General features: G+C 51.0%; 53 protein-coding genes and 1 tRNA gene (2 of these 54 cut by a window edge). 39 read left to right on the top strand and 15 right to left on the bottom strand.

What is annotated here, in order from left to right:
- From IPI86_RS19600 to IPI86_RS19575, 6 genes are all read left to right on the top strand, one after another.
- Positions 1–7, top strand: partial view of an LLM class flavin-dependent oxidoreductase gene (locus IPI86_RS19600; RefSeq protein WP_345299708.1) — the 3' portion only. Its footprint begins 992 nt before the window's first position; the window shows 7 of its 999 coding nt (coding positions 993–999); its start codon lies beyond the left edge, outside the window; the stop codon is at positions 5–7.
- Between the two features lie 105 nt (positions 8–112).
- Entirely contained in the window at positions 113–727 is a 615-nt protein-coding gene (locus IPI86_RS19595; protein WP_345299707.1) for a TetR/AcrR family transcriptional regulator, read from the top strand.
- A gap of 47 nt (positions 728–774) precedes the next feature.
- Entirely contained in the window at positions 775–1,731 is a 957-nt protein-coding gene (locus tag IPI86_RS19590; RefSeq protein ID WP_345299706.1) for an ABC transporter substrate-binding protein, read from the top strand.
- Between the two features lie 78 nt (positions 1,732–1,809).
- Positions 1,810–2,397: a hypothetical protein gene (locus IPI86_RS19585; RefSeq protein WP_345299705.1), complete on the top strand. Its 588-nt coding sequence runs from the start codon at positions 1,810–1,812 to the stop codon at positions 2,395–2,397.
- Entirely contained in the window at positions 2,394–3,149 is a 756-nt protein-coding gene (locus IPI86_RS19580) for an ABC transporter ATP-binding protein (protein WP_345299704.1), read from the top strand. The genes IPI86_RS19585 and IPI86_RS19580 overlap by 4 nt, the downstream gene beginning before the upstream one ends.
- Complete coding sequence (locus IPI86_RS19575; RefSeq protein WP_345299703.1) at positions 3,136–3,876, top strand: ABC transporter permease; 741 nt, start codon at positions 3,136–3,138, stop codon at positions 3,874–3,876. Before IPI86_RS19580 ends, IPI86_RS19575 begins: the two co-directional genes overlap by 14 nt.
- A 43-nt stretch (positions 3,877–3,919) precedes the next feature.
- On the opposite strand, the gene IPI86_RS19570 is transcribed toward IPI86_RS19575, so the two are convergent.
- Positions 3,920–4,816: a 1,4-dihydroxy-2-naphthoate polyprenyltransferase gene (locus IPI86_RS19570; RefSeq protein ID WP_345299702.1), complete on the bottom strand. Its 897-nt coding sequence runs from the start codon at positions 4,814–4,816 to the stop codon at positions 3,920–3,922.
- Positions 4,817–4,909: 93 nt separating this feature from the next.
- Here IPI86_RS19570 and IPI86_RS19565 point away from each other — a divergent pair, with 93 nt between their 5' ends.
- Positions 4,910–5,602 carry a ubiquinone/menaquinone biosynthesis methyltransferase gene (locus IPI86_RS19565; RefSeq protein WP_345299701.1) on the top strand — a complete coding sequence of 231 codons (693 nt, stop codon included), beginning with the start codon at positions 4,910–4,912 and terminating at the stop codon, positions 5,600–5,602.
- Between the two features lie 38 nt (positions 5,603–5,640).
- Here IPI86_RS19565 and IPI86_RS19560 read toward each other — a convergent pair whose 3' ends face one another.
- From IPI86_RS19560 to IPI86_RS19540, 5 genes are all read right to left on the bottom strand, one after another.
- Positions 5,641–6,888: an MFS transporter gene (locus IPI86_RS19560; protein WP_345299700.1), complete on the bottom strand. Its 1,248-nt coding sequence runs from the start codon at positions 6,886–6,888 to the stop codon at positions 5,641–5,643.
- Positions 6,889–6,948: 60 nt separating this feature from the next.
- Positions 6,949–9,357: an ABC transporter permease gene (locus tag IPI86_RS19555; RefSeq protein ID WP_345299699.1), complete on the bottom strand. Its 2,409-nt coding sequence runs from the start codon at positions 9,355–9,357 to the stop codon at positions 6,949–6,951.
- 82 nt (positions 9,358–9,439) lie between these two features.
- Complete coding sequence (locus IPI86_RS19550; protein WP_345299698.1) at positions 9,440–10,129, bottom strand: ABC transporter ATP-binding protein; 690 nt, start codon at positions 10,127–10,129, stop codon at positions 9,440–9,442.
- Entirely contained in the window at positions 10,110–10,847 is a 738-nt protein-coding gene (locus tag IPI86_RS19545) for an ABC transporter ATP-binding protein (RefSeq protein ID WP_345299697.1), read from the bottom strand. Before IPI86_RS19545 ends, IPI86_RS19550 begins: the two co-directional genes overlap by 20 nt.
- Before the next feature lie 172 nt (positions 10,848–11,019).
- Entirely contained in the window at positions 11,020–11,988 is a 969-nt protein-coding gene (locus IPI86_RS19540) for a D-glycerate dehydrogenase (protein ID WP_345299696.1), read from the bottom strand.
- Between the two features lie 21 nt (positions 11,989–12,009).
- On the opposite strand from IPI86_RS19540, the gene IPI86_RS19535 reads away from it, so the two are divergent.
- The 8 genes from IPI86_RS19535 (at position 12,010) to IPI86_RS19500 (ending at position 23,157) form a co-directional block, all read left to right on the top strand.
- Entirely contained in the window at positions 12,010–12,486 is a 477-nt protein-coding gene (locus tag IPI86_RS19535) for a PaaI family thioesterase (protein ID WP_345299695.1), read from the top strand.
- Between the two features lie 5 nt (positions 12,487–12,491).
- A complete protein-coding gene (locus IPI86_RS19530; protein ID WP_345299694.1) occupies positions 12,492–13,094 on the top strand; it encodes a trimeric intracellular cation channel family protein in 603 nt (200 codons plus the stop codon).
- Between the two features lie 54 nt (positions 13,095–13,148).
- The gene (locus tag IPI86_RS19525) at positions 13,149–13,727 is read left to right on the top strand and encodes an RNA polymerase sigma factor (RefSeq protein ID WP_345299693.1); all 579 of its coding nucleotides are present in this window, start codon (positions 13,149–13,151) and stop codon (positions 13,725–13,727) included.
- A complete protein-coding gene (locus IPI86_RS19520) occupies positions 13,724–15,064 on the top strand; it encodes a hypothetical protein (RefSeq protein WP_345299692.1) in 1,341 nt (446 codons plus the stop codon). Before IPI86_RS19525 ends, IPI86_RS19520 begins: the two co-directional genes overlap by 4 nt.
- 44 nt (positions 15,065–15,108) lie before the next feature.
- The gene (locus IPI86_RS19515) at positions 15,109–15,837 is read left to right on the top strand and encodes an FAD binding domain-containing protein (RefSeq protein WP_345299691.1); all 729 of its coding nucleotides are present in this window, start codon (positions 15,109–15,111) and stop codon (positions 15,835–15,837) included.
- A 170-nt stretch (positions 15,838–16,007) separates the two neighbouring features.
- Positions 16,008–17,099, top strand: a complete 1,092-nt coding sequence (locus tag IPI86_RS19510; RefSeq protein ID WP_345299690.1) for a DNA methyltransferase — start codon at positions 16,008–16,010, stop codon at positions 17,097–17,099.
- 59 nt (positions 17,100–17,158) lie between these two features.
- A complete protein-coding gene (locus IPI86_RS19505; protein ID WP_345299689.1) occupies positions 17,159–20,071 on the top strand; it encodes an insulinase family protein in 2,913 nt (970 codons plus the stop codon).
- 80 nt (positions 20,072–20,151) lie between these two features.
- A complete protein-coding gene (locus IPI86_RS19500) occupies positions 20,152–23,157 on the top strand; it encodes a molybdopterin cofactor-binding domain-containing protein (RefSeq protein WP_345299688.1) in 3,006 nt (1,001 codons plus the stop codon).
- A gap of 130 nt (positions 23,158–23,287) precedes the next feature.
- Here IPI86_RS19500 and IPI86_RS19495 read toward each other — a convergent pair whose 3' ends face one another.
- On the bottom strand, positions 23,288–23,476 hold the full coding sequence (locus IPI86_RS19495; RefSeq protein ID WP_345299687.1) for a hypothetical protein: 189 nt from the start codon (positions 23,474–23,476) through the stop codon (positions 23,288–23,290).
- Between IPI86_RS19495 and IPI86_RS19490 the strand changes: the two genes are divergently transcribed.
- The 5 genes from IPI86_RS19490 (at position 23,469) to IPI86_RS19470 (ending at position 30,753) form a co-directional block, all read left to right on the top strand.
- Positions 23,469–25,694 carry an HD domain-containing phosphohydrolase gene (locus IPI86_RS19490; protein ID WP_345299686.1) on the top strand — a complete coding sequence of 742 codons (2,226 nt, stop codon included), beginning with the start codon at positions 23,469–23,471 and terminating at the stop codon, positions 25,692–25,694. The two genes, IPI86_RS19495 and IPI86_RS19490, sit on opposite strands and share 8 nt — an antisense overlap.
- Positions 25,695–25,739: 45 nt before the next feature.
- A complete protein-coding gene (locus tag IPI86_RS19485) occupies positions 25,740–27,410 on the top strand; it encodes an HD domain-containing phosphohydrolase (protein WP_345299685.1) in 1,671 nt (556 codons plus the stop codon).
- A gap of 46 nt (positions 27,411–27,456) precedes the next feature.
- Complete coding sequence (locus IPI86_RS19480) at positions 27,457–28,800, top strand: DHHA2 domain-containing protein (RefSeq protein WP_345299684.1); 1,344 nt, start codon at positions 27,457–27,459, stop codon at positions 28,798–28,800.
- A 1-nt stretch (position 28,801) separates the two neighbouring features.
- Positions 28,802–29,608 carry an XdhC family protein gene (locus IPI86_RS19475; protein WP_345299683.1) on the top strand — a complete coding sequence of 269 codons (807 nt, stop codon included), beginning with the start codon at positions 28,802–28,804 and terminating at the stop codon, positions 29,606–29,608.
- A 113-nt stretch (positions 29,609–29,721) separates the two neighbouring features.
- Positions 29,722–30,753 (top strand): SPFH domain-containing protein, encoded by a 1,032-nt coding sequence (locus IPI86_RS19470; protein WP_345299682.1) that lies wholly within the window; start codon positions 29,722–29,724, stop codon positions 30,751–30,753.
- A 68-nt stretch (positions 30,754–30,821) separates the two neighbouring features.
- On the opposite strand, the gene IPI86_RS19465 is transcribed toward IPI86_RS19470, so the two are convergent.
- A complete protein-coding gene (locus IPI86_RS19465) occupies positions 30,822–32,363 on the bottom strand; it encodes an NAD(P)H-hydrate dehydratase (RefSeq protein WP_345299681.1) in 1,542 nt (513 codons plus the stop codon).
- A 234-nt stretch (positions 32,364–32,597) separates the two neighbouring features.
- Between IPI86_RS19465 and IPI86_RS19460 the strand changes: the two genes are divergently transcribed.
- From IPI86_RS19460 to IPI86_RS19435, 6 genes are all read left to right on the top strand, one after another.
- On the top strand, positions 32,598–32,966 hold the full coding sequence (locus tag IPI86_RS19460; protein ID WP_345299680.1) for a hypothetical protein: 369 nt from the start codon (positions 32,598–32,600) through the stop codon (positions 32,964–32,966).
- Positions 32,967–32,990: 24 nt separating this feature from the next.
- Positions 32,991–33,935, top strand: a complete 945-nt coding sequence (locus IPI86_RS19455; RefSeq protein WP_345299679.1) for an ATP-binding cassette domain-containing protein — start codon at positions 32,991–32,993, stop codon at positions 33,933–33,935.
- Between the two features lie 10 nt (positions 33,936–33,945).
- On the top strand, positions 33,946–35,250 hold the full coding sequence (locus tag IPI86_RS19450) for an ABC transporter permease (protein WP_345299678.1): 1,305 nt from the start codon (positions 33,946–33,948) through the stop codon (positions 35,248–35,250).
- Between the two features lie 9 nt (positions 35,251–35,259).
- Complete coding sequence (locus tag IPI86_RS19445) at positions 35,260–36,456, top strand: ABC transporter permease (RefSeq protein WP_345299677.1); 1,197 nt, start codon at positions 35,260–35,262, stop codon at positions 36,454–36,456.
- Between the two features lie 8 nt (positions 36,457–36,464).
- The gene (locus IPI86_RS19440; RefSeq protein WP_345299676.1) at positions 36,465–36,932 is read left to right on the top strand and encodes a hypothetical protein; all 468 of its coding nucleotides are present in this window, start codon (positions 36,465–36,467) and stop codon (positions 36,930–36,932) included.
- A 282-nt stretch (positions 36,933–37,214) separates the two neighbouring features.
- The gene (locus IPI86_RS19435; RefSeq protein ID WP_345299675.1) at positions 37,215–37,493 is read left to right on the top strand and encodes a hypothetical protein; all 279 of its coding nucleotides are present in this window, start codon (positions 37,215–37,217) and stop codon (positions 37,491–37,493) included.
- 59 nt (positions 37,494–37,552) lie between these two features.
- Here the strand turns inward: IPI86_RS19435 and IPI86_RS19430 are convergent, their stop codons facing one another.
- Together IPI86_RS19430 and IPI86_RS19425 are read right to left on the bottom strand one after the other, a co-directional pair.
- Positions 37,553–39,364, bottom strand: coding sequence for an aldehyde ferredoxin oxidoreductase family protein (locus tag IPI86_RS19430; RefSeq protein ID WP_345299674.1), 1,812 nt, complete (start codon positions 39,362–39,364; stop codon positions 37,553–37,555).
- Positions 39,365–39,439: 75 nt separating this feature from the next.
- The gene (locus IPI86_RS19425; RefSeq protein WP_345299673.1) at positions 39,440–39,853 is read right to left on the bottom strand and encodes an SCP2 sterol-binding domain-containing protein; all 414 of its coding nucleotides are present in this window, start codon (positions 39,851–39,853) and stop codon (positions 39,440–39,442) included.
- 157 nt (positions 39,854–40,010) lie between these two features.
- Here IPI86_RS19425 and IPI86_RS19420 point away from each other — a divergent pair, with 157 nt between their 5' ends.
- From IPI86_RS19420 to IPI86_RS19395, 6 genes are all read left to right on the top strand, one after another.
- Positions 40,011–40,910, top strand: coding sequence for a transporter substrate-binding domain-containing protein (locus tag IPI86_RS19420; RefSeq protein ID WP_345299672.1), 900 nt, complete (start codon positions 40,011–40,013; stop codon positions 40,908–40,910).
- Between the two features lie 77 nt (positions 40,911–40,987).
- Positions 40,988–41,806: an amino acid ABC transporter permease gene (locus IPI86_RS19415; RefSeq protein WP_345299671.1), complete on the top strand. Its 819-nt coding sequence runs from the start codon at positions 40,988–40,990 to the stop codon at positions 41,804–41,806.
- A gap of 2 nt (positions 41,807–41,808) precedes the next feature.
- Positions 41,809–42,573, top strand: a complete 765-nt coding sequence (locus IPI86_RS19410) for an amino acid ABC transporter ATP-binding protein (RefSeq protein ID WP_345299670.1) — start codon at positions 41,809–41,811, stop codon at positions 42,571–42,573.
- Positions 42,574–43,332, top strand: coding sequence for an arginine deiminase family protein (locus IPI86_RS19405; protein WP_345299669.1), 759 nt, complete (start codon positions 42,574–42,576; stop codon positions 43,330–43,332).
- Positions 43,333–43,420: 88 nt separating this feature from the next.
- A complete protein-coding gene (locus tag IPI86_RS19400; RefSeq protein ID WP_345299668.1) occupies positions 43,421–45,070 on the top strand; it encodes an ATP-binding protein in 1,650 nt (549 codons plus the stop codon).
- Between the two features lie 18 nt (positions 45,071–45,088).
- Positions 45,089–46,414 (top strand): ATP-binding protein, encoded by a 1,326-nt coding sequence (locus IPI86_RS19395; protein WP_345299667.1) that lies wholly within the window; start codon positions 45,089–45,091, stop codon positions 46,412–46,414.
- A gap of 36 nt (positions 46,415–46,450) precedes the next feature.
- On the opposite strand, the gene IPI86_RS19390 is transcribed toward IPI86_RS19395, so the two are convergent.
- Positions 46,451–46,532 (bottom strand) — tRNA-Leu (locus IPI86_RS19390).
- A 63-nt stretch (positions 46,533–46,595) separates the two neighbouring features.
- Here IPI86_RS19390 and plsX point away from each other — a divergent pair.
- The 5 genes from plsX (at position 46,596) to IPI86_RS19365 (ending at position 52,602) form a co-directional block, all read left to right on the top strand.
- On the top strand, positions 46,596–47,615 hold the full coding sequence (plsX, locus tag IPI86_RS19385) for a phosphate acyltransferase PlsX (RefSeq protein WP_345299666.1): 1,020 nt from the start codon (positions 46,596–46,598) through the stop codon (positions 47,613–47,615).
- Positions 47,612–48,304 carry a hypothetical protein gene (locus IPI86_RS19380; protein WP_345299665.1) on the top strand — a complete coding sequence of 231 codons (693 nt, stop codon included), beginning with the start codon at positions 47,612–47,614 and terminating at the stop codon, positions 48,302–48,304. The genes plsX and IPI86_RS19380 overlap by 4 nt, the downstream gene beginning before the upstream one ends.
- A gap of 29 nt (positions 48,305–48,333) precedes the next feature.
- Entirely contained in the window at positions 48,334–49,692 is a 1,359-nt protein-coding gene (locus tag IPI86_RS19375; protein ID WP_345299664.1) for a hypothetical protein, read from the top strand.
- Positions 49,693–49,805: 113 nt separating this feature from the next.
- Positions 49,806–50,423 (top strand): 3'-5' exonuclease, encoded by a 618-nt coding sequence (locus IPI86_RS19370; RefSeq protein ID WP_345299663.1) that lies wholly within the window; start codon positions 49,806–49,808, stop codon positions 50,421–50,423.
- 22 nt (positions 50,424–50,445) lie between these two features.
- Complete coding sequence (locus tag IPI86_RS19365) at positions 50,446–52,602, top strand: helicase C-terminal domain-containing protein (protein ID WP_345299662.1); 2,157 nt, start codon at positions 50,446–50,448, stop codon at positions 52,600–52,602.
- Positions 52,603–52,692: 90 nt separating this feature from the next.
- Here the strand turns inward: IPI86_RS19365 and IPI86_RS19360 are convergent, their stop codons facing one another.
- Positions 52,693–53,964, bottom strand: a complete 1,272-nt coding sequence (locus IPI86_RS19360) for an HD domain-containing phosphohydrolase (protein WP_345299661.1) — start codon at positions 53,962–53,964, stop codon at positions 52,693–52,695.
- Positions 53,965–54,079: 115 nt separating this feature from the next.
- The gene (dcd, locus tag IPI86_RS19355; RefSeq protein WP_345299660.1) at positions 54,080–54,634 is read right to left on the bottom strand and encodes a dCTP deaminase; all 555 of its coding nucleotides are present in this window, start codon (positions 54,632–54,634) and stop codon (positions 54,080–54,082) included.
- Between the two features lie 163 nt (positions 54,635–54,797).
- On the opposite strand from dcd, the gene IPI86_RS19350 reads away from it, so the two are divergent.
- Together IPI86_RS19350 and IPI86_RS19345 are read left to right on the top strand one after the other, a co-directional pair.
- A complete protein-coding gene (locus IPI86_RS19350) occupies positions 54,798–55,391 on the top strand; it encodes a hypothetical protein (protein WP_345299659.1) in 594 nt (197 codons plus the stop codon).
- Between the two features lie 68 nt (positions 55,392–55,459).
- Complete coding sequence (locus IPI86_RS19345; RefSeq protein WP_345299658.1) at positions 55,460–56,281, top strand: DUF1684 domain-containing protein; 822 nt, start codon at positions 55,460–55,462, stop codon at positions 56,279–56,281.
- Positions 56,282–56,334: 53 nt separating this feature from the next.
- On the opposite strand, the gene IPI86_RS19340 is transcribed toward IPI86_RS19345, so the two are convergent.
- Complete coding sequence (locus IPI86_RS19340) at positions 56,335–57,204, bottom strand: energy-coupling factor transporter transmembrane component T (protein WP_345299657.1); 870 nt, start codon at positions 57,202–57,204, stop codon at positions 56,335–56,337.
- A gap of 58 nt (positions 57,205–57,262) precedes the next feature.
- Positions 57,263–57,671: the 3' end of an ECF transporter S component gene (locus IPI86_RS19335; protein ID WP_345299656.1), read on the bottom strand. It continues 545 nt past the right edge of the window; 409 of the gene's 954 nt are visible here — the last part of the coding sequence; its start codon lies off the right edge, out of view — the gene reads right to left on this strand; its stop codon occupies positions 57,263–57,265.

Genomic DNA, 57,671 nt, shown 5'->3' with positions numbered 1-57,671 from the left:
GAGCTAATCCACAGGCAAATGTCATAACCAATATATGAGCCACGTCACTTGACGTGGCTTTTTGATTCAACTATCCTAACTGCCGATAGACTGACCAGTCGGTCTAGAGATTATGAAACCAAATTCACCCACCCTATCCCCGCAGGAAACCCGCGAACGCATCCTTGAGGCGGCTGTCAAAGTGTTTGCCAGCAAAGGCTATCACGACACAAAGGTGGATGACATCGTTAGCGAATCCAACACTTCCAAAGGCTCGTTCTATTTTCATTTTCCGAGCAAGCAGGATATTTTCCTCGCACTGGTGGATACTTTTGCGGAAATGCTGGAAGCACGACTCAAAGACCGCCTCTCTTCTTCGACCTCAGGCCTGGAACGCGTTGAATTGGCATTACGCGTCTGTTTGGAGACCTTCGGCCAATATCGTGCCTTGGCAAAAATTGCGCTTGTACAAGCCACAGGTCTTGGCAACGCCTTCGAAGAAAAAAGACGCGTCGTGAATGAACGCTTCATCCAATTCATCAAAGAAAACCTTGACGAGGCCGTCGCCGACGGGAGCATTCCCGCATTAGATACCGAAGTGGCCGCCAGTGCTTGGATCGGAGCCCTGAACGAGGTCGTCATGCGCTGGATATACACAGGCCAACCCGACCCAGAACGATCGCTCCCTGCTTTGAGAAAAATCTTTTTGCTGAGTCTTGAAATCCCCGTAGAGAGAATCAATAAGTAAAGCGGATTACAGCCCGCGATCCAAAAATACTTTAGGAGAAAAAAAGAATGAGAAGAATCAAATCCTTGTTGGCACTCGTCATCATTGCATTACTGGCGGTTGCATGTGCACCTGCAACCGCTGCACCGCAGGAAACAGTGACCTTGAAGATCGCCGTCCTGCCCATCATTGACACACTGCCGATGTATGTTGCACAACAGGAAGGTCTGTTCGCCAAACACGGTGTCAACGTGGAATTCGTACCCGTCGCCTCTGCCCCGGAGCGCGATCAACTTGTTGGGGCTGGTCAGGCCGACGGTATGGTCAACGAAACGATTTCGGTCATGTTGTTCAACAAGGAAAAAGTCCAGGTGCAGGCGGTCCGCTATGCGTTGCGTCCCACTGAAAACGCTGGCCATTTCTTCATCATCGCCTCCGCCAAAAGCGGAATCACCGACTCGCAAGGCTTGAAAGGAATCGAAATCGGCGTTTCACAAGGAACCGTCATTGAATACGTCACTGAAAGACTCCTGCAAGCTGAAGGCCTCACTAGTGAAGAGATCAAAACCATCGCCGTGCCGAAGATCCCCGACCGCATGGCATTGCTCGCCTCAGGTGAATTGAACGCGGGTGTACTTCCTGACCCACTTGGCGCATTGGCAGTACAACAAGGCGCGGTCATCGTCCTCGATGATTCCAAACATCCTGAATATGGCTTCAGCGTCATCTCCTTCCGCAAGGAAATCATCGACGCAAACCCCGAAGCGATCAAAGCCTTCCTCGCCGCCATTGAAGAAGCGACAATCATGCTCAACAGCGACTCGAAAAAATACACCAGTGTTTTGAGCGATCAAAAACTTGTCCCGCCGCCATTGCTTGCAAGCTACTCGGTTCCGCCCTTTCCCACCGCAGGTGTACCCACCGAAGCGGAATGGAACGACGCGCTGGCATGGGTGAAGGAAAAAAGAATGCTGACTGCTGATATTTCCTATGCGGATTCGGTCAATGCCTCGCTTCTGCCTTAACTGAAAACTGTTCTCGTTATAACGGCAGGAGGCTGCTTAAGATTAGCCTCCTGCTCCTTTTGAAATCACGGAACAAATATGAAAATAAAACTCCTGCTTTTCCCGCTGTCACTCCTCTTTCTGCAGGCTTGCAATGCTGTCGCCCCAATATTCAAATCGCCAACCGAACAAGTTTTTGGCTTCGACTTTTCTGAACAAGTTCCGCAAATACCCACGGGTGATCGCTCTGCGCCAACCCATTTGTTTGTCCATAAATACCCTTTTTACTCGGATGGAACCGTCACGGCTGTCACCTACCTAAACGATAGCGATGGTGGATCAGAGACTTTTGTTCTGCTTATCCTTCGCCCTACCGACGATGGATGGAAGGTTATTCATCATATAGATATTGACGGCGACGACCAGCCTTCCGCGAAAACAGGTGTAACAACAATTCATTTCGGAACACCATTAAACGTACAAAAAGGTGACATCTTCGGCCACTGGCAACTTGAAGAAACAGGAGCCATCCCGTTGAACGACGAAGATTTGTTCATTGAGGGATTGAGTTTTGGAAAATTCGGTATCAGAGCAGATGATACAGAAGAGGGTCAATTCATTTCGAACCATGGGTTCTCTGGTGGACGAGATTATTTTATTAACATCACTTTTCAAACGTCGCCATGATTACCACCGCGTCCCTCACCTTCGGTTATCCGCGCAGCATACCCATTTTCCAGGATTTCAACTGGCAGGTTCAACACGGAGAGACATGGGCGATTCTAGGGTCATCAGGTTGTGGAAAGACAACCCTGCTTTATCTGCTGGCAGGCCTGCGCTTTCCCACCAAAGGCGAAATTGAAATAGATGGAGAACGACTCACACGTCCACGCCCGCACAGCGGACTGATTCTACAAGACTATGGTTTGCTTCCGTGGGCAACGGTGCGCGAGAATGCAGGGCTTGGGTTGAAAGTCCGTGAGTTTTACGGCGAGGATGGAAAACACGCGCCGAAAAACTTTCAGCCTGAAAACAACGTGGAGCACTGGCTGAATCGGCTGGGGCTGAGCGAGGTTGCCAATAAATACCCCTCCCAAATCTCTGGCGGGCAGCGTCAACGTACCGCGATTGCACGCACACTAGCTCTTTCGCCAGACCTTCTGTTGATGGACGAGCCTTTCTCCTCGCTCGACGCCATCACCCGCGAAGACCTGCAAAACTTAACCCTTTCCCTGTGCGAAGAACAAAATTTGACTCTGGTCATCGTCACACACTCCATTGAAGAGGCGGCATCTTTGGGCGGGAAAATCCTTTTGCTTGGATCATCACCGCGTATTTTTGAAAACCCAACCGTACGACAGGGTGATCATCGCAACAGCCAGGAATACCGCGATCTATGCAATTTACTGTGGAGGGAAATGCGCAATGAAACGGCGTGACCTTCTTTTCTCTGCAGCGGGTCTTGTGCTCATCTGGCAGGTTGCCGCCATGCTGATTCAACGCCCCATTTTGCCTGCACCGTGGGAAGTGCTGATCGTTTTCGTGCAGGAATTGGGCAACGGGCTGGTCACTCACTTTTTCTACAGCCTGTGGCGTGTCACCGCAGGGATGGCCCTGTCGGTGCTGATCGCTGCCCCTGTTGGGCTGGCAGTTGGTGGGTCGAAAAGACTCGATGCAATTTTTTCCCCGATCATCTATTTGTTGTACCCGATTCCCAAGGTAGTGTTCGTCCCCGTCGTTTTGTTATTCCTCGGCATCGGCGATTTGGCGAAGATCAGCATCATCTTTTTGATTCTGTTCTTTCAGATCGTGGTGCTTGTGCGCGACCAGGCGGCTGGACTTGCACCGCAGTTGATCCAAAGCCTGCAGAGCCTCGGCGCGGGGCGCAGGGCGCTGTTCCGTTTTGTTTATTTGCCCGCCAGCCTGCCCGCAATTTTGACAGCGCTACGACAATCCATCGGAACGGCGGTGGCTGTGTTGTACATCACCGAATTATTTGCAACCAAATATGGGCTTGGATATTACATTTACTACAACGGCAGCACGCTCTTCTATTACCCAGCCATGTATGCAGGCGTAATCGCGATGAGTCTGCTTGGCCTAGGAATGTATTACACCGTTGATTGGCTCGAACAAAGATGGTGCAAGTGGAAATTTGTGAGTTGAAGGTTGAAGGTTTGAAAAATCAATCTTCTTTCTTCATTCTTTTCTACCTCTGCAGCGCCAACCCAACCCAAAACAACAAACTAAACATAAATGCAGCCTGCCCAGTGCCTGCAAGCGCAGCATTGAGCGGACGTCCCTTTTGGGTGAATACGGTGCGGGCGGCGCGAAATGCGATCGGCAATGACGCCCATGCAATTAAAGACAACCACGGAATGATGTCCAGCCATGCAACAACTGGCAGAATCAAGTAAGCAGCGAGGATGCAAACCAAATATTCAGCCTTTGCAAATTGTTCGCCGAACATTACCGCCAGCGTATGCTTGCCAGCCTTGCGATCATTCTCGAAGTCTCGCAGGTTATTGACCACCAAAATCGCAGTGATGATCAATCCTGGCGGAAGTGTCATCCACCAGGCAGCAGATGAGACATCACCAGCCTGCACATAATAGGTCCCTGCCACTGAAGCGAGACCAAAAAAGATAAAGACAAAAACATCGCCCAATCCGTAATAACCAAGCGGAAATGGCCCGCCTGTGTAAGCAATGGCAGAAATGATCGCAGCGATTCCAATGGCAAGGATGACCCAGCCGCCAAGCCAGATGAGGTAAAGCCCCATCAGCGCCGAAAGCACAAAGACAACCGCCATTCCAAACTTCACCTGTGACGATGTCAGTAAACCAGCCTGGGTCACGCGCGTGGGGCCAAGCCGCTCGGGCGTGTCTGTGCCGCGCTCAAAGTCAAAGACATCATTTGCAAGGTTGCTGCCGATCTGCAAAAGCAGTGCGGCAAACAAACACGCCAAGGTTGCATCAAGCCGAAAAAATCCATCGCGCCACGCGAGCGCGCCGCCCATCAACACACCAGCCGCCGCCGCAGGCAGCGTGCGCGGACGGATCGCTAATCCCCAGGCTTGCCACTGATTAAAAGTTTGTTCGCTCAATTTCCATCTCCGTAAGGTTTCATCCTGGCACAGCCAGGAAACATTGCCGCGCAGTATAACTTATAATTGCGCAAATTATTTTCAGGAGCTTTCATGACTCAACTCACAGGACGCGAACGCGCCGCCTATGTTCAAAACATGTTCACGCAGATCGCCAAACGCTACGACTTGATGAATCGATTGATGACTGGCGGGCAGGATATTCGCTGGCGCAAGATGGTCATCAAACTCGCGCGGATGACGAACAACGCCTCTCTGCTGGACCTGGGAACTGGCACAGGCGATCTGGCACGCGAAGCCCTGACGCAGTTTCCACAGGCCCGCATCACCGCCGCAGATTTCACCCTCCAAATGATGCGCGTCGGCAAAAAGAACGGCTCCCTTAATTTCTCCACCGCCGATGCACTGCACCTACCCTTCAACGACGCATCCTTCGACGCAGTCATCTCTGGCTTTCTCATGCGCAATGTCATCAATCTAGATAAAGCCATCGAGGAACAATATCGCGTCTTGAAAAACGGCGGGCGAATCGTCATCCTAGACACCACCCGTCCGAAGAAAAACATCCTTTCCCCATTCATCTGGATCCACATGCACATCATCATTCCCACTCTGGGCGGGCTTTTGACAGGAGTCAGCGAGGCGTACCGCTACCTGCCCGAAACCACCGAAGGCTTCGTCACTGCGGAAGACATGGCAGCGCGAATGTCAAAAACGGGGTTCAAAAATGTCAATTTCAAAAGGTTGATGTTTGGAACGATCGCAATTCACTGGGCTGAAAAATAAGTAAAACGCCGAGTTCGTAACGAACTCGGCGTTTTACTTTAAGTCGCTGCCACTTGCTCCTCTTTTGCACGCTGGAATTGTTCCCTTGCGCCAAGGCGAAGATGCAAAGTGTAAAAAGCGAACATGGCGATCATACACAGCACAATGCTGATATACCAGACATAGTTTGGATTCATGTTGTCGAAGATCAATCCCGCCGCCCACGGACCGATCATCGACGGCACCATCCAAGTCAGGCCGAAGACTGCCATGTAACGGGCACGCATCTCCTCGGGCGCAAAAGATGCGGCAAGCACATTGCTGGTGGGCATACCGACCATCTCACCAATTGTGATGATGACCATCGCCAAAATGAACAGCGGAATGGTGGAAACAAATCCGTACATGCCGAAGCCGATCATATAAAAGAAAGTGGCGGCCGCCATCATCAAAAACGGCGGATATTTCTTGATGATGCCCGTCACCCAAAACTGAAAGATCACCACCGTCACAGCACTCGAGGACATGACCAGCCCATAAAAACGCGGATTCACATTGTGCACATCACGCAGATACACCGAAAGCGAACTGTACATCTGCTGGTACACCAGGATCATCAAAATGGACGCAACAATGAAGGCGAGGAATGGGCGATCGACCAACGCAAGTCGATACCCACCGATGGTCTGCAGCAGAGTCTCGTGCTCGGTCTTCTCCTTAGGCTGGGGCTTGGTCTCGGGGATCAAGCGGAAGACCAACACCGCGGTAATACTGCTGATCACCGCATCGCTCAAAAACAGATAGAGGAAATTGTAAGCGGCCAGGAATCCGCCGATAGTGGGGCCAATGATCCAGGCGAAGTTGGAGATCACGCGCATGATACCGAAGCCCTCTGCCCGTTGCTCGGCAGGGAGGATATCTGCGATCATGGCATTGTGAGCAGGGTGCGCGGCGCTGCCCATCAACCCAACGAACACCGACAGACCGTAGAACATGTAGAACTGATTCACGAACCCGAGCGTGAGTCCGCTAAATGCGCTGACGATCAATCCAAAGAGGATGATGCCGCGACGACCGAAACGGTCAGCCATAGCTCCGCCGATGGTACTGCCGATCAAACCAGCCACCGAATTTGTCGCGAGGATGATCCCCGCCTCGGTCATGCCTACACCAAACTTCTGGGTGACGTACAAAGCAAAGAACGGCATGAGCAAAGTATTGCCAATCACATCAATAAAGTGAGTCCCCGCCACCACCCAAAACGTGCGGGGAAAGCGATGGAAAGTGTGAGATAGCTTGTTAAACATTTTTCTCCTATACCATATTTGGACACATGACCGTCATTTTGCAGGCAGTGGTCATGTACATTATTCGTAGGCAAGCACTTCGCGAACTGTTAAGCGAGAAGCGGTGCGTGCCGGTATGAAACTGGCCAGAATACTCAAAAGGATGACGATAACCAACCACAGCCAAAGCCCCGGAAGTGAATAAGAGTAGGTCAATGGCACACCCATCACCGCCTGCCCAAGAGCCTGATTTAATCCCCTGCTCATGGGAATGGCTACCGCTGCGCCCATTGCCCAACTCATCAAGCCAATGATAATTCCTTCGAGGACAAAAACAGACGCCACACTGCGATTTGGCGCCCCAATGGCACGCAACACACCGATCTCGCGGGTGCGCTCCAGGACATTGATACTCATCGTTCCCATCAGACCCAACCCGCCGACCAGAGCCAGCAGAATGGCCATCAACAGCAAAAGGGCAACAATTGCATCAAATGAGGCTTCGGCATCGCGGCGCTCCGTGTTGATGGTGGTTGCCAGACCTATCTCGATACCGACAAGGTTAAAACGCTCCTCAAGTGTACGGGTTACGGCATCTACATAAACAGAGTCATGTTGTTGTGTGGCAATCATCACCGCGTCTGCTTCGCCGGTACGGTTGGTAATCTTCGTAATGTAATCATAATTGACATACACGATCGGAAGAAAGGCCATACCCTTGAATGTCCCTACAATCTTGAACACGTGTTCATCACCGTCGATCTTCAGCACAATGTCGCCGCCGAGTTCAAGTTCTGGTTCGTCGATCAGGAGTGCGGAAGGAACGACCACCGCATTCTCATCACCCGGAGCAAGCCATCTACCCTCTGCAAGGGAAGGTGAGACGATCAAACTATCGGGACGAACCGTGGGGGCAAACATGTAGATCATACCGCTTTCACTTTCATCCCTGCGAACGAGCCGCGTTGGGAGCTGGATCCACACATCGGTCTTGGTCACACCGGGAATGCTTTCCGCTTCACTTTGGACTTTATCGGCACGATAACTGCGATCCAAAGCAAACATCGTATCGCAGTTGAACCACTTGATCATATCCTCGACGGTGCTGGATAATGAGGCACGGACGTTGAACACACTGATAAAGGTTGCAGACCCCAGCGTGAGCGTAATCAGAGTTAACGTCAGCCTGCCCTTGTTGCGGAAGGTGTTCCGCACCGAAAGCAGGATCGAGCGGATGGATAGCTTCCGAACGAACCATAAATTTGCGCCGGAAAGAAAATGATCGATCCAATTTTTACCGAAGCGCCCCTTACCCATGGTGTAACTGCTCATCGCCTCCGCCGCGCTGATTCGCAGGTTGGAGAGGAACGGCACAAGGGAAGCGAGGACCGGCAGGATCAACCCAACAGCGGCTTGAATCAAATAAGTTTGAGGCGGCACATCCATCGAGTAAAGATCGAAGTTAAAGAACACCGCCAGGACAGAACTGAGTTTACGTGCACCATACATCCCAAACGGGATGGCGATCATTAACGCCATGACACCGTAAGAAAATACCATCACCAGATACATCCCCAGGATTTGAAGCGTGCCACCGCCAACAGCTTTCATCACACCAATCTGCCGTTTTTGCTGGGTAAGCAAAGCAGAGACGGTATTGACCACAAGGAAGATGCTCAGGAACAACGACAGCACACCGAGCAACCCCATCAACAGAAGGATTCCCTGCAGGACATCGTTCATCGGGAGTTGCCCCGGCTCCGCCGTCATACTCAATGGGATGGTGTAACCCGAATTTTCAGCCTTGTCCTTGACGCGATTGACCACCTGCTGTGCCCAATCTTTATCTTCAGGATGGTTTGCAATCACATGCAGTTCGTTAAAACCATAAGATTCGCCAAACCATTCTAACGTATCAAAGGTGATGTAACCGTAAGGTGTACCGTCAATTTGCGCGGGGAGTTGAGCAGGATCATATGCCAACCCCGCAATTCGAATCCTGCGCTCGACATCGCTCGGAAACCTGATCAGAATCATATCGCCAACCTGTGCTTCGATGACAGAGAGCGCTGCGCGCTCGATCAGAATCTCGTGCTCGGGTGGGGGCCAAGCCCCACTCTGTAAGGTGACCTTGTTCACACGGATATCCTCATAATCAGCAAACACAAAGATGGTGAGGTTCTTCCACTCGCCCGATTTTGTCTGCATGCGAACAGAGATACTCCTGCGCGCGTCCGCCTCTTGCACATCATCCATCTTGCGCACAGACTCAATGAAATCCTCATCGAACAGTTCGATCGTGCGTACGGTTCCGCTGGATGGGTAGATGGTCGCAAAACTCTCCGCCAGCCCATCAGACAGAATTGTACGCGCGCTAAGAATAATCCCCAATGCAAAAAGTCCAACAGACATGGACAGCACAATCAAAAGCGTGCGCGTCTTGTTGCCGAACAAATCGTTGATAACCTTGTACCAGCGCGCCCTTAACATGGATGTTCTCCTTCAGTAAAACGGAGGTCATGATTTTAAGGTGATCATCACCATCCAAACGTTTTCATGTTGAAAGCATAACCTACATGACAATTTCACCATCTGACAGGGTAATCACCCTTGAGCCGAATTTGGCAATGTCCTTGTCATGCGTAACGAGAAAAACGGTTCCACCTTCCTGAACCAATCCCGTGAAAATATCAATGACCGCAATTGCTGTTGCAGAATCAAGGCTGCCGGTGGGTTCATCTGCAACAAGGATGGCGGGGTTGTTAGCCATGGCACGGGCAATTGCCAGCCGTTGTTGCTGTCCACCTGATAATGCAGTCGGGAGCTTCCTTGCATGATCGGCAATCCCCACCTGTTCGAGTAAATGGTATGCACGCTTGCGCTGCTCCCAGCGGGAATAACGCCGGGCAAAATCCATCGGCAACATCACGTTTTGCAAGACGGTCAAAGTTGGCAGGAGTTCAAACGTTTGAAAGATCACGCCCATTGTCCCGCCCCGAAGCCTTGCGGCTTTTTCAGGGCCAAATCTATGTAACGGCTCACCATTGACCCAGATCTCACCTGAGGTGGATCGGTCCAGCCCTGTGAGCATATTAACCAGAGTTGTCTTGCCGCTTCCTGATTTTCCCGTAACCACCAAAAATTCACCCTGAAAGACCTGCAGATCAATGCCATTCAATGCGATAACAGAACCGGCAAGGCTCTCATACACCTTAACCACGGAGCGCAACTCGATCAATGGTTTAGCGATTGACGAATTCATCTTGAATCCTCCCATCTACCAGGCGGATCGTGCGTTGAGCGCGGACGGCAAGTTCGTTATCGTGCGTGACCATGAGAATGGCCTTGCCGGTGCCTGCGAGATTTTCAAAAAGTTGGAATACCATCTCCGTGGATTTTGAATCAAGATTGCCCGTTGGCTCATCGGCAGTAAGCAGGACGGGATCGTTTGCCAATGCACGCGCGATCGCCACACATTGTTGCTGCCCGCCGGAAAGCGAGCCCGGCAGACGGTGGGCATACTCTGCCATGCCGACCAGTTCAAGCAATTGCATGGCCCGTTCCGGGCGTTCAAGCCGGGGATAGTGTCTTCCGTAATCCATGGCCAGCAGGATGTTTTCCACAGCGGTCAATGTGGGCAAAAGTTGAAAGAATTGGAAGATGACGCCGACAGAACGACCTCGCCAGATGGCAATCTGCTCCTCGTTCAATGTATGTACCGGGGTGTGGTCAACAATGACTTCGCCCGAACTGGGTCTGTCAATTCCAGTAATGACATTGATCAGTGTGGATTTACCGCTGCCCGATTTCCCAATGATCGAGACAAAAGCGCCCGACTCGACACTTAAGTCAACGCCTTTGAGCGCGGTAAAAGTCCCAGCAGAGCTATAGTAGGTTTTGACGACCTCCCGCAGACGGACCAGATTATTGTCAGGAGGGTTGACCGGAGTATTTTTTGGATGCAAATCAACTTCCAGCATGATGTTTTCCTAACTGGTTCCCGACATAAAACTCGCCCGAATGACCACCCACAGCGGTATTGCCTGTACCGGGAACATTTTTATCTGCATACTTTATTTACGAAGAAGCATCATTAAAAGTTGAAACAAGTCGACGCAGGCGGGAATATGCCTAAAAGATACGGCGTCGGTCTTACCCGTAAACCTGCGGGTTTACACAATGGGGTAGGCGTTCGCCTTTCAGCCCGGCGATCAGGTTTTGCGCGGCAAGGAGCGACATCATATCACGAGTCTTTTTGCTTGCGCTTCCAAGGTGCGGCACAATGATGCAGTTCTCCAATTCCAAAAGCGGACAATCCATCGGCAGCGGCTCGGGGTCGGTGACATCCAGCGCGGCGGCGAAAATACGGTTGGCTTTCAGCGCGTCGTACAAGGCATTTTGATCGAGCACACCACCACGCGCGGTGTTGACCAGAATCGCACTCGGCTTCATCTTCGCCAAAAACTTGGCATTGACCAGATGCCGCGTTTCAGCCTTGAGCGGCACATTGATCGAAACAAAATCAGATTCATGCAAAAGCGTATCCAGGTCAACGGGTTGGGCGCCGTAGGCAGGCTCTGCATTTGGGCTGTGGTAGATGACCCGCAAATCGAATCCCTGCGCGCGCTTGGCAATCGCCTGACCGATCCTGCCAAAACCGACAATTCCCAAAGTAGCGCCGACCAAATCCGCGCCGAGCAACAGACTCGGTTGCCAAGTTACCCATTTGCCAGCGCGGAGGAATCTCTCGGCCTCCGTGATTCTCCTCGCAGCCGCAAGCATCAATGCAAAGGCTTGATCGGCAGTGGCATCGGTGAGTACACCAGGTGTATTGCCCACAGGAATTCCACGTACAGTGGCGGCAGGCACATCAATATGATCCACACCGACCGACATACTGCTGATCACTTTCAATTGCGGACCTGCTGCATCCATCAGTTCGCCGTCTATTTTTTCAGTGAGCAGGCAGAGCAAGCCATCCACACCGCGCACGCGTTCGAGCAACTGCTCACGTGAAGGCGGCATGTCTTGAGTCCATGCGGAGGGGAGAAAATGTTCCTTGACCAGATTCAGGCCAAGGTCAGGAATGAGACGGGTGATGAAAATTTTAGGCTGGGTCATACGCCAGAGTATAATCCGCGCATGTCAAAAATAAAACAACCGAATTCACGTCATTGCTTCATTTGCGGATTGGAAAATCCAATTGGCCTGCATTTGCACATTTACGAAATTGAGCCAGGCGTTATCGAAACGCAGTACATCGCGCCCGACCATTTTCAAGGCTACCCCGGTGTGCTGCACGGCGGCATTGTCGCAGCATTGATCGACGAAGTTTCAGGGCGTGCTCAAATGGGCAGCGATCCAGAAAATCCGCGCTTTATGTTTACAGGCAAGTTGGAAGTGAAGTATCGCAAGAATGTGCCGATCAATAAATTATTGAAGATCGTCGGCAAGGCGGGCAAAAGCAAACGCAACATCGCGGAAGCCTGGGCGGGAATTTACGATGCCGAGACAAACGAACTACTCGCTGAAGGTTCAACGGTATCCATCGATGTTCCGAAAGATCAATTCGATGTTTCAAGACTCGATGAACTGGGCTGGAAAGTTTATCCCGATTAATCCTTGTGGAAAATATTCTGATCATTCTCACGTATGTGGCGGTGGGCGCTTCGGCCATCTCTGGCGCATTGGAAGCGCGCAAGCATGAAATGGACATCGTAGGTGCAACCACCATCGCATTCGTCACGGCCTTTGGCGGCGGAACGATTCGTGATCTATTACTGGGACGCACACCCGTTTTTTGGGTGATCGACCCGTGGCTGACCGTGGTCACATTTTTCGTTGGGGCAATCGCTTTTTACCGCCTCGACCGAATCTCAAACCGATTGCTCATCATTGCCGATGCGATTGGGCTTGGGCTGTTCAGCATTCTCGGTGCAATCTATACCTTACAACTTGAACTTTCCCCGATTGTGGCTGTGCTAATGGGTGTGGTCACTGGCATGTTCGGCGGTGTACTGCGCGACTTGCTTTGCAATCGCATCCCTAATGTGTTTCGTCAAAGCACCGAGCTATACGCCACTTGTTCCTTTGTGGGCACAAGCGTTTTCATTTTACTCAGGTCGTTCACTATCGAATCGTTTCCCGCGGCTGTGATCGGCGCGGCGATCATCTTCAGCATGCGCCTCGCGGCGGTACGCTTCAAAATGACTCTCCCCGCGCCATAAAATTCCCTGTTACTTTTTCAACGCCTCCTGCAACATATATGCAACAGGAGGTCCATGACCACAACCATGACAACTCATCCACACAGCCCGCCTGCCGATGAAGTTGATCTTGCCCGTCAGGCCCGTACAGACGCGGAAGCCTTCGGAGAACTGTATCGCCGCCATGTAACGCGCGTCTATCGCTATCACATGGCGCATACGGGCAATGTCAAAGACGCGGAAGATCTCACCTCGCAAACCTTCATGGCTGCGCTGGAAGGCATCGGCTCGTTTCGCGGAGCAGGTTCCTTCGCGGCGTGGGTTTTGGGAATCGCAGCCCGAAAGAAGGCGATGTTCTTCCGAAGGATCAAGCCCGAGGTCCAGATTGAAGCGGCGGATCAGATTCCAAGCCCAAATCTGCTGACCGATCAATTAGCGAATCAGCGCCTCAGGCTTGATTCCATCACCCGCGCCCTGAAACAGATCAGCCCCGAACGGGCGGATGCCATCGCCTTATGTTTTTTCAGCGAGCTGACTTATGCCGAGGTTGGCGTTGTACTCAACAAGAGCGAATCCGCCGCAAAAATGCTTGTCACCCGCGGACTGCAAGACCTGCGTAAGCGAACCTCACTCGCCTTCGAGGTGGAACCATGAACGATAAAAATTCCCTGAACGCTGAAGAACGCGCACTGGCAGAAATGCTCACAGCAACCGCTGCACAAGTGGAAGTCCGCGCTTCGTTTCAAAATGAATTGGAGAAAAAACTCATGAACACGCATAAACCCAAAACAGGGTTTGGTTTATTTTCATTCGGCAAAACTGCTTCCATATTGGGTTCGGCGCTTGGGTTGGCCGTATTGGCATTGATATTTATCTGGGCGATTCGCGCAATCGCCCCCAAACCTCAGCCCGCCATGGAAAATCTTCCCGCCCCCGCGTGCCCTGTCACCACACCGAATGGAAGCACCCCGCCCGGTGAAACTATGGCCGACGAAGGTTACCTTGGGAATGGCAAAATATGGACCAGCCTCTGGCCTGAAGGAAAGATCATTATGTATTCCTACAATCGCAACGCCGATGGCTCGCTTAGCATGAAATGGCTCTGGTGGCGTGGTGTCAGCGGACCATTAAGCATCGAAGGCCGCCGACTGGACGCGGAAGCGGAACCCTTACGTTCATTCATCTCTTCGGGATATGGAGATACTGATTTTCAAGTCTCAGAACTGATCTTTCCCACTACGGGCTGCTGGGAAGTCACAGGTCATGTCGGCGATGCTTCGCTCACATTCGTTACCGAAGTTGTATTTGAAGAGGCAACACCCACGCCCGCCCCAACAATCACAGCAGAAAGCACACTCATCCCGCCCACGGCAACATTTGAAGTTTTACCGACCGCTCCGTCCACCTTATTCAGGGATGACTTCGAAGGTCCGCTGAATGACAACTGGCAATGGACACATGAAAACAGCGAGCAATGGAAACTGACCGACAACGGCTGGCTCGAGATCATGGTCAGTTATGGCATCATCAACAACAGCAATATGGATAACCTGCTTTTACGTCAGGCTCCCACAGGCAACTTTGAATTGGAAACCCGATTGAAATTCTCACCAACAGAAGCATCTCAAATGGCGGGCTTGCTTATTTACGAGAACAATTCAAACTATGCTGAATTTGTGCATGGAGTATGCCTGACATCTTCGTGCATTGGTGACGAATTCCATTTCGATCAAATGACCCGCGGCAGTTTCATTGAGGAAAATTTCGCGACCACGGCCTTCAACACAGACACCGTCTATCTTCGATTGCGTTTTGAAGGAGATACCTTCACGGCCTACGCCAGCGAAAATGGGATGGAGTGGAAACTGATCGGCACACATCCCAAAAAAATACAGCCGCTATTCATCGGCCTTTTTGCAGGCGGATCATTCAACCGCTCCGCGCTTATCCCCGCCCAATTTGATTACTTCGCTGTCAACGCACTGCCTTAACACTCATCCCTTGCAATGTATAATAGGGCCATCAAGGAGATGCAATGATCACTACCTATCACAGACCCTCGACTTTAGACGAAGCCCTCGCGCTTCTCTCTCAACCGAACACCGTCCCTCTTGGAGGAGGTACGCTTCTTTCCCAGCCGACAACTGATCCTGTTTCCGTTGTGGATCTCCAGCGCCTCGGCCTGGATTCGCTGCGTGTCAACGGCAATGAACTGCAAATCGGCGCAACTTGCACCCTGCAGGCCCTGCTCGAAGCCGCAGAATGCCCCGAAGCTCTGCAAACCGCGATTAAACTCGAAGCGCCGATCAATATCCGCAATTCGGCAACAGTTGCAGGGACGTTGGTTTCGAGTGATGGGCGGTCCACTTTTGCAACGGCATTACTGTCACTCGACGCGAAGATCACTGTGGTCAGTGGTCAATCATCGGTTGTCAGCGTTGGCGAATATATCTTGACTCATCCACGCGGACTGATCACCGCAATTACCATCCCCACCAATACCAAATTTGCATTTGAATTCGTTTCAAAGACCCCCGCCGATAAACCGCTGATCTGCGCCGCAGTGACCCAATGGAATTCAGGCCGCACACGTCTCGCCCTTGGCGGTTATGGCACAAGCCCCATGCTCGCCATGGATGGCACCGAAGCTGACGGCCTCGACACCGCCGCCCGCAACGCTTATCACGAAGCCAACGACGAATGGGCTTCGGCAGAATACCGCATGGATGTCGCTGCGACATTGGCGAAGCGGTGTTTGGAATAATAAAAACCATTCGACATCTCAAAAAGACAGTCACTTTAAAAGTGACTGTCTTTTTTTCTTATTTCGGGATGAAAGTTTTTCAAAATCACAAGATAAATTTGTCGGAATACTCAAATTCACCCAGCCGCCGCAATCAGCACGAAGATATTGTCGGCATGCAGTGAAAAGCGATGACAGGTATAATTTACGTTGTGCCGTCCCTCCCTCTCAACCAGATCTTGCAGGGCAACTGCATCGAGATTCTCAATTCACTCCCAGAGAACTCGGTGGACTTGATATTTGCCGACCCCCCTTACAACCTCCAACTTCAGCATGACCTGTATCGCCCCAACCTCAGCAAAGTGGATGCGGTCAACAACAAGTGGGACAAGTTTTCAAGTTTCTCCGCTTACGATGCGTTCACATCCGAGTGGCTACACGCTGCACGCAGGGTACTCAAGGAAAATGGGACCATCTGGGTCATCGGTTCGTATCACAATATTTACCGTGTCGGCGCGATCATGCAGAATCTTGGTTTCTGGATCCTCAACGATGTGATCTGGCTCAAATCGAACCCGATGCCGAATTTCCGCGGCGTGCGTTTTACCAATGCGCACGAGACCATGATCTGGGCGCAAAAGAAAAAGGGCGCAAAATACACCTTCAACCACAAGGCGATGAAAGCCCTGAACGAAGACCTGCAAATGCGCAGTGACTGGTCTATTCCGCTGGCGACGGGAAAAGAACGCATCAAATCGAACGGGACGAAGGCTCATCCAACCCAAAAACCAGAGGGTCTGCTCTATCGGGTTTTGCTTTCAAGCACAGACGTGGGCGATGTAGTCCTCGATCCGTTTTTCGGGAGCGGCACAACAGGCGCGGTGGCCAAAAAACTGGGACGCAATTTCATCGGCATTGAACGCGACAAAAAATATATCAAAGTTGCACAGAAACGCATTGACGCGGTGACGAAGTCATCTACCGAAGCGCTGACTCTGCCCGATAAACGGAATCAGGTGCGGGTCCCGTTTGGTACGCTGCTTGAGGCGGGATTCCTGTCACCGGGGCAGAAACTGTTCTTTAAGGATGACCCCTCCATTCGCGCCGTCATCCTATCGAATGGGCATTTGAAATATCAAGAACAGATCGGCTCGATCCACGCGCTGGCAAAAGCGCTGGCTGATGGGCCCGTCAACGGGTGGGACATGTGGCTGTACAAGGAAAGTGGAAAATTGAAAGTGATCGATGAGTTGCGAGAAAAAGTTAGAAAGTTGAAAAATTAGAAAGTTGGAAGGCTTCAACGTGTAAACCTTTCAACCTGTAAACTACCACAGGAGAAATAATGTCTAAAGCTTTTACCCTTATCAAGGAAGAACAAGTTTCCGAATTAAATTCCACCGCAAAGCTGTACGTGCACAAGCGCACGGGCGCGCGATTGCTTTCCATCATCAACGATGACGAGAACAAGGTTTTCGGCATCAACTTCCGCACCACGCCAAAAGATTCAACGGGTGTGGCGCACATTCTCGAGCATTCGGTGTTGGGTGGCTCCGAAAAATACCCCGTGAAGGAACCCTTCGTGGAATTGCTCAAGGGTTCGCTGGCAACTTACATCAACGCAAATACATTTCCAGACAAAACCTGCTACCCGATCGCCAGCCCAAACTTGCAGGATTTCTACAACCTGATCGACGTATACATGGATGCGGTGTTGCATCCGCTCATCACTGAGCAAACATTGATGCAGGAAGGCTGGCACTTCGAGATCAATGACCCAGCAGAGCCGCTCACCTACAAGGGTGTGGTCTTCAATGAAATGAAAGGCGCGTACTCTTCACCCGAAGGCGTGCTTGAAACCCGCATCATCGAATCGCTTTTCCCGAAGCATATCTACAGCGTCGATTCAGGCGGTGACCCGCGCAACATCCCCGACCTGACTTACGCAGATTTCAAAGCCTTCTGGGAAAATTATTATCACCCGTCCAACTCGTTCATTTTCTTTTACGGAAATGATGACCCCGACGCTCGTTTGAAATTGATGGAAGGTTACCTCAAATCTTACAAGCGCAAAAAAGTTAAGTCGACCGTGAAGCCTGCCAAGCCATTCAAACGTGCCAAGAAAGTGGAATACAGCTATGACGCAGGCAGCGACACCGACATCGAATCCAAGAATTATCTCGTGGTCAACTGGGCTCTGCCTGAAACCACCGATCCGATTCTGAATTTCAGCCTGCGCATTCTCGGCAGCATTTTGATCGGCACACCTGCTTCTCCGCTCAAAAAGGCCCTACTCGATTCAGGCCTCGGCGAAGATCTCGCGGGGCTTGGCCTCGAAACCGAATTGCGTCATCTCATCTTCTCCACAGGCCTCAAAGGCACACGCGCCCGCCATGCAAAGAAAATCGAGAGATTGATTATCGACACCCTCGAAGCGCTCGTGCGTGACGGCATTGACCCAGACATGATCACTGCATCGGTTAACACCGCCGAATTCCGCCTGCGTGAAAACAACACAGGCTCGTTCCCGCGCGGCATTGCGCTCATGCGCCGCGTGCTCACCACCTGGATCCACGACGACGAAGACCCGTTCAAATTGCTTGGCTTCGAAGCCACCCTCAACGAGATCAAAGCGCGACTCGCCGCCGACCCGCGTTATTTCGAAAGGCTGATTAAGACTCACCTGCTGGAAAATCCGCACCGCACGACGCTGCGACTCAAACCCGACCCCGAGCTTGCTCGCCGTCTCGAAGAAGAAGAGTCAGCGCGATTGACAAAGATCCGCGAGTCGTTGGATGGCAAGCAGATCGCTGAAATGGTGAAAAATACGAAGAATCTCAAACTCATGCAGGAGACACCTAATGCGCCCGAAGCGGTCGCTACCCTGCCTGTGTTGAAATTGAAAGACCTCGAAAAAGAAAATAAATCCATTCCCATTGAAGTCACGCAATTGCAGGATACACAAGTGCTGTATCACGACCTGTTCACCAACGGCATTGTCTATCTCGATCTCGGATTCGATTTACACGCCATGCCGCAGGAATACCTGCCGTTGACCGAGATCTTCGCCCGTGCCCTGCTCGAAATGGGAACGGAAACCGAGGATTACGTCAAACTCTCGCAGCGCATCGGAAAAAGCACAGGCGGAATCTATGGCGACTCGCTCAGCACCACAGCCTACGGGTCGAAAGAGAACGTCAGCAAGTTGTTCATCCGCGGCAAGGCCACGATGAACCAGTCCACCGAGATGTTGAACATCCTGAAAGACATCCTTCTTACGACAAAATTCGACAACCGCGAACGCCTCAAGCAGATCGTGCTGGAGGAAAAATCAGGCGTGGAATCGGGGCTGGTCCCTGGCGGGCACATCTTCGCCAATCGCCGCGTGCGCGCACAATTCGGCGGCTCGGGCTGGGTCAATGACCAGATGAGCGGCATCGGCTACCTCTTTGCCCTGCGCGAACTCGCCAAAGACATCGACAAGAAATGGCCGTCGGTTTTGAAGAAGCTCGAAACCATGCGCGATGCGCTCATCAACAACAGGTCACTCATTTGCAACGTCACTCTCGATGCGGCAAATTGGGCCGCCTTCAAACCGCGCCTTGAGAATTTCATCTTCGCCCTGCCCGATAAGGAGGTGACTCTCAAACCGTTCGATATCAAAGCCAGCCCTGAAAAGGAAGGCCTCACCATCCCCGCGCAGGTTAACTACGTGGGCAAGGCCGCCAATCTCTACGACCTCGGCTACGAATTCGATGGCTCTGCCGATGTGATCACAGGCTATTTGCGCATGGCCTATCTTTGGGAAAAGATCCGCGTGTTGGGCGGCGCCTATGGCGGATTCTGCGTCTTTGACGAAAACTCTGGCGTATTTTCCTTCCTCTCTTATCGCGACCCCAACCTCGACACCACCCTCGAAAATTACGACAACGCGGCTGGGTACTTGAAGAATCTCGACCCGAACCTCTTCAACGACAACGAACTCACCAAGGCCATCATCGCTGCCATTGGCGACCTCGACACCTATCAATTGCCCGACGCCAAAGGCTACACTTCCATGATGCGCCACCTGACGGGCAAAACCGATGCCATGCTCCAGAAGAAGCGTGACGAGATCCTCTCCACTAACGGCGAAGACTTCATCTCATTCGGCGAGGTACTGGAAAAAGCCGCCAAATCTGAAGCGGTCGCAGTGATCGGGTCACAGGCCGCCATCGAAGGCTCAAAAGCTGGCTTGAAGGTTACAAAGGTTTTGTAAAAATTTTCAACCACAGATAAACACGGATAAAGTTGGATGCTTAAAAAATCTTTTTATCTGCGGTGAATCAAGGAGTTCACATGAACATCACACTCAAGGTCAACGGAATTGAGCACGCCATTGATACCGCTCCAGCCACAACCCTGCTTGCCGCGTTGCGCGGGCTGGGTTATCACGGGGTCAAATTCGGCGATGAAGGCGGCCTTTCAGGTTCAGACACGGTTTTGCTGAACGGCAAACCAGTCAACGCGGGCGCGCTCCTGGCCGCACAAGCCGAAGGCCACGACATTGCCACCATCGAAGCACTTGGTGAACATCCCGAGCAAGGCTGGAAGATCACCGATGGTTTGCATCCGTTGCAGAAGGCTTTTGTTGAAACAGGCGCGATTCAATGCGGATATTGCACGCCCGCACAGATCCTTGCCGCAAAGGCGTTACTTGAAAAGAATCCAAATCCGAGTGAGGCGGAAGTACGCGAGGCCATTTCGGGTGTGTTGTGTCGCTGCACGGGTTATCTCAAACCTGTGCAAGCCGTGTTGAAAGCCGCTGCGGAAATCAGGGGCGATACGCCGCTGGATTGGAATTCCATCAACTGGGATTTCGGAACGCCCAAAGATGACTCTCCTCAAAGTGACGCCCCCGCCTCAAACCTGACGGGTGTGCAGGTTCGGCCAAAAGTAGTGGTCACACCCGAAAGCCAGACCTGGCAAACGGTCGGCAAGCCTGAGATCAAAGTGGATGCCGTCAAACTGGTGCAGGGCAAACCCGCCTTCACCGCCGATTTCGAAAAACGCGGGTTGCTCCACGCAAAAGTTTTACACTCGCCGCATGCACATGCCCTGATCAAAAATATTGACGCCAGCAAAGCCCTTGCGCTCGAAGGCGTCGCCGCTGTGTTGACTTGGAAAGATTTACCGCGTGTGGTCTATTCCACAGCGGGGCAATCGGACCCGATCCCTGGACCGCTGGATGCGTTTTCACTCGATAAAAAGGTCCGCTTTGTTGGCGACCGCGTGGCGTTCGTCGCGGCTGAAACTGAGGAACTCGCGGAAAAAGCTCTTTCGTTGATCGAGGTCGAGTACGAGGTGCTGACTCCAATCCTTGATTCGAGACAGGCCATGGGGAGTCCGATCCGCATTCATGACGAGCCAGAGTATGTCAACTTCGCGGATTCCAATCCAGAGAAAAATCTCGCGGCGCACATCCGCATTGATATCGGCGATGTTGAAAAAGGCTTTGCCGAAGCCGATGAAATTTTCGAGGCCGAATATGAAGTACCGAAGGTACAGCAGGCGCATATTGAGCCGCATGTCTGTGTGACTTATTGGGACGAGGATGACCGACTGGTGATCCGCACCTCCACACAGGTTCCGTTCCATGTGCGCAGAATGATGGCACCTGTGCTGGGACTGCCCGTCAAGCGCATTCGCGTCATCAAGCCGCGCATCGGCGGCGGATTCGGCGGCAAACAGGAAGTGCTGATGGAAGACGTAGCCGCGCATTTGACCATTGCCACAAAACGACCTGTCATTTACGAATACACCCGTGAAGAGGAATTTATCGCGGCGCGTTCGCGTCATCCGATGCGTGTGCGCATGAAGACAGGCGTAAAGAAAGATGGAACCATCACCGCCAACTCGATGTATGCACTTTCCGACACAGGCGCATACGGCTGTCATGCGTTGACCGTGACAGGCAATACAGGCCACAAGGCGATGGCCTTGTACGTTGGCGATGGAGAATATCGCAAGGCGCCCAACATCCGTTTTTATGCGGATGTGGTTTACACCAACACGCCACCCGCTGGCGCATTCCGTGGATACGGTGTGCCGCAAGGCTACTGGCCGCTTGACCGTCACATGGAAAAAATATCGCGTGCCATGGGTTTCGACCCGATCGATTTCCGTTTGAAGAATGCCATTCACTCTGGTGAGTACCATCCGTTTTCAACCGCATGGAATGAAGGCCGCGAACCAAGGCCCGAAATCATTCACACTGTCGGCCTCGAACAATGTGTAGCTCAAGGCCGCGCTGCGATCAATTGGGATGATAAGTTTGGAAATGAGGAATGGCGTGCTGGACGATGGACCGAAGATGGTAGACCGTCCACCGTCCGTCGTCCTTCGTCCGTCCGCAAAGGAATCGGCGTTGCGATGGTGATGCAAGGCACAGCCATTCCATACCTCGATATGGGCGGTGCCTCCATCAAAATGAACGACGACGGATCATTCAACCTGCTGGTTGGTGCAACGGATCTGGGCACTGGCTCTGATACGGTGCTGGCACAAATGGCTGCCGAAGTGTTGGGCGTGCCCGTTGAAGATATGATCTGCTATTCATCCGATACCGATTTCACACCGTTCGACAAAGGCGCGTATGCTTCTTCCACCACGTACATTTCAGGTACGGCGGCAGTCAACGCGGCCAAGATCGTGGCAGAAAGAGTCAGGGTCCGCGCGGCAATGATGCTAAAGTTGGATAAACACGAAGATATCAAACTGGAAAATCGCCAAGCCATTGCCCCCGATGGTCGTTCGGTTTCAATGGCTGAAATTGCTCTGGATTCACTGCACAAGAATTACCAGGAACAGATCATGGGTGTGGCAAGTTACGTCTCGCCCGTTTCGCCCCCTCCGTTTGCGGCTCAATTCGCCGAAGTGACCGTCGATTCTGAAACGGGTCAGGTCACCGTGGACAGGCTCGTAATGGCTGTTGATTCTGGCGTCATCGTCAATCCGCTCACGGCCTCAGGGCAAATTGAAGGCGGCATGACGCAGGCCCTCGGTTACGCGGTCTGCGAAGAAATGCGCTATGACGATAAAGGCAACGCCATCGAACGCGATTTTGACCGCTATCACCTCTTCCGCGCGAATGAAATGCCCGAACTGGAAACCATCTTTGTCGAAACCTTCGAGCCGAGTCATCCCTTTGGCGTGAAAGCCGTTGCAGAGATTCCCATGGATGGCGTAGCCCCTGCTGTCGGCAATGCCATTCTCGATGCCATCGGCGCAAACGTGGACGATAACCCAGTCACACCTGAGAAAGTCTGGAAGGCGCTCAAGAGTTTGTCAACAGGAATTAAATAATAAATAAAAAGGATGCGAGCTTCAAGTCGAAATCGCATCCTTTTTATTTATCAGGTCGTATATTCGAAACCCTCACATCGTTACCGTCGTGGAGTTGGTAAAATATCTTTACAGTAAAGCACATAAGGGATTATTGGAGAACATCCACGTTGAAAATCGTGAGAGATTTTTTCCTGTCGCCAATCTTCAAAAGCAATAAGAACAAAATGAAGATGAATATATGGGGGGCAATTGCACTCGCCTGTATTCTGGCATCCTGCTCTGTTACACCAATAACAACAAATCCACCAATCACCAGCATTCGTGTCGCAATGGACAACAATTATCCACCCTACGCGTTTGAAGATGAAAACGGGGTCATGCAGGGAATTCTCGTGGATCAGTGGACGCTTTGGGAGAAACATACCGGCGTCAAAGTGGAGATCGATGGGATGCACTGGGAGGAAGCGCTTGAACGTACAAAAAACGGAGAGTTTGATGTAATTGATACGATCTTCTACACAGAGGAACGCGCAGAGAGTTTTGATTTCACGGAACCCTACGCTGAAATCACGGTACGGGCTTATTTTCCAGCAACCCTCTCGGGGATCGCAAATGTGGGCAATCTAAACGGTTTTCAGGTTGCCGTAAAAGCAGGAGACGCCAATGCTGAATATTTGCTGGCGCAGGGTGTAACAAACCTGGTGTATTACAACAGTTACGAAGAGATCGTACAGGCCGCCTCAAGAAAAGACGAGGCTATCTTCGTAATGGATGAACCGCCCGCGATCTATTTTCTGCAACGATACGGCATTCTAAATGATTTCAGCTATTCCGAGCCATTGTACGGCGGTGAATTTCATCGTGCAGTCCGAAAAGGCAACACAGAAATCCTTGCGCTTGTAAATGAAGGATTCTCTTCCATTAGCGCGGTGGAAAATCAAACGATCAATTACCGCTGGTTCGGGAGACAATATTTAAAAACTCTGGACAGGGTCATTTTTTACCTCGGCATGGGTGTGTTGGCTACCTTGGTGATCATTTCCTTGCTCGCCTTTTTCAACAGATCGCTGCGGATCAGGGTTGATACTCGCACAAAGGAGTTACAAGAGGCGCTGTTAAACCTGGGCATCTCAGAAGCGCGGTTCCGCGAATCGATCGAATACATGCCCATCCCCATCAGCATCGCTGATAATCACGGCAATATTCTTACAGTCAATGAAAAATTTACTGAGCAATATGGATACAGCATTGCAGACATGCCCACTGTCTCCGCATGGATGACGATTGCATATCCCAACCCCGAGTATCGTGAAATGGTCATTGCGCAATGGGCAATGGATGTGTCCAGCGCGGTGCAAAACAAAACCGCCACCCCGTTGCGCGAATACAACATAACGGACAAAAACGGCCACCTGCACGTTGCCGAGATTATCATGCATCCAGTAAAGCAATTATGGGTCGCGTCCTTCGTTGAGATCACCGAGCACAAGAATGCCGAAAGAATCATACAGGAAAGTGAGAAACGGTATCGGACTCTCTTTGAGGATTCCCCCATCCCCCTTTTGGAGGAAGATTTCTCTGCAGTTAAAATCTATATCGATCAACTCAGAGCCTCCGGGATACAAGATTTCAGAAGCTACTTCAAGGCACATCCAGACGAGACAGTAAAATGCACGAATATGGTTCGCGTCGTGGATGCAAATGCAGCCGCGGCCAAATGGTACGGGAGCACCACCATAGAGACAATAAAAGTTGAGATCAGTCAATTGGTGGATCCGAATGGATACAACAGTTTTATTGAGGAAGTGCTGTTTCTCATTGAGGGGAACGATCACTACAAACTTGCCGTCTCGCGCCACACCCAGGAAGGCGCTCCAATACACTTGATCATCACAGGCTCAATAGCTCCAGGGCACGAGGATTCATGGAGCAGGGTATTGATATCCATATTGGACATCACGGAAAGCAAACAGGCAGGGGAAAACCTTGCAGAAGCCTACAATACCACTCTTGAGGGCTGGGCAAAGGCTTTGGAACTACGAGACAAGGAAACAGAGGGTCATTCGCGGCGTGTAACAGAAACAACATTGATTATTGCACGCGCCGTCGGCATCAAGGAAGAGGAATTAATGGATGTCCGTCGCGGCACTATCCTGCACGACATAGGCAAGATGGCGATCCCTGATGAGATACTGAGAAAACAGGGTCCCCTCACTGAGGCGGAACGGGAAATTGTCAACCAACATCCGCAAGTTGCATATGACCTCCTGGCCAAAATTCCCTACCTAAAGAAGGCACTTGAAATCCCCTATTGTCATCACGAAAAATGGGATGGGACCGGCTATCCGCGTGGATTGAAAGGGGAGGAAATCCCCCTCACAGCCCGCATCTTTACCATAGCTGACGTTTGGGATGCCGTAACCAACGACCGCCCATACCGAAAAGCATGGGATAGAAAAACAGCTGCCGATTATCTACGCGAAGAAACGGGAAAACATTTCGATCCTCAAATTGTACATATATTTATCGAACTTCTGAACAGAGGCGAAATATAAAATATCCCCAGAAAATTCACCGGGTTGATACAATAAGACAACCTCATGGCCCGCACTGAAATTCCACACCTAATTCCCTATCTTGCATCTCTGCTCGTCTCTATCAGTGTCCTTATTTATGCCCTGACGAGACGCCAGGCACGGGGAGCGCTTGCATTTTTGTGGTACGTCATTGGTCAGGCGCTTTGCCTGACAGGATTCATTCTCGAGCTCGTCGCAAGAGACATCTCGACCAAGATTTTCTGGGACGGCTTTCAGTGGATCGCGGGATTCTTTATTCTGGTTTCCCTGCCTGTATTTATCGTCCAATACACTGAATACAAGATCAAATATCCCCGTCTGCTATTTGGCTTGTCGTTCATCGTCCCCATCGTATTCTCGATCATCCTATTCTCAGATGAAAGCCTGCACTGGGTCTACAAAAACCCATATCTCATCACCAGTTCTTTTTTTCCGGAACTAGCCTATGAATTCACGCCGGTTGTATACGGGTATGCATTCTATGCCTATTTAATCTCAATTTGGGGTCTCTACGTATTAATCCAACGCATCATTCAGCCCCACAGCCTGTATCGAACCCAGGCAATATTGATCCTGCTGGGATTTGCCATTCCCATCATCGGCACTATGCTGACGCTATTCGACATCCGCATCACGCCGCAACGGGATGCAAATCCATTCACGTCTGCGATCGGCAATCTCTTCATCGCATGGGGCTTGTTCCAATTCCGTATATTCAATGTCACCCCCATTGCACGTGACACAGTTTTCGAAGCCATGGTCGAACCTGTCGTCATCCTTAATAATCAAAACGATATTGTAGACATCAATCTCTCAATGCTGGCCCTGCTCGGAAAAACAGCCAACGATGTGATCGGTGAACCTGCAAAGAAAGTGTTCGCAGATTTTCCAATTCCCATCAAGCAATACATGCAGACATCCTACGCGCGCGCTGAAGCCACTTTCGACCTGGGCGGTGTGCATGTCTATTACGAGTTGACAGTCTGGCCTCTTTACAACTCAAACAAGGAAATGACAGGCCGCATCTACATCTCGCACGACATCACCGCGCAAAAAGAACTCGAACGTGAGCTTCGTAAACTCAACGCAGAGTTGGAAGACCGTGTCCGCGCCCGCACCTGGGAGCTTGCGGATGCTTACGATACAACCCTTGAAGGCTGGGCACGCGCGCTGGAATTAAGAGACAAGGAAACCGAAGGTCACTCCCGCCGCGTGACCGACATGACCTTGAAGCTGGCTGTGGCAATGGGCATCGCAGGCGAAGAACTCGAGCACATTCGGCGCGGAGCCATCCTGCATGACATCGGAAAAATGGCAATTCCAGATGAAATCTTGCATAAGCCTGGTAAATTGACAGATAATGAGCGAGAAACGATCAAGAAACATCCAGATATTGCCTATCGGCTCTTGTCGCCGATCCCATTTCTAAAAAAGGCGTTGGAAATCCCCTACTCTCACCATGAAAAATGGGATGGAAGCGGCTACCCGCAGGGACTAAAAGGCGAGAACATCCCCATCGCCGCCCGCATCTTCGCCGTAGCCGACGTCTGGGATGCCATCCGTTCAGACCGCCCTTACAATAAGGCCTGGCAACGCGAAGAAGCCGTTAAGTACTTCGTGGAACAATCTGGCCAGCACTTCGACCCACGTGTGGTCAATGTATTTTTAAAACTAATCGAACAAGGCGAGATATAATTCGCCAGACGCTTTACAAAATAACTTAATTCATTGGAAAAGAAAAATGCCTGATCAAATTTATGTCGTAGGACATGTCAACCCCGATACCGATTCCATTGCCTCTGCAATGGGATACGCCTGGCTTCTGCGCGAACGCGATGGATCGAATACCATCGCCGCACGGGCAGGCGCATTGAACGCGCAAACCTCCTGGGTACTGAAAACAGTGGGGCTCGAAGCTCCCGTACTGCTGACCGACGCATCCCCCCGTTTTGAATCCGTCATGCGCAGGCTCGATACCATTCGTCCGGATTCGCAGCTCGGCGCCGCATGGACACTCGCCAGCAAGACAGGTGGCGTCGCGCCGGTCGTGAACGAAGATGGCAAGCCGTTTGGCATCATCAACGGGATGAGCCTCTTCAAATACTTCAGTGACACCCTCGGCCCACGCCCGGGCGATACAACTGTCCGCGAAATGATGGCCGCACAGTGCAAAGGCGCGGCAGATACCTCAGTTCCGAAATATGCGTCGAATGCGCACATCCGCGATTCGCTCAACAAGATCCTGCGGGACGAATTCAACGACTATTGGGTCGTGGATGAACATGGCGTTTATGTGGGTATTGCCAATCAGCGCGAAGTACTCAACCCGCCGCGCCTGAAGATCATTCTCGTTGATCACAATGAACCGCGTCAGGCAATCGCTGCGCTCGAAGAAGCCGAACTGCTTGAGATCCTCGATCACCATCGCCTTGGCAACCCTTATACTCACCAGCCGATCCGCTTCACAGTAGATACAGTGGGATCGACATCCACGCTGGTTACAGAGTTGACTACCGAAGCGGGCCTCTCGATGCCCCCGGCCTTGGCAGGCACGCTTCTCGCTGGACTGGTGTCTGATACGCTCATCCTGACATCTCCTACGACCACACAGCGCGACAAGGTGGCAGCGGAACGATTATCCCGCTGGGCCTTCGTCGGCGGAAGTCCGCTCAAGGGCCAGACGATCGAGACTTACGGAAATGCCGTGCTCAGCGCCGGCGCAGGCCTCTCGAACCGTGACCCGAAAGATGTAGTCAGTACAGATATCAAACCCTTCGAGGGCGGCGGATTCAAATTTGCTGTGGCCCAGGCTGAAGTGACAGATATTCTTCAGCTCACTGAACACATCGAGCCTCTGCAAAATGCCTTGAATGACCTGCGCGATAAACGTGGGCTGCACTTTGCCATGCTGCTCGTCACCGATGTAGTACGCGGCACCAGCCGCCTGCTCATTTCAGCCAATGCCCCTGCTATTTTAGAAGACCTCCCCTACCCGCCGTTGACAGATGGTACACGTGATGCGCAAGGCGTGGTCTCAAGAAAGAAGCAGCTGCTTCCAGCCGTATTGGGTCTGTTGGAAAAATAAAATGACCCCTTCCATTTATCAAGCTTTACACGATCTGGAAAAGAATAACGGCTCTGCCGCGCTATGCACCGTGGTCAAGAGCGAAGGTTCCACGCCGAGGCATGTGGGGAGCAAAATGCTGGTGTATCCCGATGGGAAATTCATAGGCACAGTCGGCGGCGGAGAACTGGAAAATCGCGTCATCCGCGCCGCCATGCAAGCTCTACAGGACGGAAAAGCGCAATCACTGGAATATTCAATGGCCGACCCGTCGCGCGGTGACCCCGGCGTATGCGGCGGACAGGTGGAGGTATTTGTGGAACCCATTTTTCCAGCTCCAACCTTGGTCGTGATCGGCGCAGGACATGTCGGAAAGGCTGTGGTACATCTTGCCAAGTGGCTGGGATTCCGCGTGGCAGTTTGCGACGACCGTGTGGAATTTTGCAATCCAGAGACTACGCCCGGGGCGGATGAATATTACCCGATCGAGATGGGCAAGCTCGTCGAAAAACTCGAAGTGACGAAACAAACCTATTTGGTCGTAACCAGCCGAGGGTCCAGTGTGGACGCGGTGGGGCTGCCGAGTCTGCTTGAAACTGATTCGGCGTACGTCGGTGTCATCGGGTCAAAAAGAAGGTGGGCGACCACAGTCAAGGCATTGAAGGAAAAAGGTGTGAGCGATGCATTGATCGAAAAAGTACGCTCCCCGATGGGACTGGAACTGCAAGCCGAAACGCCCGAGGAGATCGCAGTGAGCATCATGGCCGAAGTGCTGATGGTGCGAGACAAGGGCAGCGGCAAACCCATGGCTGCTCCCAAGGAGCTTTGAGACTTTTAAAGCAATCTCACGTATAAAAATAAGACAAACGGTTCTTGTACCCAAAAGTCGGTTAGACTATAATTTGACCATTGATTCAGAATGTAATCAAAAAGGAGAGATACATGGCTAGAATTTTTGATGTTATTGAATATCCCAATGAGATGAGCAATGAGATCGTTCATCGTTTCCCGGAGGAGGGTATTGGTGATTTTCGGATCGGCTCTCAAGTAATCGTTCGGGAAAGCCAGAGTGCGGTGTTTTTCCGTGACGGCAATGCTCTGGACGTGTTCAAACCGGGTCGCCACACCATCGCAACGGCCAATGTTCCGCTGCTGATTGATTATATTGGCAAGGCCTTTAATGACCGCACACCGTTTCCTGCAGAAGTGTATTTCGTCTCGCGCAAGGAGTTTGCCAACGAAAAATGGGGCACACCCCAAGCGATCCCGGTTCAGACTCCCGGCGTGGGTTTGGGATGGTTCTTTTTCCAGGGATTTGGAACGTTCTCCTTTCAGGTGAAAGATCCTCAACAATTCGTGACCCAGATTGTTGGGGCGGCTGGCTCATACCGCACGTCTGAGATCGAGGAACGCTTGAGGACGATGCTGGTTTCCAAGTTGAGTGATGTACTCGGCGAGACTCCCAACATTGGAAGCAAATTGAGCGGCCTGGTCGAGGAAATCGGCGCGGCGGTTCGAGCAAAGGCGAAGGATGACTTTGAAGCGCTCGGGCTTACACTCAAGACATTCTATGTCGGCAGCCTCAAGCCAAGCCAGAAATCTGCTCAGGAACTGCGCGATGCAGGTTATCTCGATGTAGCCACCTACTCGCAATTGCAGGCGGCGGATGCAATGCGCGAAGCTGCAAACAATCAGAGCGGCGGCGCTGGCCTGACGGCTGGCATCGGCGCTGGAATGGGCATCGGCAATTTGATGGGACAGGCGCTTCAAGGCGGCATGCAGAACACCGGAGCAGGTGCTTCTGGCGGTGCAAAGATGGCCGATATCATGACCCCTGCCGAAGCCGCTCAAGTGATGAAAGTCACCGAGGATGACATCCTCGAGGCGATCAAGGACGGCAGCTTGAAGGCAAAGAAAGTCGGCAAGGCTTTCCGCATCAGCAAGGACAACCTTGAAGCGTTCATGAACAGCTAGTCTGTAACAAGTTTTGTAAAAGAGGCTTTCCAAATGGAAAGCCTCTTTTTATTGCAGCCAATCAAAAGTCATTCCAATTCAGCGATGACATCTGCAACCATATCCAGAACATCACTCGCCAAAACGGATGCGGTTGTACCGAACGCGTCAGCGGCAAGCAAACCCGCGCGGGCATGGATGTACGCTCCCGCAATCGCGGCATCATATGCAGAAAGTCCCTGAGCGCGGAGGCCAACGATAAGCCCGGCCAGCACATCGCCCGTCCCAGCGCGTGCAAGAGCGGGTGTGGCAACGGGGATGATCGTTCGATGCCCATCTGGGGAAGCGACGATTGTAAATGCACCTTTCAAAACGACCACATGTCCCCACATCTTGGCATAACTGACTGCAACCTCTTCACGGTTGCCTTGGATTTTTTCCGTCGAAAGCCCGGTCAATGCCGACATTTCGCCGGGGTGCGGTGTGAGCACGGCAACATCGAATAATTTTTTATGCCAGTCTTTTAGGTGTGCAATATGTCTTAATCCATCCGCGTCGATGACGGCTGGCAAATTTATCGAAGGGAGAACGCCTTCAATAAATTTCTCCGTCGAAGCGGAACTTCCCAGACCGGGGCCAATTAGAATCGCAGTGGCACGCTTCAGGTTTTCCAGCAGGAGTTCATGCGCTCTTTCTGAAATAAATCCATTTTCGTGTGGAAGCAGTACCCATGTGGCTTCAAGCAAATGACCTGCGAGCGCGGCATGCAACGGTTCGGGCACTGCCAAGGTCACAAGACCTGTGCCGATTCGATAGGCGGCTGTCCCAGCCAGCAGGGCAGCGCCTGTGTACGAGGTGGAACCAGCTACAACGAAAGCCGTACCAAATGTCCCTTTGTGTGAAGCGGGTGTTCGTTCAGGCAGCAACGCCGCAACGAAGTCATCATCAGCAACATCAACTTTCACTTCATTCCACGACCTCAGATCATCAGGCAAACCAATTTCCACAACCTGCAGTTCGCCAACAAATTCGAACGCAGGCAGTTTCAATAATCCTTGTTTGACGGCCGCCATCGTGATCGTGAGGTCGGCGGGAATGGTTTCATCGGCGGCCTCACCTGAATCACAATCAATGCCCGACGGACAGTCCACCGCAACGACGAATGGCGGAAGTTCCATTTCAGCCATGAAATTTTTTGCACTTTCGAGGACAAGCGCCGCCTCTTTCTTAAGCGGAAGTTTGATCCCGGTCCCAAGCAGCCCATCCAAAAGGACATCGGACTCATTAAGAAATTCCACCAGCGATTGCGAATCCCCCGAGTCGGTCACTTCCCCGCCCACGGAAAGATAAGTCATCACCAGGTCATCATCGCCTGCTTCGCGTTTAACAAGATGTGCATGCGTAGTCCAGCCAGCTTGCGCCAGCCATGTAAGCGCGACAAGAGCATCACCACCATTGTTGCCCGGACCCACCAAAGCTGTGATCCTGTCCCAGCCATTTTCCTGCCCCACCCCATGGACAAGTTCCGCAAGGCCGCGGCCTGCATTCTGCATCAATTGAGCATACGAGACTCCATTGGCATCGGCTTCCTTTTCAATGGCACGCATTTGATTAACGGTGACAAGTTTCATACAACCTCCAGAACTGCCTGTTGAAACAGTGATAATTTTCATTATATAATGATTCGCATTCTTCCTTCGCCATCCAGTAAATCTTTAAAGACCATTCTATCCATGCCGGATTGGGATTAGAATAATAAGTGTTAATCATCAATACGACACGATAAATAAGACCTGCAAGGTCGAAGAAGATTGTTTCGGCAGAACATTTGCAAACCACACATGGCGCAATCAACGAGGTCTTTTATGGAATGGCAAATGTCCTACGATGAAGCCGAACACATTATCTTTATTGAGACCAGCGGAGTTCTCGATATCGATTCAGCAACAATAATGCGTAACGAAGGATCCGTGCTTATCAAGAAGCATCACTGCATGCGCTGTCTGCTTGACCACAGCAACCTGAGTGGAGATGCCCTCGCCACACTGGATATTTACAATCTTCCCAAACGATATGCCGAACTTGGAATTCCCCATCAATTCAGGATGGCGCTGGTGGTCCCGGAAAGGTTCGCAACAAACTTGAAATTTTACGAAACTGTTTGTCGAAATAATGGCTATCAAGCCTCAGTATTTTTCGACAGACCCAGCGCACTTGCCTGGTTAAAGACATAGATACAAACAAGGTGAAGAGATCAAATGAATAACTCAGCAGCAATTGAAGTTCTGGGGTTGAAAAAGTCCTTCGGGGAAAATCATGCAGTTCAAGGCGTTAGTTTCAATGTAAACCAGGGTGAAATATTCAGTTTGCTTGGTCCGAACGGGGCAGGCAAGACAACAACCATCTCCATGCTTTCCTGTCTTCTGCGCCCCAACGATGGTGATGCAAACATTATGGGACATTCCATCAGCACTGACCCAATGGGGGTCAAATCCGTACTTGGCGTAGTTCCACAGGACCTGGCATTATACGAAGACCTGACCGCGCGCGAAAACCTTAGTTTTTGGGGAAAGATGTATGGCTTGCGTGGCTCGACCCTCAAAACTCGCGTGGATGAAGTGCTGAATGTCATCGGCCTGCGCGACCGCGCCAACGAACGGGTGGGCAAATATTCGGGCGGCATGAAACGCCGTGTCAACATTGGTGTGGCTCTTTTGCACAAACCCAAAGTCATTTACATGGACGAGCCCACGGTCGGCATCGACCCGCAATCGCGGCGCAATATTCTCGACAGCGTGGTGCTGTTAAAAAACGAAGGCATGACCGTGCTTTACACCACGCACTACATGGAGGAAGCGCAGGAACTCTCCGACCATATCGGCATCATGGACCACGGCAAGTTGATCGCGCACGGCACACATGATGAACTCGTCAAAATGGTTGGACAGCAAACACGCATCGACCTAACCTTGAATGGAAATGCCGACCAAGTCATGGCCGCGTGGAAGGAAACCGAAGGAGTATCGCGAGTCACATCCGACGAGAGCCTGATCAGCGTTCTGGTACAGGACAGCAACCTGACATTGCCCCACCTCTTCGAAGCGGCAACAAAACACTCAGCGCGAATCACCTCGGTAAATATCAGCGAGCCAAACCTCGAAGCTGTTTTCCTGCACCTGACAGGGCGCGCCCTTCGCGATTGAGGATGAAGTCATGAAAGCATTCGACATCGCTCTGAAAGACATGACGCGTTCCTTCCGCAGTACATTCGCCGTTATTTTTATGTTCGGTGTGCCGCTGCTTGTCACCGGTATGTTCTATTTCATGTTCGGCAACATCGCCGACGAGGGCGGGTTTACCCTGCCAAAAACCCAGGTCGTGATCGCCAACCTCGATGAAGGCGGACCCAAGTTTCAAGTCAATCCCAAAAACATCCCTGGCGGAAAAGAAGCCGACTCAATGGGCGACCTCATTGTCAGTATTCTGCAAAGTGAGGACATGGCTGACCTGATCGAGATCACACTTGTGCCGAGCGCCGAAACTGCCCGCACCGCAGTGGACAATCAAGAATCACAAGTGGCGATCATCATCCCGACCGATTTCTCCCATCAATTTGCCGATGTGGACGGCAAGGCTGTGATCGAGTTTTATCAGGATCCCACACTGACACTCGGCCCCGCCATCATGCGCTCAATTCTCAACCGTTTTATGGATGGGATGTCTGGAGTGAAGATCGCTGTCAATTTTTTCGTGGACGAAGCGGAGCCTGAACAGCTTTTCCTGACCGGGCAGGTGGTGGATCAATATCTCGAAGTATCACTGGCAGAGAACGATGATCCAGAGGTGGAGCTGCTTGACGTGCGCAATCCAGTCGACGGTCAAAAAAATGATGCGGCTGAAAATCAGAATCTATTACTAAGCATCATCGGTCCGATCATGGGCGGAATGATGGTCTTCTACGCCTATTACACCGGCACATCCACCGCGCAAAGCATTCTCAAAGAGGAAGAGGAACGAACGCTTCCGCGCCTGTTCACCACGCCCACTTCACAAGCGACCATTTTGACGGGCAAGTTCCTGTCTGTGTTCATGACCGTTTCGGTGCAGATCATTGTGCTGCTGATCGCCGCGCATTTGATCTTTGGAATTGAATGGGGCGGATTTGCATCCGTGGCCTTGATGGCGATTGGAATCATCGTCAGCGCATCATCGTTCGGCGTCTTCGTAAATTCATTTTTGAAAGACACGAAGCAGGGAGGTGTTTTATTCGGCGGCATTTTGACCGTAACCGGCATGATGGGTATGATCAAGATCTTTGCCATGAATTCCGCCATTGCCAATAAAATGGGAGATACCATTTCCCTGCTGGTGCCACAGGGCTGGGCAATACGCGGACTTATGCAGGCCATGGGCGGAGAGTCATTCAACAATGTGGCCTTAACGGTGCTGGTCTCGTTTTTGTGGAGCGCGGCATTCTTTGCCATTGGTGTGTGGCGTTTCAACAGACGGTACACGTAGGAGCCAGCCATGATCCGCATTCTCGATATTGCATTCAAAGACCTCTTGCAGCTCTCGCGTGATTTCAAGACTTTTATGTTTCTTCTGATCATGCCGATCCTGTTTACATTTTTGTTCGGCTATGCCTTCGGCGGGTTTGGCGGCAACGAATCTGATTCGCGTGTGCCCGTTGGGTACATCTCGCTGGATGACAATTGGGTGACCGACGAACTGCATGACCTGCTCGATAAATCAGAAGTGATCCGACTCGATGAAAATATATTTCGCTCTGCATCTGACCTTGAAAAACTGGTTGCAGATGGAGAACTCGCCGCCGCCATTATCGTCCCAGATGGCTATGGCAGGGCGGTGCTGAAGGATAAAACGATTCGTCTCACGGTGTTGGCTGATACAGGCACCCAGGCATGGACAACGATCGAAGCAGAGATCCTCACCGCCGCCAGCCGCGTGGACGGCGCTGTACGCACCGCAGCCATCATGGAGCAATTTGAGTTGGAAGGCGTGCCATTTGATTATGCCTTCGATGAAATGCTGGCCGCATGGGACGAGCCGCCCATTGCCATCAAAGAAACTTCCAGCCTTGTTATCGAAGAAGGCGGAGAGAACAATGCACTGGCACACACGTCACCGGGCATGATGCTGCAATTTGCCATTGCAGGCCTGTTGACTGCGGCACAAGTTATCGTCACCGAGCGGAAATCTCGCACCCTGCAACGATTGCTGACCACCGCCACGCGCCGAATCCATATCGTACTTGGACATTTTCTGGCGATCTTTCTGTTGATCTTTACCCAATTCATCATCCTGATCATTTTCGGTCAATTCGCATTACAGGTTAATTATCTGCGCCTGCCATCAGCGACGTTGCTGGTGGCCTTCACTGCAGCGCTTTGCATCTCAGCCATGGGCCTGTTGATCGGGATTCTGGCACGCACAGAAGAACAAGCCATCACCTTCTCCCTCGTTCCGATGTTTGTGTTTTCCGGCTTGGGAGGCGCATGGGTTCCGCTTGAATTTACCGGCAAGACCTTTCAGACCATCGGTCACATTTCCCCAGTGGCTTGGGGCATGGACGGGTTTGAAAACATCGTCGCACGCGGGTTGGGATTCGAATCGGTTTTGATACCCTGCGCTGCACTGGCTGGTTATGCAATTGTCTTTTTCATTCTGGCAGTTTGGAGATTGAATGCAGCCGAGGAAAAGTAGACTTTCCCATGCTTGAAAAACCCGACCTGCAAGATGAAAAGATCGCCGCCTGTTTGAAAGAAAACCATAGTCTGGCCGTAAATCAAATCGAATTCCTGCCTCTCGGCGCAGATATGAATACTGCTGTATATCGTGTTGTTGCGGATGATGAAAAACCATATTTTGTAAAATTGAGAATGGGGAATTTTGAGGAGACCGCGGTTACATTGCCGAAATTCCTCAGCGATGCGGGCATTCCAAACATTATCGCCCCGTTGGCAAACCACTCGGGGCGATTGTGGTCAGAACTTGCATCTTTCAAGTTGATTCTCTACCCGTTCATCGAAGGTCGTGATGGGTATGAAATCGACCTGTCGGTTCGCCACTGGGTTGAATTTGGTATGGCGCTAAAAAGAATTCACAACGAAACGATTCCTTCCCAAATTACAGCCAACATCCAACGGGAAACATTTTCTCCCAATGGCGAGAAAGCGTAAAATCTTATCTGGCAGGCGTTGAGCGTGACGACTTTCCAGCCAATGATTCTGTCGCACAAAAAGTGGCAGCTTTATTGAAATCCAAAAGCGGAGAAATAATCGCCCTGATTCAGCAGACAGAATTGCTTGCAAAACAAATCAAAAGCCAAGCTTCAGAATTTATCGTGTGTCACTCAGATCTTCACGCAGGCAATATTCTGATCGACAGCAGCGACAAGCTGTACATCGTCGATTGGGATAATCCCATCTTCGCTCCCAGAGAACGGGATCTGATGTATATAGGTGGAGGTCAGTTCGCCAACAAACGCACCGCAAAGGAAGAGGAAGAATCTGTTTTACGAAGGGTACGGCTACGCAGATCTTGATCAAGCTGCACTGGCTTATTATCGCTATGAAAGGATCATTCAAGACATCGCCGCCTACTGCGATCAATTATTGCTGACCAACGAAGGCGGGGAAGACCGCGAACCATCCTACCAATATCTGGCATCCAATTTTCTGCCCGACGGAACGCTGGAACTGGCCCATCAGCAAAACAAAACTCGTTTCACCCAGGAGTAGCCTTCGGTGAAACGAGTTGAACCATAAAATTGAAAAACTGATTTATCAGTTGTTAACGGCTATCCCCAAAGGTCTTTTGCGATCTCGGGCAATCCCAGTTCCACCAATTTTTCTTTTGACGGTCTGCCAGTCTGTGTATCCCAGCCGCGCGCCTCATAATACGCTGAAAGCATCCCATCAATATCGAGAGCGAATCCTGCAGCGCCGCCTTCCTGATGAGGCTCAAGGAAAACCTTGGGTAGCTTGTCATTCGCGCGGGTAAGTCCCATACGATTGTTGATGGCGCGTTTGAGATTCCAGGCACGCTCGCCCGACTTCATCAGATCTTCAGTTGTCCAATTCAAACCGAGCTGGGCATTCAGCAAATCCACCTGTGTTTCGGGCGGGACATTTGCAAAGATACAAATGATCACGGAATTAAAGTGAGTGCGCCAATCCTGATGTCTGGCTACATTGGCGGCTTTTTCCGCCTGCGCATGGCGGTCGAAATAATTGATTCCGATATTTTCGTAGGTATGACCAAAATCCACAAAGAAATAATCGGATTGATTATGACAAGCGCCGCGCGGACTGGTGGCATACGAAAGCGCCATCCCTGAAACACCACGCGGATCATGATAGGCAACCTCAAGTCCGTTGACCTGCACAGCTTCATCCTCAGCGCCGAAGGCTTTGCCTAATGCGAGTGAGCCTTTCGACATGATTTCACCGATCCCTTCGCGGCGCACGATCATGTGGATCAACTGTCTCGCAGCGGTAAAACTTCCCCACGCCAGGTCCAGCCCACCCGTATCCTGAAGCGTGATCTTTCCCATTTCAAACAAATGAAAGGCAAGCCCGATCGTGTTGGAAGTGCTGATGGAGTCCATTCCATATTTATCGCACATCTCGCCCAGCCGAACCACATCGCTCAAATTATCGATCAGCAGATTCGACCCAAACCCGGCGACCGTTTCATATTCCGGGCCTTTGCGTTTCACCCCATCTCCAAGGTTGACCACGCGCCCGCATGCGATCACGCACCCCTGACATGCACTGGTTCCAGTCAGAATGCTTTCGGTCATCTTTGAACCGGAGATATTATCCACACCTTCGAAAGAACCCTTGTGATAATACTTCGATGGCATGGAGCCTAAATATTCCGCATAATTCGCCACACCAGACGAGCCGAGTTCATGCAAGATCCTTGCTTCGTTATCCTGCTTCAAAGTGCGATTGGCTTCAGAACGCACCTGCGTATATTTTTCTGTGACCTCGAACTTGTTTTTTCCATAAACGGCAACAGCTTTGAGATTCTTCGACCCCATCACAGCGCCCATGCCTGTTCGTCCCGCCATGCGCCCGTGGTCACAGCAAATGGATGAAAACAAAATACCGCGCTCCCCCGCTTCGCCGATCACTGCGACTCTCGCGCCTTTGACTCCAATTTCCTCTTTGACCATTTCCTGCGTAATGTATATATCCTTGCCCCAAATACGCGCCGCATCGCGGACCTCGAACCTGCCTTCTTCGATCCAGAGATATACGGGGCTTTGAGCTTTTCCTGTGATCCACAAGCCATCATAGCCTGCCTTGCGAAGTTCGGGCCCCCAAAAGCCGCCGATATTTGATTCTGCCCATAAGTTTGTGGCAGGGCTCTTCCCACAGATCACAAATCGGCCTGTGGTTGGGCCGTTCGTACCGGTCAATGGACCGTTGATAAAAAGCAATGGCGATTCAGGTGAAAGCGGATCGAGTTCTTTTGTAAGTGTTGAATACAAAATTCGCGCCGCAAGAGATGCGCCGCCTAGAAAATCCCGCTCCCATTCCTTTGGGATGACGAATTCTTCGGTTGTATTGTTGGTTAAATCGATCTTGAGGATTGGCAACATAAGGTTTCAGGTTAAAGGGTTCACATGTTGACAGATTGACCATCAAATTTTCAAACTAGCCAACCTGTAACACGCTTAAAGAATTTCTGTAGTCACTTCCTGCGCACAGCGGACAAAGTCAAGCACGGTCGGCACATTGCGCATCATGTATCCCATGTTTCCCTTCGCCACTTTCAATTTCATTGTCATCATGGCAGTCATCGGATTCAATTTTCCCAACAGCACAGCCGTAATGTTTTCATAAGATGCCTGCAGGATGAAGGCCGGGCTTGGGTAGGCAGATGCATCAGGCATGTATTCCACTTTTCGACAAGCGCCATGCCACAGGTCCAGATAGAACGTGAGCGGCTCTTTTAAATTTCCGCCGGGCTCAATATTGAAGAACAAGTCGCCTTCCCAATTTTTTGCCAGTTCACGGTACTTCTCATCCGAATTCAATTTTATCTCCAACCCCTTGAGCCATTCTTCGCTCGGAAAAATTACAGACATGCCTGCCTCCAAAAATTAGTATACATAATTGTACCATTACGGATTTACATGAAATCCTTGCATAATTGATAAAAATAGTCTATGCTTAACCCACGGAATGAAACATTCCGTGGCAATGAAATATTGCCAATCATTTTTATTTCTCTTGGAGGAGATAATGAAAAAGCTTTTGACAATGGCAAGCCTGCTCGTAGTAGCATCACTCATGCTTACCGCTTGCGGTGGGGGCGGCTCAACTGCCACCGATTTGCTCGGCCTAATCAAGGAACGTGGGTACATCCTCATTTCCACCGACCCCAACTATGAACCCCAATCCTTCCTCAATACCGAAGGCTCCCGCCCATCAGATACCAAGTGTCCATCCGATGCTTTGACCACTGCTGAAATGCAGGGCTTCGATGTGGATGTAGCCATTGCCGTCGGCGATGCGCTCGGTGTTGAGACCTGTTTCGCCACCCCCGGTTGGGACACTCTCACTGCCGGTAACTGGGCAGACAAATGGGATATGAGCGTTGGCTCCATGACCATCACCACCGACCGCCAGAAGGTGCTCGATTTCAGCGTACCTTACTACTACACCCCCGCAGTTGTTGCAGTACTCGCCGACTCTGAATACCAGACCCTCGAGGACCTCGCTGGTCAGGCCATTTGCGCAGGCGTTTCCACTACCTACGAATCCTGGCTCAACGGCGCAGACATTGGCCTTCCCGCTTCATCCATCTACGCCAAGCCTCCCTCAGGCATCACCGTAGTCCCCTTGGAATCTGACCAGGAATGTGCCCAGGCACTCGCCGCTGGCCGCACTGACTTTGCCGCCTACTCCACCTCCGCCACGGTAGTGAATGCGAACATCGCCGCAGGAATTTCGGTTCGCCAACTTGGCAGCGCAGTGTACTCTGAAGATCTTGCCGCAGCCTTCGACAAATCTTCAACCCTGCCCACCGCAAGCCTGATCGCCGAAGTGAACAAAATCTTCGAGAAAATGCACGGCGATGGCACCCTGACCGCAATCTCCACAAAATGGTTCAGCGAAGACCTGACCCAGGCTCCCAAGTAATCCATCCAACATTAAAAGGGAAGCGGCATGGTATGCCGCTTCCCTTGCTATTAATTCCTTGTGGAGGAATTTAACTCATGAACCTTTTTGCCAAAGCAGAATCTGGTGCGCCTAAAACACAGGCCGAGTTGTTGTTTGCAGCGCAGCAGCGCAAAGAACGTCACTTTCGCGCGAACGTAGCCCTTACCTGGGGCATCCTGCTGTTTTTGCTTGTCCTTCTTTTCAGCGGCCCTATTAATATAGACACAACCTTTATCAAAAATAACATGTTGTTCATTGCGGGTGGGGTGGGTGAAACCATCCGTATATCAATCCTTTCCATCATTCTTGCAACGATTCTGGCTTTATTAGCGGCGCTGGGCAGGCTCTCCACCTTCCCACCCATTTATGCGCTCAGCACCTTTTATGTTTCATTGATCCGCGGCACACCTCTTTATTTGCAAATCATGTTCTTCTTCCTCGCCCTTCCACAGCTGGATATTCGCATGCCCGGGCTTTGGGCAGGCGTTCTCGCGCTGGGGTTAAATTACGGGGCGTACATGTCTGAAATTTTCCGCGCGGGGCTGGCGTCTGTCGGCAAAGGCCAAAGAGAAGCCGCCACCGCGCTGGGCATGACCCCGGGTCAGACCATGAAGCGCGTCATCCTTCCGCAAGCCATGCGCTTCGCCATCCCGCCGACAGGCAACGAATTCATCGCCATGACCAAGGATTCCGCGCTGGTTTCAGCAACAGGCTTTGTACATGAATTGACCTGGCGCGCCGTCAAAGTAGGCCGCGCACAATTCCATAATCTTGAAGCCCTGATCATGGCCGCCATTTTTTACTGGACCATGACCATCATCCTTTCCTATATTCAGGGTGTTATTGAAAGCCGCCTTGCCAAGGGAGACCGATAAACATGACATCCTCGATCGTAAAGATATCCAAACTCGATAAGTATTTCGGACGTTTGCACGTTTTGAAAAATATCAGCCTTGAGGTGCCAGAACGACAAGTGGTCTGCTTGATCGGCAGAAGCGGTTCTGGAAAAAGCACACTCCTGCGCTGCATAAACTTTTTGGAAGAACCCTCCCATGGCAGCATTGAAGTGGACGGTGTCCGCGTGGAAGGCGGCGAAAAAGGTTCACACCACCGCCAGCTCGTCCATGATGTACGCTTGAAGACAGGCATGGTGTTCCAGGAATTCAACCTCTTCCCGCACATGTCCGTTCTTGAAAATGTCATTGAAGCGCCGATCATCGTCAAGGGGATGGATCGTAAAAAAGCTATCGAACTCGGCGAACAAAACCTCGATAGCGTGGGCATGCTTTTCAAAAGAGATGAATATCCCATGCGTCTTTCGGGCGGCCAAAAACAGCGCATTGCCATTGCCCGCGCCCTCACCATGGAGCCGCGCGTCATGCTCTTCGATGAACCCACCTCGGCGCTTGACCCCGAACTCATCGGCGAAGTGTTGAACGTAATGAAAAAGCTTGCCAAAGACGGCATGACCATGCTGGTGGTCACCCACGAAATGGGCTTCGCCCGCGATGTTGCAGACCGCGTCCTTGTGATGGCGGAAGGCGAATTGATCGAAGACTCGAAACCCGAAGACCTTTTCAAGGATCCGAAAGATCCACGCACCAAGGCCCTGATCGATCGCTATCGCTCCGGAGAAAACTAAATGACCATCGCGATCACCCGCAAAATTAGTCCGCGGTTCAACGAATGCGAGGTCACACATATCGAGCGTACGCCCATTGATCTGGATGTGGCCCGTGCGCAGCATGAGGAGTATGTCAACGCGCTGGCATCACTCGGCTGTCAAGTGATCGAACTGCCTGAAGAGCCTGACCTGCCTGACTCTGTCTTTGTGGAAGATACAGCCTTCATCCTGCCTGAAGTAGCGGTCATTACCCGACCTGGAGCTGATTCTCGAAAACCTGAAACAGAATCCATCATCCGGGCATTGTCTCCGCACCGCCCGCTTGTGCATGTCACGGAGCCTGGCACTGTGGATGGCGGCGACGTGCTTGTGCTTGGAAAAAATATTTATATCGGTATTTCCACACGCAGCAACGATTCCGCCGTTCGTCAGCTTCAGGAACTGCTCGCCAAATACGGCTATGAAGTGACCGCCGTCGAAATGCACGACTGTCTGCACTTGAAGACCGCCCTCACCAAAGTGGACGATAAAACCCTGCTTATCAATCCCAACTGGGTGGACACCTCCCATTTCAAAGGATTCGACTGGATCGAAGTGGACCCTTCCGAACCTTTTGCCGCGAATTGCCTACCCGTAGGTGATGGAATCATTTTCCCCACCGCATTTCCAAAGACAAGACAAAAGCTCGAGCAAAAAGGTTACAAAATACAGGCTGTCAACGTTGCTGAACTGGCAAAAGCCGAAGGGGCAGTCACCTGCTGTAGTCTCGTTCTTTAAACTCCGACATATCGGTTAAAATCTCTATCATTACTGATAGAGATTTTTTTATCGCAACTCCAACCATCACCACAAATAAACCGACCTCATGAAGAAGACTGACCCCTTAGTAAAGGATGTAAAAACCACTCCAAAGGAAAAACTTCCGCGACGAAGTGATGTACTTCTAGATGCAATCGCCCAATCGGCCGTAAAGCTTCTGGAAGCACCAGATTGGCGTACCGAGATCAACGACCTCCTCAAGCTGCTGGGAGAGGCAACCAACGCAAGTCACGCCTATTTGTTTGAAAATCATCTTGGTAAAAACAGGCAGATCGTAACCAGTCAAAAGTATGAATGGGTTGGCGTCGGACAAAAGCCCGAGATCAACAATCCTGATTTCCAGAATGTACCCGTCCTCGAAGAGGGCATGTCTGAGTGGTATTCAGTGGTAAGCGCGGGAAAGCCGTTTTATAACACGACAAAAATATTCGAGTCCATATGGCAGGATACGCCGGGCCGTCAGGAGATAAAAACGCTTCTGGATGTTCCTATCTTTGTGGATGGCAATTGGTGGGGAGTGATCGGGTTTGATGACTGTGAGCGCGAAATGGCCTGGTCAAAAGCTGAAATCCACGCAATGCAGGTAGCCTCAAGTATGCTGGGGGCAGCCATCAAACGCCAGCAAACAGATGCCGCCTTGCGCGCATCTGAAGATAAATTCCATACAACATTTCACCATACCTTTGTTCCCATGGTAATAGGCCGCCTGTCAGACCGCACAATCGTTGACATCAACGAAGCGTTCAGCAATGAATTGGGCTACAGCCGGGATGAAGCTATTGGACGAAATGCGAGCGACTTAAGATTATGGGTGGACCCAGACGAGCACACAAAGCATCAAGAACTGCTCAAAGAACAGGGTTTCATCCGTGAATTCAAGGCAAAGTTTAGGCGAAGCTCGGGGGAGACCGGGGTGGCACTGATATCTGTAGCACCGATCATAGTGGATGGTGAAGCCTGTGTGCTTTACACCCTATATGACATCACCAAGATCGATGAATTACTTGTGGAATTGCAAAACAAGAACAATGAATTGGAGAGTTTCACCTATACGGTTTCTCATGACCTGAAAGCACCACTTATCACTATCGGTGGATTCGTCGGATATCTTGAAAAAGACATCGTCAACGGAAATGCCGACAAGGCCAGGAAAGATGTTCAGCGCATTATGGATGCGGTCGTCAAAATGCAGCGACTGCTCAACGAACTGCTCGAACTCTCGCGAATCGGAAGGTTTATCAACAAACCAGAGATTGCAAACATAGGCGATTTGGCCAGAGAGGCAGTTCGGGCACTCCATAAGCAACTGACTACAAACAAGGTTACATTGACAATCGAAAATGACCTGCCAAATGTCGAAGTGGACCGCCACCGATTGATCGAGGTATTTCAAAACCTTTTCGAAAATGCGATCAAATTCATGGGGGAACAGCCGAATCCAGAGATCAAAGTAGGCCTGCACAGGAGAAACGATGAACAGTTTTTTTTCGTTTGCGACAATGGAATTGGCATCGAATCGCAGTATCATGAACGTATATTCGGGCTATTTAACAAACTGGACGCAAGAACGGATGGAACGGGCATCGGTCTCGCGCTTGTAAAGCGCATCATCGAGTTTCACGGCGGCAAGGTATGGGTCGAATCGGAACTGGGGCACGGAGCAAGCTTTTACTTCACATTGGCAACGCGCACTTGATAAACTCAAAGGTGTGATATGGAAAACAGACCAGGCTACAACGAACCGCTTTCATCCTATCTGAGAAGACGTACGTATGGCAATGAAGAACAAGTTGCCAAAATAATGCGTTGGGTGGCATTCTCATCCCTGTTCGTCCTGCTGGTGTTGGGTATCAATCTGCTGTTCAAGGGGAAATATACAGAAACAGTGGCAATCCTTATCGGTATTGTACCGATCATTACCAGTCTGATCATGATCAACAGGGGAATGCTCTCGCTTCCGATTACCCTCTTTGCCATTAGTGCGATCATCCTACTCACGTATATTTCCGCAATTGGAAATGGAATCCATGATGTAGCCATCATGGCCTATCCAATCATCCTAATTGTGACAGGGCTGATACTAAAAGGAAAGATTCTCCCCTATCTGACAGGTTTTATCATATTGTGTTTGTCATGGCTTGTCTTCGCAGATATTCTGGGCTTTTATCATCCAAACGGCGGGTTAATCGCCCAGGCAGATGATTTTCTGTTTGCCAGCGCGATCATCCTGATCACGAGTAACGCGGTCTATTTGTTGGTAGGGTATATTCACCACAACTTAACGCTGGCCCGAGAAGAGATCGAAGAAAGGGAAAAAGCGGAAATGGCGCGCGAGGAACTAGTTCAGCAATTAAAGCTAAAGAATCAAGAATTGGACAGATTCGCTATTACCGTTTCGCATGACCTGAAAACTCCACTCATCACAATCACGGGTTATCTGGGCTATCTGGAAAGGGATGCAATTGCAGGCGACAAGGATCGGGTCCGAAAAGACATCGAACATATCAATGAAGCTGCGAAGAACATGGGGAAACTCGTGGATGAGATATTGGATCTCTCCAGAATCGGGCGCATCATGAATCCGCCGCGAGAGGTATCCTTTGAAGAGATCGTAGAGGAGGCTCTCAAAGCGGCAAGCGGCTTATTTAAGGCGAAGCAGGTCAAAGTTAAAGTGGGAAGCGGGTTTCCAGTCATCTATTGCGATTTTGCACGCATCGTGCAGGTGATCCAGAATTTGGTCACGAATGCGGTCAAGTTCATGGGCGAGCAGGCTGAGCCGCTGATCGAGATCGGTTCGGAAGTGAAAAGCGGTGAGCGTGTGTTTTTTGTGCGGGATAATGGAGTGGGAATTGACCCCAAATATCATGAGCAGGTATTTGGGCTGTTCAACAAACTGAATGCGAAAACTGACGGTCTGGGAATCGGATTGGGGATCGTCAAACGGATCATTGAGGTACACGAAGGCAGAATTTGGGTTGAATCGGAGCTGGGGAAAGGCGCGAGCTTTTATTTCACCCTGCCAGACAAGCCGCTTGTGTAAAACAAAACATCCCCGTCCAAAGAACGGGGATGTGAGTGCGCTGGAGAGGACTTGAACCTCCACGCCTTACGGCACACGCACCTCAAGCGTGCCTGTCTGCCAATTCCAGCACCAGCGCAAGCAGGCCGTATTATAATCGGCTTGGTTTTCTTGTCAAGCACAATTATCACAGGAGATTTATATGGCTCGAATCGTTGTAGATGCAATGGGAAGTGACAGTCACCCCGTTCCAGATGTGGAAGGGGCAGTGATGGCCGCGCGTGAATACGGTGCGGAAATCATTCTGGTGGGAGATGAATCGAAGATCAAACCTGTGCTCGACTCGCAAAATACAGAAGGCCTGAAGATACGCATCGTCAATGCGCCCGAGATGTTGACCATGGAAGACAAAGGCGAAAACCTTGTGTTGAAGGCGCGTTCGAAGGACGCAAAAAATTCGATGGCGGTGGGTATTGACCTGGTAAAGAACGGGGAAGCCGATGCATTTGTCACTGCAGGCAACACTGGGGCGGGAATGGTGACCGCACTGTTCCGTCTGGGACGCATTCGCGGTGTGGATCGCCCTGCGCTGGCGCCTATTTTCCCAACCGCAACAGGCACATGCGTTGTGCTCGATATCGGAGCCAATCCTGATTGCAAGCCAGAAAATCTTTTTCAATTTGGGATCCTTGGGAGTATTTATGCCGAAAAGGTGCGCGGCGTAAAAAGCCCGAAAGTTGGGTTGGTATCGAACGGTGAGGAAGAAGGTAAAGGCAACGAACTGGTCAAAAACGCAACTCCCTTGTTCAAGGCATCAAAGTTGAATTACTTCGGCAATGTGGAAGGCAAGGAAGTGATCGGCGGAAAAGTGGATGTGGCAGTTACCGACGGATTTACGGGCAATGTAATGCTAAAATCATCAGAAGCGGTTGCCAAGCTGATTACAGATAAGATCCGTGAGATCATCAAGAATGGAAGCATTTTGACGAAGATCGGCGGACTGCTCGTGAAGCCTGCATTGGGTGCCATTAAAAAATTACTGGACCCAAACGAACAGGGTGCGGCTCCCCTGCTGGGTGTCAATGGATTGGTATTCATCGGCCATGGCCGCTCGGATGCGATCGCAATTAAGAACGCGGTCCGCGTGGCAAAACATGCCGTGGATGTAAAAGTGCTCGACGCAATGAAATCTGCAATAGAAGAGAGTTTACAAACTAAATGAAAATCGTCAAGAACGAGAAATTGATCGCACGCAATGGAAAGATCGGACAATGGATGAGCCTGGCATCCCTGGTGGTGCTTGGATTGGGTCTGTATATTTCGTTTTCAATGCCTGAGTATTTCGCTTACTCGATTGTCTGTCTGGTGATCGGTTTTACGATGACCCAGATCAGCATTTATATGGGCAATCGCTGGGGAAGGTCGCCGCGCGCAGATGAAAAATTCGATGCGGGACTCAAAGGATTGCACAGCGACTTTTCGATCTATCACTTCTCCTCGCCTGTTTCTCACCTGATAATTGGACCCTCCGGTGCGTGGGTGCTTTTACCGCTTCATCAGCGCGGCAAGGTGGTATTTCAAAAGAACCGCTGGAAGTTGAGTAATGGCGGATTCCTACAAGCTTATATGAGCATCTTCGGACAGGAAGGCTTAGGACGCCCCGATGTGGACGCCGAGACCGAAGTCCAAACTTTGAAGAAATTCTTCGCTAAAAAGCTGGACGAATCAGCCATTCCTGAGATCAAGCCCATTTTGGTTTTCACCAACGACGAGGTCGAGATAGACGCGGGCGATTCGCCCATCCCAGCGATGAAATTGAAGCAGCTTAAGGAGTTCATGCGTCAGGGCGGCAAGAATCGCATTCTATCCAATGAACAGATCAAGGTGCTGACTGACGCTCTGGCTTCGTAATTTTTTTCGCCGCGCATTTTAGAGGATTCATGAATGTTCCCCAAAAATACGGAATGACTTTTTTGGTCTGGGTCATTCTGGCTGGCATGGCATTTATTCGATTGACTTCGTATGGGAGCATCAATCTTTCGGTAGCCAATGCTGATACGCCAAGCTATATCGATGAGGCGGCGCCGCCCCTGTTGGCAAGGGACATGTTCACCAAGAGCCGCCTTTTCACTACGAACCTTGTCTACAATCTGGCAAAGGTTCAGAATTGTGAACTAACTGCCATCAGCCACCCCGCGCTCGGGTTGGAAACTGAACGCGCGGTGCAGCCCTGCTTTACACGGATCGTTCTTTTTCAAAACCTGCTTTCAGTCATTGCCTGGAGCGTACTGGCTTTGGCTGTTGCCAACAGAGTGGCTGGCGGATTTGAAAAACTGCTGGCGGTTATTATTATTCCCGCTTTTGGATTCACCCCCGCCATTGCAGACTGGGATAGCATCCTCGGCTCGGAGTCGTTGACCTTTTCACTGTTTGCCATCAGCCTGACTTTGTTGCTGAAAGTCTGTTTCAAGGCTGCATCGGATGAAAGGGACGGTTCCAATTCCACCCTGCTCACTGGTCTGACATTGACAGCCTTGTTCCTTTGGACATTTACCCGCGACTCGAATATTTATGCGATCGCGATCTTGTTCGTGTTTGCGCTCATTTCTTTTGCCATATTCCCGCGCATCCGCAAGAATAAAAGCTTGATCATCATCAGCACGGTGCTGCTCGTTATCACCATCCTTGGGCTGCAAAGCGCCATGGAAAGCAGGCGTTGGAAAAAACCGCTCACCAACGTATTTGCGGAATACATCCTACCATTTCCCGCCCGTGAAGAATTCATGATGGGACTGGGGATGCCAGACACCAAAGCGGCTGAATATCCCGTCTGGTTCAAGGAAAGCGCACCGCGAGCCTATGCCCGATTTTTGATCGCGCACCCCGGATATACATTCACGTCCTTTACGTCCAATTTGGGTGGGATTTTCTCTGAAAACATACAGCCCTATTTCTACTCAGAGCAAACAACCGTCCGAAAAACTCTGATCGCGCTCAACGACATCCTGCACCCAAACACCTACCTCGTTTTTGTTTTGGATCTTTTGTTGATTCTCGGGCTGGCATTTTCGGCGTTCACTAGAAAAAATAGTGACCTCACTGCCTGGGTCTGGTTGGGCGTGTGGCTGATCGCCAGCGCAACAATCATGATGGTGATCAACTTTTTTGCTGATTCCATCGGCGTTACCCGTCACACCATGCTTGCGGTTGAAACCTTCCGTCTGATGCTGTGGGTCTTTTTGATCATCCTGTTCGATCAGGCGAACCGAAAAGTTTTAGCAGTGACGGGAAATGGCTAAACAATTTCATGGTACACTTGTTCTATCTCCAGAATCGCTAAAAATCAAGCTTTTACAATAACGATCAGTGAAAATCAAATTCTGGATTTAGCAAGTACGAGATACTCCGTAATATGACCACTATTGTCTCTCTGGATATCGAAACCACTGGCCTCGACGAAAATCGCGAGGCCATTATTGAAATTGCCGCCGTTAAGTTCAATGGCCGCCGCATCGAAAACGAATTCAACACACTGATCAACCCCGGCAAACATATCCCCGAATTCATCACGGGGCTGACAGGCATAGACGATGCCATGGTTCGTCAGGCGCCGCGCCTGCGCGATATTGCGCATGAATTGACTGCCTTCGTCGGTGATGCACCCATTTTGGGGCACAACGTGAAATTCGATATTGGGTTTCTGCGCAAGGCGGGTTTATTCGAATACCAGCAAACGATAGACACTTACGAACTCGCATCCGTGTTGATGCCCACAGCCAGCCGCTACAACCTCGGCTCTCTGGGGCAGCAGCTCAATATTCTGCTTCCCGCCACCCATCGCGCGCTGGACGATGCCCGCGTCACACAGGCGGCATACGTCCGCCTTTTTGAGATGGCGTGTGAACTTCCGCTGGAAATCTTGAATGAGATCGTACAGCTTGGCGATTTCGTGGATTGGGATGCGAGTTGGGTCTTTCAACAGGCCTTGAAGAATCGTTCGAAGGAAGCACCGAAAGCCAAAGCGCATTAAGATCGCTGATTTTTCGGGGCCGATGTTTGAATCAGCGAAAAAAGAATCAGCCTCCATTCAGAAAACCGAAGAACCGATTCCGCTTGACCCTGAAGAGATCGCCGCAGTGCTCGAATATGGCGGACCGTTCTCACAATATTTCGAATCCTACGAGCATCGTCCCGAACAGGTCGAAATGCTCAAAGCGGTGACCAATGCCCTTTCAACCGGCAACCATCTCATGGTCGAGGCGGGAACCGGCGTTGGTAAATCCTTTGCTTATCTCGTACCCGCAGCATATTTCGCGGTCCAAAATCATACTCGTGTGGTCGTCTCCACAAATACCATCAACCTGCAGGATCAGTTGATCAAAAAGGATATCCCAAATTTAAAAGCCGCGCTTAATTTGGAAGTGAACGCCACCGTGATGAAAGGCCGCGGCAATTATCTTTGTCCGCGCAAGCTGGAATACATGCGCTCGCACGGCCCGAAGGACGCGAATGAAATGCGCGTGCTGGCCAAGATCATGGTGTGGATGCTGGACAATGCCAGCGGCGACCGAAACGAACTCAACCTCACCGGCCCCACTGAGCGCGAGGCATGGTCGCGGCTTTCCGCTGAAGATGATAACTGCACAACCGAAACCTGCATGGGCCGCATGGGAGGTTCGTGTCCATTCCAGCGCGCGAAACAAGCCGCGCTCAACTCGCATATTCTCATCGTCAATCACGCGCTTTTGCTTTCGGATGTTGCATCGGGAAGCAAAGTGCTGCCCGAATATGATTACGTCATCATCGACGAAGCGCACCACATGGAATCGGCGGTGACAGGTGCTTTGTCTTTCCGCCTTACGCAAAACGACCTCGAACGCATGATGAAGGAATTGGGCGGATCTTCAGCAGGCATCCTTGGCCGCATTCTGACGGATTTGCATTCCTCGCTTCGCCCCTCCGACTTTGGCCTGCTTCAACAAAAAATAAAAAGAGCCACCGACCAGGCATTTCGTGTAGAACAACTTGCCAAACAGTTTTTCATGAATCTCAGCGACTTCATCGCGATCCAACGCGAAGGACAGCAGGCAAGCACCTACTCCTGGCAAATGCGGATCATCCCCGCCACACGCACCCTGCCCGGTTGGGACGATATCGAAATGAGCTGGGGACAGGTCGGTGAGACCATGTCACTGCTATTGAAGACCCTTGATGAGTTATACAAGGGACTCGGCGATCTCATGTCTGAGGGTCATGACAGCGTGGAAGATATCATGGGAAACCTGAGCAGTCTCATGCGTCGAATGACCGAAGCCGAGGCGGCAGCGTCAGGCTTGATGCACAAACCATCCAATGAATTGATCTATTGGGTGGAAGTCAATCCGCGCGGCGAAAGATTATCGTTGAACGCCGCACCATTGCGCGTCGGTCCGCTTGTGCAAAAACATCTCTGGCACGAAAAAGCCAGCGTCATCATGGCGTCAGCAACAATGACCACGCATGGCGAATTCCAATACATTCGCAACACACTCTCAGCCGAAGAAGTGGATACGGTTTCGCTTGGCTCGCCCTTCGATTACGAATCGAGCACGCTGCTTTACGTGGCGAACGATATTCCTGAACCGAATGTCCACGGCTATCAGCAGGCGCTGGATAAAACCATCATCGCCACCGCCAAAGCCACAGGCGGACGGATGCTTGTGCTGTTCACATCCTATGCCGCGCTGAAGAAAACCGCGCAAGCCATTACGGGTCCGCTGGCGCGCGAGGATATTTTCGTCTTTGAACAAGGCGAAGGCGCGTCACCAAATGCCTTGTTGGAATCGTTCAAATCCACTGACCGCGCGGTGCTGCTTGGCACTCGTTCATTCTGGGAAGGCGTGGATGTGCCTGGCGATTCGCTTTCGGTGGTTTTCATCACCAAGCTCCCCTTCGATGTTCCATCCGACCCCATCATCGCCGCTCGCTCGGAACTCTATGAGGATTCTTTCAACGAATATTATCTGCCTGAATCCATTTTGAAATTCCGTCAGGGATTTGGCCGCCTCATCCGCTCGGCTTCTGACCGCGGCATTGTCGCCATTTTAGACCGCCGCGTGCTGACAAAACAATACGGGCGTTTGTTCCTCGAATCCCTGCCTCCCTGCACCGCAAGGCAGGGAGCCGCCGCAGGTCTCGCGAAGATGGCAGGTCAATGGCTCGGGTTGTAGGAAGATAAACAAAAAAGCGCAGAGATGCAACAAATAAGCACTCTGCGCTTTTTTGTTAAAACGATTTTTGAATTCAGTTAATAGGTTGTTTCAAACAGCTAAATTTTCGAGCCTCAGGAAGGTATCCACAACTTTGGGGTCAAAGTGGGAACCAGAATCTTTTTGAATAAGCGTGCGGATCTCACTCGGGGGTAATCCCTTACGATACGGACGATTCGAAATCAGCGCATCCCACACATCCACCACCGAAAAAATACGCGCCGCAAATGGAATTTCCTCGCCCTTCAATCCGCGCGGATAGCCGCTGCCATCCCATTTTTCGTGATGACAATAAGGAATGTCCAAAGCAGGATGCAGAAATTTGATCGGGCTTAACATCTCGTAGGCATAAATTGGATGTTTCTGGATCTGCGCACGTTCTTCATCGGTAAGGCTGCCTGGCTTGAGCAGGATGCCATCCGGAATGGCCATTTTACCGATGTCATGCAGAAGCGCGCCGCGCGTGATGTGCAGAAGCGCATCTTCGTCAACGCCCATGGCCTGGGCCAAACGCTGGGTGAGAGTGGTTACCCTTTGAGTGTGGCCCTCCGTCTCCTTATCTCTCAAGTCCAGTGCGCGCACCCAGCCTTCCAGGGTAGCTTGATACGCGATCTGCAGTTCCGCATTGCTTTCTTGAAGGTCATCGAACAGGCTGGCATTGTCAATGGCTACGGCGGCTTGATTGGAAAATGCCGAGATCAGCGACAGGTCATTGTTTCCAAAGATGCCTGTATGAGCGCGATTATCTACATAGATCACGCCAATCAAATTATCTTTTATCTTAAGCGGCGAGCACAAAATGGAACGCAGACGATACGCCGCCACGCTGACTTGCCTGCCAAAACGCGGATCATCCTGCGCATTCGTGGTCAGGATGGCATTACCCGTCTCAGCTACTTGCTGCACGACTGTTTTACTGATCGAAAAGATTTCCTGCGCCAAGTCTTCACGGTCACCGCCGCGGGCAACACGTACCTTCAACTCGCCATTCGGCTCGCGCAACATCAACAAACCGCGCTCCGCCCCCATCAGGGCGATCAGTGAGTCCATTACCATCTCCAGCACGCGTTTCAAACCCAACGAGGAATTGATCGCGCTGCCCACACCGACTAATGCTCCAACCTGCCTCTCGTAAGTGCTAAGGTATCCAGTCATGCTGTGCTTGAGCGCAGCCATTGTGCTGGAGATCTGCGTCAGGTCACGCAGCACCAACGAGGTCTGGCCATCTGTCGAGCGCGCAAGATGCGAAATGACACGCAGTAGCATCTTGTTCATTTCATCCATCTGTTTATGCATATTCTGCGCTTCATTTGATTCGGTCATAAAAGGGCTCCTCGATAAAGACAAAATCTACCATTTATTTTAATCACTTCAAGGCAAAGGGCAAGCACGAACAGGGAAAACAATAAACGGGAAAACGAACCTGCGATCCCTTTTATTACAGCTTGGGCAAAACGATCGATTGCTGTTTCTGGTACTTCCCCTTTTTGTCGGCGTACGAAACTTCACACTCCTCATCCGCTTCAAAGAACAACACCTGTGCAAGCCCTTCGTTCGCATAGATCTTGGCGGGCAAAGGCGTGGTGTTCGATATTTCAAGGGTCACAAACCCCTCCCACTCAGGCTCGAACGGCGTCACATTGACGATGATCCCGCAGCGGGCATATGTGGACTTTCCGAGACAAACTGTCAGCACTTTGCGCGGGATACGGAAATATTCCACTGTGCGTGCCAGTGCAAAAGAATTCGGGGGCACAATACATACATCACCTACAAAATCCACCATAGATTTCGTATCAAAATTCTTTGGGTCTACCGTGGCGGAAAAGACATTGGTAAAGATCTTGAATTCATTCGCTACACGAACATCGTAACCGTACGAGGAAACACCGTACGAGATCACCCCCTCACGAACCTGGCTGTCCACGAAAGGTTCGATCATTTTTTGCTCCAATGCCATTTTACGAATCCACTTATCAGGCTTCAATCCCATACTCAATTCTCCTTGGGCTCCGTCAGATTTTGACGAAAGCATAAATTTTTTTCTGCAAACTGGCATGATTTTATAACAAAACTGTAAATCCGCAATGTGAAATCCTGTTATATAATCCCCGCCGTAGTTAATGGCCGTACACCCCAATCAACAGGAGAGAGTAATGAAAAAATTCTTTGGTTTTCTAAGTAATGAAATTTTCCTTGGCACGATGATCGCATTATTGAGCGCATTCACCGCCATCGCCAGCTATCAGGGCGCAATGTCTGACTCGGAACAAAACAAGTTTGAGATCATGGGCATGCAAACCCTGAACGATGGCAACGCCGAATACCTGCGCGCCAACCAGGATATTACCCAGGATTACAACTACTTCGACAACTGGTATATCAATTCGGAAGAACGCCCTGATATCGCCGAATATTATCAATTCAGTTTCTCAGAGCAACTTCTGGCCGCCATGGAACGCGACCCCGAAGGTGTTTGGGATGAACAGTATTACAACGACATGTACGCCGATGCCACTTCTTTGTGGGATGAATCAGACGCCAACTTCAGCCTTGCCACCCAGTGGGACGAGCGCGGTGACCAGTTGCAACTCGTTATGTTGATCATGGCGCTTGGTCTGGCTCTCGCAGCTTGGTCATCCCTGCTTGGCGCGGAAAGCAACATGCGCACATTATTCTCGCTGTTCGGCCTTCTCAGCTTCATCGCTGGCCTCTTTATCTATCTCACCATGGTCCCCTCTGTCGGGTAAAACAACATAACAAATCAGAAAGGCGGGTCGGCAACGACTCGCCTTTTTTTGTTGGTATAATTTCAAACATGACCTCAAAAACCTATCGGCAAACGCTCAATGAATGGCGCCAGGAACGCGATAAAACCATTCGCCAGGAAAATGGCTGGCTCTCCCTTGCAGGACTCTACTGGTTAAAGCTTGGTAAAAACCAGTTCGGCTCCGATCTCAAATGCGAGGTTCAGCTGCCTGCGCGTGTTCCCGCAGTCGTTGGCTATCTTGAATACAACGGCAAATCGGTAAGCCTGCGCACCATTGATGGACACAAGGTTTACGTGAACGATAAACATACCGACTTTGCCATTCTGCAGCCCGATATTTCCGAGAACCCCAGTTTCATCAAACTGGAAGATGTCTGCCTCGTGGTCATTCAACGTGGAAACAGACTTGGCGTGCGCATGTGGGATAACCAACGCGAAGAACGACGATCATTCCCCGCTCGTGCCTGGTACGACATCGATGAGCAGTATCGCATCCCTGCCACATTCACCCCCTACGAACGCCCAAAGATGGCCTACTTCCCCGATATCACTGGTGAAAAATCCGAATTCCCCGTGGAAGGATATCTATCCTTCGAATTCGGCGGAAATCACTACCAGCTCGATATCAACAAGGAAGATGACGGCACACTCTTCATCCGCTTCTGGGATCCCACCAGCAAGGATGAGACCTATCCCACAGGCCGCTACTTGATCGCAGATGTCGAGGCTGATGGAAAAATATTCATCGACTTTAACAGGTCCTACTCCCCCCCCTGTGCTTTCACAGATTTCGCCACCTGCGTTTTTGCTCCCGAGCAAAACCACCTCGATTTCAGGGTGCAGGCAGGCGAGCTCTATAACAAACCATAATAAAAATAATCGCCGTGAAAAACGGCGATTATTTTTATCTCAAATCATACGACCTAAAACATATTGATTAAAGCTTCTGGCACCCAGAACGCGCCCATGCCCATGAGACCTACAACAATCGAAGCGATCAAAATCGCCACGCCGAATGCGATCAAAACCCTGTCACGGGTTTGATAGGTCAATACATCCAGCCATGTGCGCGGACCCACGCCAAACGCCCGCAGATCCATCGCATCGATAATATCTTCACTGCCAATGATCGCATGGATCGTCACAGGCACAAAAATAGGCCCCAGTTTGCGCACCTGTTGAATAATCCCCCCGCTGATCTTATCCAATTCATAACCGCGCGCCCGCTGCGCATCCATCGTCAGTTGGAAATCCCTGCCAAAGGTTGGGATGAAACGCATGGTCAAGTCCATGGCGTAGGCAAATTTATCGGGGAGGCCAATGCCCTTGAAGGTGATTCCGTACAAGGCGGGGTTGAGCGAGTACGGAATCAGGATCGTCATCACCGCAATACTGGTCACACGTACCAACTGACTGACGGAGAAGAATGCCCGTTCGACAGTCACTTTCAAGGTGGGCGTCCAGCCGAGAATGGAAAATGACGCCTTGAATTCGCGAATCAAATGTTCCTGCTCGTACAACTCTGTTCCGCCGCGACCTGTGAGAAAGGTCAATATCGCAAAAAAGAAAACAAAGCCGACAATGAATAAAAACGCACGGCGAATTTCATGCCACTTTACCCCCGAGGTGAGCAGAACAAACATGGCGATCACAAGGAACGGCAGGAGAAAGCGCACATCCCAAAATGAAAGGGTTGCAAAAAGGAAGCAACCGTAAAAGATGATCCACGCGCGCGGATCAAAGGATTGGATAAATGAATTTTCGCGTTTTCTATAGCGCCAGGCAACTAACATAATCAACCTTCAAGGCCCTAAGGGTTTTTGAAACCCTTAGGGCCTTTGTAAATCAAATTTAACGACCCGACTGTCTGCGAGTGGAGGCGTAAGCAACCACAAGCATGGGGACGAGAATGGCAGCGAAGATCAGGTTCGGGCCAGCGGCGGGCAGGAATTCACCCACCACAGCGGCAGCGAGGCTGAAACCGTTGATGACAATGTCGGAAAGTGCGGCGAACAAAATGCCGACGATATTGCCCAACATGCCCCAGGTCACAGCGGTGGCAACATCTTCATTATCCTTGAAGAAGTAGCGGACAGCAAAGACAAGCGCGAAGCCGATGAGGATGGCAATACCAGCGAAGAGCGAGATCTGCTGATCGCCGAAGATGCCGTTATCCACATCAAAATAGGTCATATTGGCCTGATCGCGGTTCATGAAGAACAAGAGAGCGGTGAGGACAGCCAGCGCGGCGCTGATGTAC

Source organism: Candidatus Villigracilis affinis, assembly GCF_016705895.1.
Taxonomy (GTDB): domain Bacteria; phylum Chloroflexota; class Anaerolineae; order Anaerolineales; family Villigracilaceae; genus Villigracilis; species Villigracilis affinis.
Note: the sequence above shows the minus strand (reverse complement) of the source record. Positions and strands in the feature narration are given on the sequence as shown.

Bases quoted from the DNA above. Each gene is read 5' to 3' on its own strand.
- IPI86_RS19430 (WP_345299674.1), bottom strand. From the start codon at position 39,364: ATGTTGCCAATCCTCAAGATCGATTTAACCAACAATACAACCGAAGAA.
- IPI86_RS19350 (WP_345299659.1), top strand. From the start codon at position 54,798: ATGAAAAAATTCTTTGGTTTTCTAAGTAATGAAATTTTCCTTGGCACG.
- IPI86_RS19550 (WP_345299698.1), bottom strand. From the start codon at position 10,129: ATGAATTCGTCAATCGCTAAACCATTGATCGAGTTGCGCTCCGTGGTT.
- IPI86_RS19340 (WP_345299657.1), bottom strand. From the start codon at position 57,204: ATGTTAGTTGCCTGGCGCTATAGAAAACGCGAAAATTCATTTATCCAA.
- IPI86_RS19460 (WP_345299680.1), top strand. From the start codon at position 32,598: ATGGAATGGCAAATGTCCTACGATGAAGCCGAACACATTATCTTTATT.
- IPI86_RS19580 (WP_345299704.1), top strand. From the start codon at position 2,394: ATGATTACCACCGCGTCCCTCACCTTCGGTTATCCGCGCAGCATACCC.
- IPI86_RS19515 (WP_345299691.1), top strand. From the start codon at position 15,109: ATGATCACTACCTATCACAGACCCTCGACTTTAGACGAAGCCCTCGCG.
- IPI86_RS19415 (WP_345299671.1), top strand. From the start codon at position 40,988: ATGAACCTTTTTGCCAAAGCAGAATCTGGTGCGCCTAAAACACAGGCC.
- IPI86_RS19545 (WP_345299697.1), bottom strand. From the start codon at position 10,847: ATGCTGGAAGTTGATTTGCATCCAAAAAATACTCCGGTCAACCCTCCT.
- IPI86_RS19560 (WP_345299700.1), bottom strand. From the start codon at position 6,888: ATGTTTAACAAGCTATCTCACACTTTCCATCGCTTTCCCCGCACGTTT.
- IPI86_RS19565 (WP_345299701.1), top strand. From the start codon at position 4,910: ATGACTCAACTCACAGGACGCGAACGCGCCGCCTATGTTCAAAACATG.
- IPI86_RS19540 (WP_345299696.1), bottom strand. From the start codon at position 11,988: ATGACCCAGCCTAAAATTTTCATCACCCGTCTCATTCCTGACCTTGGC.
- IPI86_RS19525 (WP_345299693.1), top strand. From the start codon at position 13,149: ATGACCACAACCATGACAACTCATCCACACAGCCCGCCTGCCGATGAA.
- IPI86_RS19510 (WP_345299690.1), top strand. From the start codon at position 16,008: ATGACAGGTATAATTTACGTTGTGCCGTCCCTCCCTCTCAACCAGATC.
- plsX (WP_345299666.1), top strand. From the start codon at position 46,596: ATGGCTCGAATCGTTGTAGATGCAATGGGAAGTGACAGTCACCCCGTT.
- IPI86_RS19575 (WP_345299703.1), top strand. From the start codon at position 3,136: ATGAAACGGCGTGACCTTCTTTTCTCTGCAGCGGGTCTTGTGCTCATC.
- IPI86_RS19420 (WP_345299672.1), top strand. From the start codon at position 40,011: ATGAAAAAGCTTTTGACAATGGCAAGCCTGCTCGTAGTAGCATCACTC.
- IPI86_RS19345 (WP_345299658.1), top strand. From the start codon at position 55,460: ATGACCTCAAAAACCTATCGGCAAACGCTCAATGAATGGCGCCAGGAA.
- IPI86_RS19380 (WP_345299665.1), top strand. From the start codon at position 47,612: ATGAAAATCGTCAAGAACGAGAAATTGATCGCACGCAATGGAAAGATC.
- IPI86_RS19425 (WP_345299673.1), bottom strand. From the start codon at position 39,853: ATGTCTGTAATTTTTCCGAGCGAAGAATGGCTCAAGGGGTTGGAGATA.
- IPI86_RS19405 (WP_345299669.1), top strand. From the start codon at position 42,574: ATGACCATCGCGATCACCCGCAAAATTAGTCCGCGGTTCAACGAATGC.
- IPI86_RS19395 (WP_345299667.1), top strand. From the start codon at position 45,089: ATGGAAAACAGACCAGGCTACAACGAACCGCTTTCATCCTATCTGAGA.
- IPI86_RS19470 (WP_345299682.1), top strand. From the start codon at position 29,722: ATGGCTAGAATTTTTGATGTTATTGAATATCCCAATGAGATGAGCAAT.
- IPI86_RS19505 (WP_345299689.1), top strand. From the start codon at position 17,159: ATGTCTAAAGCTTTTACCCTTATCAAGGAAGAACAAGTTTCCGAATTA.
- IPI86_RS19485 (WP_345299685.1), top strand. From the start codon at position 25,740: ATGGCCCGCACTGAAATTCCACACCTAATTCCCTATCTTGCATCTCTG.
- IPI86_RS19440 (WP_345299676.1), top strand. From the start codon at position 36,465: ATGCTTGAAAAACCCGACCTGCAAGATGAAAAGATCGCCGCCTGTTTG.
- IPI86_RS19370 (WP_345299663.1), top strand. From the start codon at position 49,806: ATGACCACTATTGTCTCTCTGGATATCGAAACCACTGGCCTCGACGAA.
- IPI86_RS19465 (WP_345299681.1), bottom strand. From the start codon at position 32,363: ATGAAACTTGTCACCGTTAATCAAATGCGTGCCATTGAAAAGGAAGCC.
- IPI86_RS19375 (WP_345299664.1), top strand. From the start codon at position 48,334: ATGAATGTTCCCCAAAAATACGGAATGACTTTTTTGGTCTGGGTCATT.
- IPI86_RS19500 (WP_345299688.1), top strand. From the start codon at position 20,152: ATGAACATCACACTCAAGGTCAACGGAATTGAGCACGCCATTGATACC.
- IPI86_RS19590 (WP_345299706.1), top strand. From the start codon at position 775: ATGAGAAGAATCAAATCCTTGTTGGCACTCGTCATCATTGCATTACTG.
- IPI86_RS19585 (WP_345299705.1), top strand. From the start codon at position 1,810: ATGAAAATAAAACTCCTGCTTTTCCCGCTGTCACTCCTCTTTCTGCAG.
- IPI86_RS19410 (WP_345299670.1), top strand. From the start codon at position 41,809: ATGACATCCTCGATCGTAAAGATATCCAAACTCGATAAGTATTTCGGA.
- IPI86_RS19360 (WP_345299661.1), bottom strand. From the start codon at position 53,964: ATGACCGAATCAAATGAAGCGCAGAATATGCATAAACAGATGGATGAA.
- IPI86_RS19450 (WP_345299678.1), top strand. From the start codon at position 33,946: ATGAAAGCATTCGACATCGCTCTGAAAGACATGACGCGTTCCTTCCGC.
- IPI86_RS19445 (WP_345299677.1), top strand. From the start codon at position 35,260: ATGATCCGCATTCTCGATATTGCATTCAAAGACCTCTTGCAGCTCTCG.
- IPI86_RS19400 (WP_345299668.1), top strand. From the start codon at position 43,421: ATGAAGAAGACTGACCCCTTAGTAAAGGATGTAAAAACCACTCCAAAG.
- IPI86_RS19455 (WP_345299679.1), top strand. From the start codon at position 32,991: ATGAATAACTCAGCAGCAATTGAAGTTCTGGGGTTGAAAAAGTCCTTC.
- IPI86_RS19475 (WP_345299683.1), top strand. From the start codon at position 28,802: ATGACCCCTTCCATTTATCAAGCTTTACACGATCTGGAAAAGAATAAC.
- IPI86_RS19480 (WP_345299684.1), top strand. From the start codon at position 27,457: ATGCCTGATCAAATTTATGTCGTAGGACATGTCAACCCCGATACCGAT.
- IPI86_RS19365 (WP_345299662.1), top strand. From the start codon at position 50,446: ATGTTTGAATCAGCGAAAAAAGAATCAGCCTCCATTCAGAAAACCGAA.
- IPI86_RS19490 (WP_345299686.1), top strand. From the start codon at position 23,469: ATGGACAACAATTATCCACCCTACGCGTTTGAAGATGAAAACGGGGTC.
- IPI86_RS19595 (WP_345299707.1), top strand. From the start codon at position 113: ATGAAACCAAATTCACCCACCCTATCCCCGCAGGAAACCCGCGAACGC.
- IPI86_RS19520 (WP_345299692.1), top strand. From the start codon at position 13,724: ATGAACGATAAAAATTCCCTGAACGCTGAAGAACGCGCACTGGCAGAA.
- dcd (WP_345299660.1), bottom strand. From the start codon at position 54,634: ATGGGATTGAAGCCTGATAAGTGGATTCGTAAAATGGCATTGGAGCAA.
- IPI86_RS19555 (WP_345299699.1), bottom strand. From the start codon at position 9,357: ATGTTAAGGGCGCGCTGGTACAAGGTTATCAACGATTTGTTCGGCAAC.
- IPI86_RS19535 (WP_345299695.1), top strand. From the start codon at position 12,010: ATGTCAAAAATAAAACAACCGAATTCACGTCATTGCTTCATTTGCGGA.